General features: G+C 44.4%; 57 protein-coding genes, 2 pseudogenes and 1 riboswitch (2 of these 60 cut by a window edge). Of the genes and pseudogenes, 9 read left to right on the plus strand and 50 right to left on the minus strand.

Annotation, left to right across the window (positions count from 1 at the left end; translation table 11 throughout):
* From paaC to ACQCVH_RS12765, 6 genes are all read right to left on the minus strand, one after another.
* Positions 1-528, minus strand: the 5' portion of a protein-coding gene (gene paaC / locus ACQCVH_RS12740) for a 1,2-phenylacetyl-CoA epoxidase subunit PaaC (protein WP_426836038.1). The gene continues 300 nt to the left of window position 1, outside the view; the window shows 528 of its 828 coding nt (coding positions 1-528); its start codon is at positions 526-528; its stop codon lies off the left edge, out of view.
* A complete protein-coding gene (paaB, locus tag ACQCVH_RS12745; protein ID WP_426836039.1) occupies positions 497-862 on the minus strand; it encodes a 1,2-phenylacetyl-CoA epoxidase subunit PaaB in 366 nt (121 codons plus the stop codon). The genes paaC and paaB overlap by 32 nt, the downstream gene beginning before the upstream one ends.
* 15 nt (positions 863-877) lie before the next feature.
* Complete coding sequence (gene paaA / locus ACQCVH_RS12750; protein WP_426836040.1) at positions 878-1,834, minus strand: 1,2-phenylacetyl-CoA epoxidase subunit PaaA; 957 nt, start codon at positions 1,832-1,834, stop codon at positions 878-880.
* 18 nt (positions 1,835-1,852) lie between these two features.
* Positions 1,853-3,187 (minus strand): phenylacetate--CoA ligase family protein, encoded by a 1,335-nt coding sequence (locus ACQCVH_RS12755; protein ID WP_426836041.1) that lies wholly within the window; start codon positions 3,185-3,187, stop codon positions 1,853-1,855.
* 246 nt (positions 3,188-3,433) lie between these two features.
* Entirely contained in the window at positions 3,434-3,862 is a 429-nt protein-coding gene (locus tag ACQCVH_RS12760) for a DUF6188 family protein (RefSeq protein WP_426836042.1), read from the minus strand.
* Positions 3,863-4,739: 877 nt separating this feature from the next.
* On the minus strand, positions 4,740-5,504 hold the full coding sequence (locus tag ACQCVH_RS12765; RefSeq protein WP_426836043.1) for a TraR/DksA C4-type zinc finger protein: 765 nt from the start codon (positions 5,502-5,504) through the stop codon (positions 4,740-4,742).
* Between the two features lie 595 nt (positions 5,505-6,099).
* Between ACQCVH_RS12765 and ACQCVH_RS12770 the strand changes: the two genes are divergently transcribed.
* Positions 6,100-7,476, plus strand: a complete 1,377-nt coding sequence (locus ACQCVH_RS12770; RefSeq protein WP_426836044.1) for a dipeptidase — start codon at positions 6,100-6,102, stop codon at positions 7,474-7,476.
* A 35-nt stretch (positions 7,477-7,511) separates the two neighbouring features.
* Here the strand turns inward: ACQCVH_RS12770 and ACQCVH_RS12775 are convergent, their stop codons facing one another.
* From ACQCVH_RS12775 to ACQCVH_RS12815, 9 genes are all read right to left on the minus strand, one after another.
* Positions 7,512-7,703, minus strand: a complete 192-nt coding sequence (locus ACQCVH_RS12775) for a hypothetical protein (protein ID WP_224896804.1) — start codon at positions 7,701-7,703, stop codon at positions 7,512-7,514.
* A gap of 69 nt (positions 7,704-7,772) precedes the next feature.
* Entirely contained in the window at positions 7,773-8,120 is a 348-nt protein-coding gene (locus tag ACQCVH_RS12780) for a hypothetical protein (RefSeq protein WP_426836045.1), read from the minus strand.
* A 123-nt stretch (positions 8,121-8,243) separates the two neighbouring features.
* On the minus strand, positions 8,244-10,565 hold the full coding sequence (helD, locus tag ACQCVH_RS12785) for an RNA polymerase recycling motor HelD (protein ID WP_426836046.1): 2,322 nt from the start codon (positions 10,563-10,565) through the stop codon (positions 8,244-8,246).
* 327 nt (positions 10,566-10,892) lie between these two features.
* Positions 10,893-11,591: a tryptophan 2,3-dioxygenase family protein gene (locus ACQCVH_RS12790; protein ID WP_426836047.1), complete on the minus strand. Its 699-nt coding sequence runs from the start codon at positions 11,589-11,591 to the stop codon at positions 10,893-10,895.
* Positions 11,592-11,606: 15 nt separating this feature from the next.
* Positions 11,607-12,230 (minus strand): arylformamidase, encoded by a 624-nt coding sequence (gene kynB, locus ACQCVH_RS12795; RefSeq protein ID WP_426836048.1) that lies wholly within the window; start codon positions 12,228-12,230, stop codon positions 11,607-11,609.
* Positions 12,231-12,243: 13 nt separating this feature from the next.
* Complete coding sequence (gene kynU, locus ACQCVH_RS12800) at positions 12,244-13,515, minus strand: kynureninase (RefSeq protein ID WP_426836049.1); 1,272 nt, start codon at positions 13,513-13,515, stop codon at positions 12,244-12,246.
* 117 nt (positions 13,516-13,632) lie between these two features.
* Complete coding sequence (locus ACQCVH_RS12805; RefSeq protein ID WP_426836050.1) at positions 13,633-15,231, minus strand: MDR family MFS transporter; 1,599 nt, start codon at positions 15,229-15,231, stop codon at positions 13,633-13,635.
* A gap of 30 nt (positions 15,232-15,261) precedes the next feature.
* Positions 15,262-15,660, minus strand: coding sequence for a MarR family winged helix-turn-helix transcriptional regulator (locus ACQCVH_RS12810; RefSeq protein ID WP_426836051.1), 399 nt, complete (start codon positions 15,658-15,660; stop codon positions 15,262-15,264).
* A 152-nt stretch (positions 15,661-15,812) separates the two neighbouring features.
* Positions 15,813-17,093, minus strand: coding sequence for an MFS transporter (locus ACQCVH_RS12815; RefSeq protein ID WP_426836052.1), 1,281 nt, complete (start codon positions 17,091-17,093; stop codon positions 15,813-15,815).
* Between the two features lie 154 nt (positions 17,094-17,247).
* Here ACQCVH_RS12815 and ACQCVH_RS12820 point away from each other — a divergent pair, with 154 nt between their 5' ends.
* The 3 genes from ACQCVH_RS12820 to ACQCVH_RS12830 all read left to right on the plus strand — a co-directional run bounded on the left by ACQCVH_RS12820 (position 17,248) and on the right by ACQCVH_RS12830 (position 20,385).
* Positions 17,248-17,673, plus strand: coding sequence for a VOC family protein (locus tag ACQCVH_RS12820; RefSeq protein ID WP_426836053.1), 426 nt, complete (start codon positions 17,248-17,250; stop codon positions 17,671-17,673).
* 145 nt (positions 17,674-17,818) lie between these two features.
* The gene (locus ACQCVH_RS12825; RefSeq protein WP_426836054.1) at positions 17,819-19,393 is read left to right on the plus strand and encodes a histidine kinase N-terminal 7TM domain-containing diguanylate cyclase; all 1,575 of its coding nucleotides are present in this window, start codon (positions 17,819-17,821) and stop codon (positions 19,391-19,393) included.
* A 74-nt stretch (positions 19,394-19,467) separates the two neighbouring features.
* A complete protein-coding gene (locus ACQCVH_RS12830) occupies positions 19,468-20,385 on the plus strand; it encodes a nuclease-related domain-containing protein (RefSeq protein WP_426836055.1) in 918 nt (305 codons plus the stop codon).
* Positions 20,386-21,181: 796 nt separating this feature from the next.
* On the opposite strand, the gene ACQCVH_RS12835 is transcribed toward ACQCVH_RS12830, so the two are convergent.
* The 20 genes and pseudogenes from ACQCVH_RS12835 to ACQCVH_RS12930 form a co-directional block, all read right to left on the minus strand.
* Positions 21,182-21,643 carry an SRPBCC family protein gene (locus ACQCVH_RS12835; RefSeq protein WP_426836056.1) on the minus strand — a complete coding sequence of 154 codons (462 nt, stop codon included), beginning with the start codon at positions 21,641-21,643 and terminating at the stop codon, positions 21,182-21,184.
* A gap of 90 nt (positions 21,644-21,733) precedes the next feature.
* Positions 21,734-22,627 (minus strand): alpha/beta fold hydrolase, encoded by an 894-nt coding sequence (locus ACQCVH_RS12840; protein WP_426836057.1) that lies wholly within the window; start codon positions 22,625-22,627, stop codon positions 21,734-21,736.
* 455 nt (positions 22,628-23,082) lie between these two features.
* Positions 23,083-23,433: a hypothetical protein gene (locus ACQCVH_RS12845; RefSeq protein WP_426836058.1), complete on the minus strand. Its 351-nt coding sequence runs from the start codon at positions 23,431-23,433 to the stop codon at positions 23,083-23,085.
* Positions 23,434-23,455: 22 nt separating this feature from the next.
* Positions 23,456-23,833, minus strand: coding sequence for a YhfM domain-containing protein (locus ACQCVH_RS12850; RefSeq protein ID WP_426836059.1), 378 nt, complete (start codon positions 23,831-23,833; stop codon positions 23,456-23,458).
* A 558-nt stretch (positions 23,834-24,391) separates the two neighbouring features.
* The gene (locus ACQCVH_RS12855; protein WP_426836060.1) at positions 24,392-24,871 is read right to left on the minus strand and encodes an NUDIX hydrolase; all 480 of its coding nucleotides are present in this window, start codon (positions 24,869-24,871) and stop codon (positions 24,392-24,394) included.
* A gap of 72 nt (positions 24,872-24,943) precedes the next feature.
* Positions 24,944-26,200 (minus strand): MFS transporter, encoded by a 1,257-nt coding sequence (locus ACQCVH_RS12860; protein WP_426836061.1) that lies wholly within the window; start codon positions 26,198-26,200, stop codon positions 24,944-24,946.
* Positions 26,201-26,217: 17 nt separating this feature from the next.
* Positions 26,218-26,703, minus strand: a complete 486-nt coding sequence (locus ACQCVH_RS12865; protein ID WP_426836062.1) for an ArsR/SmtB family transcription factor — start codon at positions 26,701-26,703, stop codon at positions 26,218-26,220.
* A gap of 141 nt (positions 26,704-26,844) precedes the next feature.
* On the minus strand, positions 26,845-28,098 hold the full coding sequence (locus ACQCVH_RS12870) for an MFS transporter (RefSeq protein ID WP_426836063.1): 1,254 nt from the start codon (positions 28,096-28,098) through the stop codon (positions 26,845-26,847).
* Between the two features lie 59 nt (positions 28,099-28,157).
* Positions 28,158-28,551: pseudogene (locus tag ACQCVH_RS12875) on the minus strand (GNAT family N-acetyltransferase).
* Between the two features lie 148 nt (positions 28,552-28,699).
* On the minus strand, positions 28,700-29,146 hold the full coding sequence (locus tag ACQCVH_RS12880) for a GNAT family N-acetyltransferase (RefSeq protein WP_426836064.1): 447 nt from the start codon (positions 29,144-29,146) through the stop codon (positions 28,700-28,702).
* Positions 29,137-30,069 carry an aminoglycoside phosphotransferase family protein gene (locus ACQCVH_RS12885; protein WP_426836065.1) on the minus strand — a complete coding sequence of 311 codons (933 nt, stop codon included), beginning with the start codon at positions 30,067-30,069 and terminating at the stop codon, positions 29,137-29,139. The genes ACQCVH_RS12880 and ACQCVH_RS12885 overlap by 10 nt, the downstream gene beginning before the upstream one ends.
* A 58-nt stretch (positions 30,070-30,127) precedes the next feature.
* On the minus strand, positions 30,128-30,976 hold the full coding sequence (locus tag ACQCVH_RS12890) for a GNAT family N-acetyltransferase (RefSeq protein ID WP_426836066.1): 849 nt from the start codon (positions 30,974-30,976) through the stop codon (positions 30,128-30,130).
* A gap of 23 nt (positions 30,977-30,999) precedes the next feature.
* Positions 31,000-31,947 carry a Gfo/Idh/MocA family protein gene (locus tag ACQCVH_RS12895; protein ID WP_426836067.1) on the minus strand — a complete coding sequence of 316 codons (948 nt, stop codon included), beginning with the start codon at positions 31,945-31,947 and terminating at the stop codon, positions 31,000-31,002.
* A 110-nt stretch (positions 31,948-32,057) separates the two neighbouring features.
* The gene (locus ACQCVH_RS12900) at positions 32,058-32,948 is read right to left on the minus strand and encodes a phosphotransferase family protein (RefSeq protein WP_426836068.1); all 891 of its coding nucleotides are present in this window, start codon (positions 32,946-32,948) and stop codon (positions 32,058-32,060) included.
* 10 nt (positions 32,949-32,958) lie between these two features.
* Complete coding sequence (locus tag ACQCVH_RS12905) at positions 32,959-33,675, minus strand: class I SAM-dependent methyltransferase (RefSeq protein WP_426836069.1); 717 nt, start codon at positions 33,673-33,675, stop codon at positions 32,959-32,961.
* A gap of 13 nt (positions 33,676-33,688) precedes the next feature.
* Positions 33,689-34,741 (minus strand): ArsR family transcriptional regulator, encoded by a 1,053-nt coding sequence (locus ACQCVH_RS12910; RefSeq protein ID WP_426836070.1) that lies wholly within the window; start codon positions 34,739-34,741, stop codon positions 33,689-33,691.
* A gap of 265 nt (positions 34,742-35,006) precedes the next feature.
* Positions 35,007-35,879: an L-serine ammonia-lyase, iron-sulfur-dependent, subunit alpha gene (gene sdaAA / locus ACQCVH_RS12915; protein ID WP_426836071.1), complete on the minus strand. Its 873-nt coding sequence runs from the start codon at positions 35,877-35,879 to the stop codon at positions 35,007-35,009.
* Positions 35,880-35,905: 26 nt separating this feature from the next.
* Complete coding sequence (sdaAB, locus tag ACQCVH_RS12920) at positions 35,906-36,565, minus strand: L-serine ammonia-lyase, iron-sulfur-dependent subunit beta (protein WP_426836072.1); 660 nt, start codon at positions 36,563-36,565, stop codon at positions 35,906-35,908.
* Between the two features lie 733 nt (positions 36,566-37,298).
* Positions 37,299-37,793 (minus strand): methyl-accepting chemotaxis protein, encoded by a 495-nt coding sequence (locus ACQCVH_RS12925; protein ID WP_426836160.1) that lies wholly within the window; start codon positions 37,791-37,793, stop codon positions 37,299-37,301.
* A 48-nt stretch (positions 37,794-37,841) separates the two neighbouring features.
* Positions 37,842-38,306, minus strand: a pseudogene (locus ACQCVH_RS12930) (PAS domain-containing protein); the annotation flags it as partial.
* A gap of 286 nt (positions 38,307-38,592) precedes the next feature.
* Between ACQCVH_RS12930 and ACQCVH_RS12935 the strand changes: the two are divergent.
* Complete coding sequence (locus tag ACQCVH_RS12935; RefSeq protein WP_426836073.1) at positions 38,593-38,700, plus strand: hypothetical protein; 108 nt, start codon at positions 38,593-38,595, stop codon at positions 38,698-38,700.
* 234 nt (positions 38,701-38,934) lie between these two features.
* A complete protein-coding gene (locus ACQCVH_RS12940; RefSeq protein WP_426836074.1) occupies positions 38,935-39,561 on the plus strand; it encodes an FMN-dependent NADH-azoreductase in 627 nt (208 codons plus the stop codon).
* 46 nt (positions 39,562-39,607) lie between these two features.
* Here ACQCVH_RS12940 and ACQCVH_RS12945 read toward each other — a convergent pair whose 3' ends face one another.
* The 9 genes from ACQCVH_RS12945 to ltaS form a co-directional block, all read right to left on the minus strand.
* Positions 39,608-40,243: an FMN-dependent NADH-azoreductase gene (locus tag ACQCVH_RS12945; RefSeq protein WP_426836075.1), complete on the minus strand. Its 636-nt coding sequence runs from the start codon at positions 40,241-40,243 to the stop codon at positions 39,608-39,610.
* An 86-nt stretch (positions 40,244-40,329) separates the two neighbouring features.
* The gene (locus ACQCVH_RS12950; protein WP_426836076.1) at positions 40,330-40,704 is read right to left on the minus strand and encodes a permease; all 375 of its coding nucleotides are present in this window, start codon (positions 40,702-40,704) and stop codon (positions 40,330-40,332) included.
* A gap of 4 nt (positions 40,705-40,708) precedes the next feature.
* Positions 40,709-40,924, minus strand: coding sequence for a helix-turn-helix transcriptional regulator (locus tag ACQCVH_RS12955; RefSeq protein WP_426836077.1), 216 nt, complete (start codon positions 40,922-40,924; stop codon positions 40,709-40,711).
* A gap of 994 nt (positions 40,925-41,918) precedes the next feature.
* Positions 41,919-43,103, minus strand: coding sequence for an alanyl-tRNA editing protein (locus tag ACQCVH_RS12960; RefSeq protein WP_426836078.1), 1,185 nt, complete (start codon positions 43,101-43,103; stop codon positions 41,919-41,921).
* Positions 43,104-43,142: 39 nt separating this feature from the next.
* On the minus strand, positions 43,143-43,865 hold the full coding sequence (locus ACQCVH_RS12965; protein WP_426836079.1) for a nucleotidyltransferase domain-containing protein: 723 nt from the start codon (positions 43,863-43,865) through the stop codon (positions 43,143-43,145).
* Between the two features lie 23 nt (positions 43,866-43,888).
* Positions 43,889-44,263, minus strand: coding sequence for a VOC family protein (locus tag ACQCVH_RS12970; protein ID WP_426836080.1), 375 nt, complete (start codon positions 44,261-44,263; stop codon positions 43,889-43,891).
* A gap of 589 nt (positions 44,264-44,852) precedes the next feature.
* On the minus strand, positions 44,853-44,942 hold the full coding sequence (locus ACQCVH_RS12975) for a sigma factor (protein WP_426836161.1): 90 nt from the start codon (positions 44,940-44,942) through the stop codon (positions 44,853-44,855).
* Between the two features lie 498 nt (positions 44,943-45,440).
* Positions 45,441-45,674: a hypothetical protein gene (locus ACQCVH_RS12980; protein ID WP_426836081.1), complete on the minus strand. Its 234-nt coding sequence runs from the start codon at positions 45,672-45,674 to the stop codon at positions 45,441-45,443.
* 133 nt (positions 45,675-45,807) lie between these two features.
* Positions 45,808-47,778, minus strand: coding sequence for a lipoteichoic acid synthase (ltaS, locus tag ACQCVH_RS12985; protein WP_426836082.1), 1,971 nt, complete (start codon positions 47,776-47,778; stop codon positions 45,808-45,810).
* Between the two features lie 370 nt (positions 47,779-48,148).
* Between ltaS and ACQCVH_RS12990 the strand changes: the two genes are divergently transcribed.
* Positions 48,149-48,763, plus strand: a complete 615-nt coding sequence (locus ACQCVH_RS12990; RefSeq protein WP_426836083.1) for a YczE/YyaS/YitT family protein — start codon at positions 48,149-48,151, stop codon at positions 48,761-48,763.
* 124 nt (positions 48,764-48,887) lie between these two features.
* On the opposite strand, the gene ACQCVH_RS12995 is transcribed toward ACQCVH_RS12990, so the two are convergent.
* The 4 genes from ACQCVH_RS12995 to ACQCVH_RS13010 form a co-directional block, all read right to left on the minus strand.
* Positions 48,888-49,853: an ATP-grasp domain-containing protein gene (locus ACQCVH_RS12995; RefSeq protein WP_426836084.1), complete on the minus strand. Its 966-nt coding sequence runs from the start codon at positions 49,851-49,853 to the stop codon at positions 48,888-48,890.
* Between the two features lie 14 nt (positions 49,854-49,867).
* Entirely contained in the window at positions 49,868-50,914 is a 1,047-nt protein-coding gene (locus ACQCVH_RS13000; RefSeq protein WP_426836085.1) for an LLM class flavin-dependent oxidoreductase, read from the minus strand.
* Positions 50,915-50,995: 81 nt separating this feature from the next.
* Positions 50,996-51,102: riboswitch (SAM riboswitch) on the minus strand.
* 113 nt (positions 51,103-51,215) lie between these two features.
* Complete coding sequence (locus ACQCVH_RS13005) at positions 51,216-53,507, minus strand: helicase C-terminal domain-containing protein (protein ID WP_426836086.1); 2,292 nt, start codon at positions 53,505-53,507, stop codon at positions 51,216-51,218.
* 105 nt (positions 53,508-53,612) lie between these two features.
* Positions 53,613-54,059, minus strand: coding sequence for a C40 family peptidase (locus ACQCVH_RS13010; protein ID WP_426836087.1), 447 nt, complete (start codon positions 54,057-54,059; stop codon positions 53,613-53,615).
* Between the two features lie 216 nt (positions 54,060-54,275).
* Between ACQCVH_RS13010 and ACQCVH_RS13015 the strand changes: the two genes are divergently transcribed.
* On the plus strand, positions 54,276-54,467 hold the full coding sequence (locus tag ACQCVH_RS13015) for a hypothetical protein (RefSeq protein ID WP_426836088.1): 192 nt from the start codon (positions 54,276-54,278) through the stop codon (positions 54,465-54,467).
* Between the two features lie 46 nt (positions 54,468-54,513).
* Here ACQCVH_RS13015 and ACQCVH_RS13020 read toward each other — a convergent pair whose 3' ends face one another.
* Positions 54,514-55,548, minus strand: a complete 1,035-nt coding sequence (locus ACQCVH_RS13020; RefSeq protein WP_426836089.1) for a mechanosensitive ion channel family protein — start codon at positions 55,546-55,548, stop codon at positions 54,514-54,516.
* A gap of 166 nt (positions 55,549-55,714) precedes the next feature.
* On the opposite strand from ACQCVH_RS13020, the gene ACQCVH_RS13025 reads away from it, so the two are divergent.
* Positions 55,715-56,803, plus strand: a complete 1,089-nt coding sequence (locus tag ACQCVH_RS13025) for an AI-2E family transporter (RefSeq protein ID WP_426836090.1) — start codon at positions 55,715-55,717, stop codon at positions 56,801-56,803.
* Between the two features lie 85 nt (positions 56,804-56,888).
* Here the strand turns inward: ACQCVH_RS13025 and ACQCVH_RS13030 are convergent, their stop codons facing one another.
* Positions 56,889-57,671 carry the 3' portion of a PAS domain S-box protein gene (locus ACQCVH_RS13030; RefSeq protein ID WP_426836091.1) on the minus strand. Its footprint extends 642 nt past the window's final position, so the window shows 783 of its 1,425 coding nt (coding positions 643-1,425); its start codon lies off the right edge, out of view; the stop codon is at positions 56,889-56,891.

Genomic DNA, 57,671 nt, shown 5'->3' on the forward strand with positions numbered 1-57,671 from the left:
CTCCCCGCCGGCCTGCATCAGCTGCAGGAACCAGGTTTTCCAATGAAGGAGATGGTAGTGCAGTTCCATACTTATTTTTACGGCAGCTGTCCGGAGCGGAAGAAAGGAGGAAGTTTTCAGCGATTCCATTTTCACTTTCTTTGCGTATACATAGAAAAAATTACGGACGACAGCAAAAGCCCAATCATACTGCGGATTCTGCAGATAATGGCCTGGCCCATTCGCTCTTTCGGCGAGTATGCTGTTCCTTCTTTCTTCAGCCTTTCTTAAATGAGCCAAATCATCTGAGTTTCCTTCCCCCGCTTCCTCCAGGATCTGATAAAACATAGCGGCATGCCCCATGGTGTCCTGGCTTATAGAGGAAAAAGCAACATCCTCTTCAATATGCGGGGCAAGGCCGAGCCACTCTGATCCTCGGTATGAAAGGATGAAATCGTCATCAGCGAGCTGGTATAATAGTTCAATGGCAGCCCTGGAAGCTTTTTTTCCGGGCAGCTCAGCCTTCAGATCGACTGTCAATGTTCCCATTCCCTCCCCAAGAAAGAATTTCTTTTTCATCAAGCATATTCTGTTCGTACTGCCGCCATTTCTTCTTTAAATATCCGTATCCCTTAGCGGTCCTGTAATCCTTGTTATCGAGCCGCTGAAGGGTGAGCCTCTCCTCCGGATCCATCTTGCGGATCTGGGAACGCTTGACGACCCAGATGTCGGCCACCTGCTCTCTTCTCATGAAATTTTCCTGTGCAAAAACAAGGGCAAGCTCTTCGTTTGGCGCCAGCAGCGAAAACTGATGCTGCATAGGTGACGTATCGGTTTTTTTGCTGAACACTTCGTATTCACTGTAAAATTCAGAAGCAGGCACATGCTCCCTCCTTTCTTAATTAGCCTGCACACTCAGTGCATCCCGAACCCATTGGGAGGACCGATAGGCATCACGGCGCAGTCTCAGCCTTTCAGCCGATTTTGGCCCGCTGTTGCTGATAATTTCCTTAAAGCGGCTCCAGTCAGGCTGTTTATATGTCCATCCTGTATCTTCACTGTATCCCAGGGTCGGATCAGGTATGGTCAATCCGAGTGAAAGAATCCTTGGCACATACTTGGAAAAGAAATCCTGGCGCAGCTCTTCATTTGTTTTCGTCCTGATTTTGTACTTAATCGTAATATCCTGCTTGGACGTACCTGTCGCCCGGGCATCTGCCGGGCCAAAAAACATCAGCAATGCTTCCCACCAGCGATTGACCGCATCCTGGACCAGCTCTCTCTGCTTTTCTGTCCCCTCGGCCAATGCCATGATGATCGCCTCTCCATGCTGGGCATGGAAAACCTCTTCGGCGCAGATTCGTTTTAATGCTCTTGCATAAGGACCATAAGATGAACCAAGCATATTCGTTTGAGTAATGATGGCTGCACCGTCCACAAGCCAGCCTATAAGCCCGGCGTCCCCCCATGTCGGCGCCTCCATATGAAAAACATTATGGAATTTAAGCTTCCCGGTAAAAAGATCTTCCATAATATCATCTCGGCTTTTCCCAAGCGGCAGCATCAGATCCTCTGCCACCCGAAGCAAAAGCTGTCCGTGGCCCATTTCATCCTGCACCTTGGCCATTATGCCAAGCTTCCTTTTTAGTGTCGGAGCTTTGGGAACCCACTCCTTTTCAGGAAGCGCACCCATGATTTCGCTGATCCCATGCATGCTGATCAGCTTGATGAGCGTAAGCCTGTAATCTTCAGGCATCCAATCATCAGCTTCTATTTTTTCCCCATCTGAAATCCTGTCCATAAAGTACTCCAGCTTTTCCTCTTCTGATAAAGAAGAATACAGCTGTCCTGCCATAATGTCAGCCTCCTTCTTTCAAATCCCGCTTATCGCTTTAGGGGCATTAGTATGATCAATAATTCTCACGGCTTTTCCCTCAGACCGGGGAATGCTTTTCGGCGGATGAAGCTCAACGGAAATGGAAATATAGCATTGCGATTTTAAATGGTCTTTAAGTCTCTTTTGAACTCCTTTCGCATAATCAGAGCCTAAATCACCGCCTATATTGGAAAAACATCCTTCCTCCAATTCAATGTGAAGGACAAGTGATTTCAGCGCATTGCGGGAATGGAGTGCAATCTGATAGTGAGGGGAGATATCTTCCTGGCCAACCAGACAGCTTTCAATCTGGGAAGGAAAAACATTAACGCCATTGATATTAAGCATATCGTCAATCCTGCCTTTTACCCTCGACATCCTGGCAGTTGTCCTGCCGCATCTGCACGGTTCCTTTGACAGGCTTGCAATGTCGCCAGTGCGGTAGCGGATGACAGGAAAAGCCTCCTTCGAAATGCTCGTAAAGACGAGTTCACCCTCACATCCATAGGGAAGCGCTTTCAAAGTTTCCGGATCAATGACCTCCGCAATAAAATGGTCTTCAGCTATATGCAGCCCATCCTGAGCTTCATGGCATTCCATGCTGATGCCTGGACCCATGACCTCGCTTAAGCCGTAAATGTCGCAGGCTTTGATAGCAAGCTTCCTTTCCAGAACCTCCCGCATTTCTTCCGACCAGGCCTCTGCACCGAATATCCCGTATTTCAGCGATGTTTCTCCAGGATCTATCCCCATTTCCTCCATCTTCTCTGCAAGATTCAAAATATAAGAAGGAGTTCCGCATATAACTGAAGGTTTGAAATCCTGAATGAGCATGATCTGCCGTTCTGTGTTGCCGCCTGAAACAGGGACAGTGGCCATACCGAGATGTTCACTTCCATAATGCAAGCCAAGTCCCCCAGTAAAAAGTCCATAGCCATAGGCATTATGCAGGCGTTCGCCTGGCTGTCCGCCACCCAGCGCAATGGCACGGGCGACAAGCTCTGTCCAAATATCAATATCCTTCTTTGTATACCCGACCACTGTCGGCTTCCCGCTTGTGCCAGAAGATGCATGCAGACGGACCACTTTATCCAACGGAACAGCAAAAAGGCCAAACGGGTACTGGCTCCTTAGATCGGCTTTCTCTGTAAATGGCAGTTTTTGTGTATCTTCAAGTGTCTGAATGTCCTGGGGTAATAGGTTAGCTTCAGAAAATCTTTGCCTGTAAAATGGCACTTCGCGAAAAACTCTTGCAGCTGTACTCTTAAGCCCTGCCAACTGGACCATATCAATACTTTCTCTGCTCGCATTTTCAATGCTATGAAGAATCAAAGGACACCACCTATTCCCATTTTTAATATAACGTTAAAAATTCGTTTCGTTAACTAACTGTTATATAATTAAGATAACCCGAATAAAAAACGTTGTCAATTTATTTTTCAGAAAATTCAATCCAATATAAATTGCTGAATGGCAGAGTCTTCTTTCGGCATCTCCGGTAATTATTCGATGCTCCTGTAAAGAATGATAAAAACCGGCAGGAGAATTTTATCTCCTGCCGGCTTGTTTATTATCTTACTATTCCCTGCATTGGCCTTGTGGTGTGCATAATTCCTGGAGAGAAAAGTCCCCTTCAGGCAGCGAAATAAATGTAAATCCATCCTCACTGTATAATTCCCATCCCTCAAAATGGCAGCTGTCATGAAATAAATCCAGAACAATTGAGCCGGAAAAAATGATGCGCAGCATCTTAACTTCTTCCATAAAGTTTACTTCACTCACCTGGCAGCCAATGAGTGACTCTTTGAGCTGTACATTTGCAGGAACATCGCGTGAATCGCTGCTTCCAGCCAGGATTTTATTTTCACGCTGGAGCCTCCATGGACACTCAGCGACAAGCCCTCCTGCTGTAAAATCCACTTCAAGCAGAGAATTTGAGCCAATAATGACATTGACAATAGATTGTCTTTCAAAATGCGAAAAATCGATACCACTTAGTTTGCTCATATAGTTTATTCTCCCAGCTTTGTATACTTCTTTTAAAACGCAGCACTGGTCTGTAAGCACCTTCCATTATTATAAAAAGTAGGTTAATCGTTTTTGTATGTATGATATTAGGATTATATGGTTTTTTCAAAAGCTGCCTGTTTGAATGGGAGCTTTTTGTTTATTTTTTAGTAGAAGGGATTGAGTTTGCTCGTTTGAGGCCCTCTGTTTTGAGTTTTTCGGTTTAGAGGGTTTCATATTGCTCGTTTGAGGCCCTCTGTTTTGGTTTTTCCGGTTTAGAGGGTTCCATATTGCTCGTTTGAGGCCCTCTGATTTGGTTATTTCGGTTTAGAGGGTTCCATATTGCTCGTTTGAGGCCCTCTGATTTGGTTTTTCCGGTTTAGAGAGTTCCATATTGCTCGTTTGAGGCCCTCTGATTTGGTTTTTCCGGTTTAGAGGGTTCCATATTGCTCGTTTGAGGCCCTCTGATTTGGTTATTTCGGTTTAGAGGGTTCCATATTGCTCAATTAAGGCCTTCTAATTTGGTTTTTCCGTGTTTAGAAGGTTCCACAGCCCTTATCTAAGTCCCCCTGATTGCCTTTTTCAGAGGGTTCCAAATCCTTTATCCAAATTCCTTTGTTTTTTCTATACCTGACTTAAAATTATCTTTTCATCCCTTTATGTTTCTTTTATTATATCCTTGAAAAAATAGCATGCCAAATCATTAACCACCATTTTCGGAATTCACGGTGTATCTGTTGAGCCACAAAGAAAACAGTAAAAGACTTGTCTGTGTAAGGAACGCAGGCTATGACCCGTCTCAGCAGCAGAGCATGTTAAAGAATTCCCCAAGCTGGAACTATCATCCTGCACCAACAAAAAAGCCAACTCCTAAGAGTCAGCTTTCGTCTTCGACATATGGATCATGTTCATAGGCAGGAAGGTCGCCGAAGGTTGTCATGATGCCTTCTTCATCGAGCGCCTCTTCATACCTTTCATGCTGTGCATTTGGGTATACTGTAATGTTCTTGCCTTCAATATCTGTACCAATGAAGTTTTCATAATCCTCGACATAGCCGGTATTTTCTTCTGCTTCGATATTGGTATCATTATAATGGTCATGCGGAACAATAAAGTCGGAAGGAGTCTCGGAGTTGCCCCAGCTTTCGACCTCCTGCCACGCATCCTCGGCATCAAATGATACATTTTCATCCTGTTCATCCATGTCGAATTTGCCGAAAGGAGGCATCAGCACCCCTTCTTCAATCGGCCTTTCATGTGAAGTAACCTGGTCAGGGCTGTGCTCCTTACAGTACGTTGTATTTGGCAGAGCTTCAAGGCGTTCTTTTGGAATTTCTTTATGGCATACTTCACAGATGCCATAGGTTCCCTGGTCGATTGCCTGCAGCGCATTCAGGATATTGCTCAGTTCAAGCTTATAGTGCTCGTTCAGTGCGAGGTCCTTCTCGCGTTCGTACAGCTCAGTTCCTTCGTCACCAGGATGGTTATCATAGCTGGACAGCTCCCCGACAGATTCATGGGGATGGTCCCTTGTCAGGTCAAAATTATCATTAGATTGAAATCTTTCTTCGAGATCTTTTTTTTCATGCAATAGCTGGGAACGGAACGCTGCTATTTCGTCTTTAGTAAGCAAGATTTCCATCTCTCCCTTCTGTTTTGTTCTACCTATATTTTGGGATGTACGGTGCAATCTCATGAGTGTTAAATAGTGTTAAATGAACGCTTTCCTAAAAACCCGATCCATAAAAAAAAGGAAAGGCCAATAGACCCTCCCTTTGTTCATTTCCAATTTTTAGACCCTGAATGATCCTTTTTCGGAAACGTGCCAGTATGCCAGTCTCCCCTTTACAGTTTTCTGCTTATTCTATTCATAATAGCTTGCAGCTGCAATCCCGGCGATCAGCAGGTAAGCCTACCAAGGCAGATTGCTCCAAAATGGCCTGGTCTGCATCAATACATTATGCAAAAGAACGGCAAAGCCTGATTATCTTCCAGATCAGTCCGCCTAAAATGGACAGCAGTGATCAATGCTCCCTCTAAGGAATAAAGTTCCACTTTATCCACTGGGCTTACTAATGCACCAAAATAATTTTATATGCTATTGCTAAAAAAATTGACAGAATTTTTACAAGAGGGAGGTTTTCTAAACAGCTTTAGAGAATATAGAATATTTATTTGCCATTTGCTATGCCGGCTGAGGAAATAAACCCACCCAGTAGAAATAGGAGGCTGCAGCTATGCTAAACGATGTATTCAATTATTTGAAAAAAGAACGCGACACCCACCTGAAGGAGCTGACGGAGTATTTATCTATTCCCAGCATCAGCGCCCTGCCGGATCATAAGGAAGATGTCAGAAAGGCAGCAGAATGGACTGCGAAGGCGCTTGTAAAAGCAGGTGCAGAAAATGTTGAAATTTTTGCTACATCAGGCCATCCGGTGGTATATGGAGACTACATAAGAGATGAGAGCAAGCCGACCGTCCTGATTTATGGCCATTATGATGTTCAGCCAGCCGATCCGCTCGAACTCTGGCAAAGTGCGCCTTTCGATCCCGAAATCAGGGACGAAAAAATCTTTGCCAGGGGAGCGAGCGATGATAAAGGACAAGTGTTCATGCATATTAAGGCTTTTGAAGCGCTGTTGAAGGTGAATGGGACTGCTCCTGTCAATTTTAAGTTCTGCATAGAAGGTGAAGAAGAAGTCGGCAGTCCCAATCTGCCGGAATTTGCTCAGGAGCATAAAGCACTTCTTTCTGCAGATGCAGCAGTGATTTCGGATACCAGCATGATGGAAAAAGGCAGGCCCTCCATTTGCTATGGACTAAGGGGGCTTTGCGGGCTTCAGATTGACTTAAAAGGTGCAAATGCCGATCTGCATTCCGGATTATATGGAGGAGCAGTGCAAAATCCAATACACGCTTTGGCCGGTATTGTGTCTTCCTTCCATGACTTTGACAAAAAAATTTTGGTCGACGGCTTCTATGATCAGGTGGAAACATTGACTGAGCAGGAAAAAGAGGCATATAAAGCACTTGGCTTAGAGGATGACAGCTTTAGATTACAGGCCGGTGTAAAGGAGCTGTTTGGAGAATCCGGGTATTCAACTGTTGAAAGGCTTTGGGTCAGACCGACTTTAGAAGTGAATGGAATCGGCGGAGGCTTCCAGGGTGAAGGGATCAAAACGGTCATCCCTTCCCGGGCATCAGCCAAAATCACCTGCCGCCTTGTCCCCAACCAGGATCCAGATGAAATCGCCCGCCTGCTCGAGGAACATATCAAAAAGAACACTCCTCCTGGTGTAGAACTGAGCGTTACCTTATTTGACAAAGGAGCGCCTTATGTTACTCCGTTTGACCACCCGGCCATCCAGACTGCCGGAAAAGCTTATGAAAAAGTATACGGTGTGCCGGCGGCGTTCACCCGCGGAGGGGGATCGATCCCGATCGTTTCCGTTTTCGACCAGCTCCTGGGGCTGCCAGTCGTCCTGATGGGCTTCGGTCTGCCGGATGAAAACTTCCATGCTCCAAATGAGCATTTTCACCTTGAGAACTTTGATAAAGGGTTGCAGACACTCTGCCATTACTGGCAGGATCTTGCGGAAGAACAATTCTGAAACCATAGGAAAAGGCGCTTCTCAGCGCCTTTTCTTTATTTCTTAATTGAAACCAGCTTTACATCATCAAAGCTGAAACGGTGATAATTTTCCTCTTTATCGGTAAATTCAATGAAGCCTTCGAGATCCTTGATCCTCCCGATAACCTCTGACCGGCTTTCGGCCTCAATTTCCTCAGTGACCTCCAGGCCTTTTTCAAATGTGTAAACAATTTTAAAATTTTCCATTTCAAACATCTCCTCTAATATTCTATATTAATTACCTTCACCCGAAGGAAGGTTCCAAACCGCGATAGATCAGTTTGTTCTTAAGAGTACAAGCAGACCATCTTCTGCATACCCCAGGACTTCCCGGGCATCCAGGTCTGACATGCCAAGGTCTGAAAGCCTCCCAAGAACACTGGAAAGCGCTGGATCTTCTCCATCCTGTTCAAACGCTGTAGCAAGATTCCGGAAGACCGGACCATCATTTGAAGGTGAATGTTTAACCATTTCAACCTGCAACCCTGTTATCTCTTTCAGCTTGTCCGCCTCTGCACCATCCCTGCTGACTACTATAAAGCTTTCTCCTGAAGCAGTATCCGCTGCTTTCCGGATGATCTCATCAGCAGAGGAGAACACGCCTGCCACTTTTGACTCAGCCATTATGTATCTTCACTCCTTCCGGTATCTCTTTCGATTTTTCCCTAATGGATACCTCCAAAACCTCTTTTTAATGAGCAAAACATGGAAAAAGGCATTGAGTTTGCGCTCAATGCCATTAAGAAGTTACTTAGTCGTATACAGTTTTGGTTCCACTTCAAGGATAAAATCATTTTTCCTGCCTGTATATAGAATATCAAGCTCATGCATGGCCCTCGTGCAGGCAGTATAAAAAATGGTCCGGTCACTTTCATGATCATAGGCAGAAGCATCATAAATGATGACGGCGTCAAACTCGATGCCTTTTGCCAAATAAGCCGGAATGATGGTGACGCCTTTTTCATAGGAGATGGTTCCCTTTTCAATCAGCCGCACATCCGGCAGCAATTCCTTCAAGCCTTCAAATGCTGCCTTGCTCTCTTTTGCCGTCCTGCAGATTATGCTGATTGATTTATAACCATCTTGCAGCTGCCTTTCCACTGTTTTGGCAATTTTAGCATGTAAAGATTCCCTGCTCTCTTCAAATACCACTGCAGGAAGTCTGCCTTCCCGATTAAATGGCTCAACAAGATCCCCGCCGCTGATAAGGGACCTAGTGAATTCTACAATTGGCCTGGAAGAGCGGTAGCTTTTTGTCAGCATGATGGTCTTCGCTTCTTCCTCGTGGCCGTGGTACAGCGTAGTGGCACCGATGGAATGAGTATAAACCGCCTGGTTCACATCGCCTAAGAGAGTGAGCCTGCTGTATGGAAACAGCTCTTTGATATAAGCAAACTGGAAAGGAGAATAATCCTGGGCTTCATCAATGAACACATGCCTGATGCCTGTATCCTGCTTCCTCCCTTCCAGGAGATGCTGCAGGTATAGGTATGGCGTGGCATCTTCGTATGGGATTCTTTTCCTATTCAGATTTGCTGTGGTAATCGTGCAGACAGCATTCCAGTTTTCCGGTAAAAGAGATTCATCCAGTAGATGATCTTTGCGGAAAAGCTGCTCATAGGTGGTGAACACATCAAGGAACTTTAAGTTCTTCACCCTGCTTTTCAGTCCTTTGAATCTTTTATTGACCACCATGTTCTCAAGGAACTTCTGCTCTTGTTCAAATTCATCAAAGTTCTCACCGTTTTTATTTTGCCTCTGCTGTGCTTTTTTAAAGGCTTCCAGATAATCCATTTTATCGAGAAGCTGAATTTCCTCTTCCACCCATTCTTTTTTCCGCTCCGCTTTTTGGATTTTCCGGAGCTCCTGCAGCAGCCAGTCTTTCGTCAGCTGCATCCGGTTTGGGATGGAGATGGATTTATCCAGTGAGTAAAAATACTGGCTGATCTCTTCATGGGAAAAAAGAGTCTCTCCGCGGAAGCGCAGGTCTTCAAATTGCAGCCCTTCCTCCGAGAGCTTCCCGGCATATGCATCAATCATTTCGACAAATCCGGTATCAGACTTGAACCTGATTGCCTTCTTCCTCATTTCTTTTTCAGGAGACTCTTCTTCTGAAAGGATAGATTCCAGCTGATCAAAAGGATCTTCTACACCTAGCTCCCTGCCCAGGCTTCGTGTTATATACTCCTGATAGGTTGCCTGTGACATATTTTCCTCACCAAGTTCAGGAAGGACGGTTGAAACATAGCTGTTAAAAAGGGAATTCGGAGAAAACAGCATAATATTGTCCGCCTGAAGGGTGCCTCTGTGCCTGTAAAGCAGATAGGCCACACGCTGGAGGGCAGCCGATGTTTTCCCGCTTCCGGCAACACCCTGTACAATGAGCACCTTGCTGTTTTCATTGCGGATGATCTCATTCTGTTCTTTTTGGATAGTCGCTACAATCGACTTCATTTGGGTGCTCGCCTTATTGCCGAGAACCTCCTGAAGAAGCTGGTCCCCAATCGTCAGCCCTGTATCAAACATCCCTTCAATCTTCCCGCCTCTGATGATGAACTGCCGCTTCAGCAGCATTTCTCCTTCAATGGTTCCTTCTGGCGTATTGTAATGGGCAGGGCCGGGAGCATAATCATAATACATGCTTGAAATTGGAGCCCGCCAATCATAGACGAGAAAATTTTCATCCTCTTCATCCATAAGAGAGGATATCCCGAGATAGATGACATCCTCCTCTTTTTCTCCTTCCTCATGGAAATCGATCCTTCCGAAATAGGGAGAGTTCTTGATTTTTGCCAATGTACTCAGCTGCCGGTCAAGCTGGCTTTTAGTCCTTTCTCTTTCAGACAAAAGCTCAGCCTGCTGCTTGATGCTCGTAAACGTCTCAATTACATCATCTGGTTCATCCAGATTGACTGTAACATCTTCCCAGAATGTTTTTTTGAGTTCAAGCACATCTGAGCCTGCTGCAGACCCTTTATCCAAAAGCTTGTGCATCTTGCTGTCTGCAATCTTAACGATCTCTTTTACCCGATGCTGTTCCATTACTTTGCTATCGGCTGGTTTGCTCATAAAAAAACACTCCCCGGAAAAAATTACGGCCGCTATCAGTTGACACCACTTGTGTTTCTGTGTTACTATTTAATTAGATAATAATATATATTTTCAAATTGCTTTTTTGACCGCTCTTCATTGTAACACTAATACATATATTAAACAAGACCGCTGTTTTTAGCCGGTCTTGTTTTTTTGTCTTAGAAAATCCCTGAGCGGCTTCTCCTTTTTCTTTGTGATTCTTATCAATTTCCTCTTTCTGCTGCTTATTATGTGATTATTTTGATCAATAAACCTTCCATCACGAAAACAAGCTTCAGCGACGGCAGAAGCTTGTTTCCTCATTTATAAAGGCTTAGGATCATAGCTGGATCCGGTAAGATCCGTCAGCTCGCAGACAGCATCCCAGGCCAGCGGATAAAATTCATGCTTGGCACCGCGCTCAAGGGCCTGTGCCGGAATGCCCTTCAGGCTTTTCGTGCGCAGTCCGATCATCCTTCTGACCAGCTGGATGTGGGAATGGCGGAAAGTCTGGAAATACTCGTCAAATGTGAGCAGATTCTTCAAGAGCCTGTAAAGCGTCCGATTGCTGTCCGGTTTTTCTAGGAGCTGCAGCACTGTCCTGTTTTCTTTATTTATCAGCTGTTCGAACGGTTCCCAAAGCTTCGGCCCTTCCTTTAGAATGCTGTTGAATCCAGGAGAATCCTGGCCGCTCCCCCTTCCAAGGAACAGCCTGATGGTGTGATAGTCCGCAGGTGTGATGGCTTTTACGAGATCGAAAACGGGCGGGAGCTGGCGCAAATGCTCAATAATCCGGTCAAGCAGTAGGCTCGCCCCTTCGGCATCTCCTTTTTTCATGCTCTTGCATGACCGGTCCAGATATTGAAGGATCAGCTTGAAGTGCAGTTCCGCAATCTGGTGGACTGTCTGGAAAGTGAGCTCATCCTCACAGCAGAGCTCATCTTCTTCCTTCTGAAGGCTGAGCAGTTCTTGTGTGCGGATGTATTTTTCATAGTCGGTAGGCTGTTTGCTTTCCTCTTTCACAGTATCACTCCCATTTCAATCAGGATATTTTCTGAGCACTGCGCGCACTGGGCTTCCATCAGCATATTCGATCGGGAGGGGAAGTGCGATTAATTCGTAGACTCCCGGTTCTGCTTTACTTAAATCCAGCCCCTCAAGAATATGGATCCCGCATCTCTGAAGCTCATGATGGGCGGTAAGCTCCTTGCTGTCCAGCCTATCAACGGACGGTACATCGACACCAATAAGCCTGACGCCTTTTTCAGCTAAAAACGGCCCAATGTCAGGATTTAAAAAGGTGATTTCTTCTGGAAACACAGCAGCATCCCTCCATGATCCCGTCTTTAACAGAACCCTCTCAGCACCGTGAAAATCAATTCCTTCGAGCTCTTTCTTCCCGATGCGGTCTGAGCCTGCAGCATCGACAACCAGCGCTTTTCCTATATACACTTCAAGCGGAATATCTGTCATCCGGTACCCTTCTGAGTCAAAATGGAAAGGGGAATCCACATGGGTGCCGGTGTGTATGCTCATTGTCAGCTTCCCTACATTCACAGAGCCGCTCTCTTCCTTAGGCCAGCTGACTTCATAGGCAAAAGCTGTATCTCCCGGCCAGACAGGCATTCCTTTGTGAAGCTTCCTCGAAATATCGATGATCATCTTCTTTTACTCCTTATGCGATGATTTCGCGCTTGTTTTCAAACTTTTCATAGGTTCTGTTTTCCATGATGTCCCTTAAAATGGACACGGCCCTCCAGATATCATTGTAAGAGGTATAAAAGGCAACCGGAGCGAGCCTGATGATATTCGGAGCACGGAAATCCGGTACGACACCTTTTTCTTTCAATGCTTTGCAGATCCTTGCCGCATCCGGATGCTCAAGAGCAATATGACCTCCCCGCCTTACATCTTCTCTCGGCGTCCCGATTGCAAGTCCATAGCCGGACAGATACGCATCTGCCAATTCCATCAGGTATCCTGTTGCTTTCAAAGATTTCTCTCTGATTCTATCGATGCCGGCTTCCTCAAACATCTCAAGCGATCCTAAGAGCGGAGCGGCACTTAATATATGTGGCGTCCCAATTTGAAAAGCGCCTGCATCCTGTGCCGGTGTGAAGGTATGCTCCATGTCGAACTGTCTGCTTTTATCCGAACCGAACCAGCCGGATAAGCCTGGCATCCTGCCAAAATGCTTTTTGTTCACATAAAGGCCTCCGATTCCCCCAGGTCCGCTGTTCATATATTTATAGCTGCACCAATAGGCGAAATCTGTGCCCCATTCTGAAAAATGGTGAGGAACCGCTCCTGCAGAGTGGCAGGCATCGAAACCGATAAGGATGCCCCTCTTATGTGCTTCCTTCGTGAGCCGTTCAATATCCAGAAGCTGTCCGCTTCTATACAGAACAGTCGGAAGGATGATCAGGCAGATTTCATCTGTCATCGCCTCTATAATGTCTTCCTCGGTGATGGTCCTGCCATCCCTGCTCTTTACCTGGACGAGATGCTCTTCAGGCTGCAGCCCCTTTAACTTTAGCTGTGACTGCAAAGCATAAATATCCGATGGGAAATTCAATTCGTCGGCCAATATTTTGGTTCGCTTGCCTTCCGGCTTGAAAAAGGTTGCAGCAAGCTGGTGGAGATTCGTTGTGGTGGAAGCGGTTCCGATCACTTCTTCAGGCTCTCCTCCAACCAATGCTGCTGACTGCTGTCCCAATTTTTCCGATAAATAGTACCAAGGGTTTTTGCCGCTCATCCATCCGTCTATGCCTAAGTCTTTCCATGAGTCAAGCATGTCGAGCAATGTTTTTTCTGCCCTTGAGGATAAAAGTCCCAGTGAATTGCCATCCAGATAAATCAACTTGTCTTTTATGTAAAATTCTTCTGCAAACTTGCGGAGCGGATCCTGGCTATCCAAATAATCTGCTCTCTCTCTTAATTGATTCAAGCTATTCCCTCCCTGCTCTCCTTAAAAGGTAAGCCAGAAAAAAGGTATTGTCAATATTCTGAATTAACCTGCTAAACGGAAAAAGAACCTGGCTTAGCCAGGTCCCTGTCCTTTTATTTATTCGCCTTTTGCAGGCTCGGGTGCCTTTGCATCTGCTGCACTCCTGAGAGGAATTTCCTTCAGGAAGAAGGTAAGAATGACTGCCACCAGCATGGTGATAGTAACAAATAAGAACACACCTGACAATGCATAGCTGAGGGCCTCCCTGAGCATTGAAATGATATGCTCGAACAGGGAAGCCGCTTCTGCAGGCAGCGAATCCTTAACCTGAGCCAGTTTCTCATGATCCAGGAGAAGCTGAGGATTCTTCAGTGACTCCAGTTTCCCTGCAAGCTCAGGAGAAGCAGCCATATTATTGGTATTCTGGTTTTGTGACATCGTGGTCATTTTGTCTTCCATTCGGTTATTCAGCAGGGTTCCCATAATGGCCACACCCACTGTTCCGCCGACAGATCGGAAAAGCTGTGAAGTCGCCGTAGCAACCCCGAGGAATTTCTGTTCAACCGCATTTTGGACTGTCAGTGTAAACACCGTCATCCCGATTCCGATCCCGAAACCTACAAGAATAAGGAACCCAACAAGTGCGTATTGGGAAGTATCTGCATCCATCCGTGATAATAAATACAATCCAATGGCAGAAATGCATAATCCGATGATTGCCTGAAGCTTATATTTGCCTGTCTTCGAGATGATCTGGCCGCCAAGAGCACTGGCGAAAACCAGCCCCAGAGTCATGGCCATCGTCAGGAAGCTCGAGTGAGTGGCTGAATATCCAAGAACACCCTGGATGAAATAAGGCACATACATAACGCCTCCAAACATGGACACCCCGATGACGAAGCCAATGATATTTGAAATTGTAAAGATGCCGTTCTTGAATAAAAATAGCGGCAAAATCGGTGTTTTTACTTTTTTCTCAATTATGATGAAAAGGATGAGTGCAATCACAGCACCGCCGAACAGCATGATAATCTGTGATGAACCCCAGTCATATTTTGTTCCTGCCCAGGAGAATCCTAATAGAGTGAGAACGATGGTAGCTGTCAGGAATACTGCCCCAACATAATCGACGCTTTCCCCTTTTTTCTTTTCCTGTGACGGGAACAGCTTCCAAATCAATGCAAGTGCGACAATGCCTAGCGGCAGGAATACCCAGAATACCCATTTCCATTCCAGATTATCAACAATATAACCGCCGAGCGTCGGCCCGAAAACACTTGATATACCGAACACAGCGCTCATCGCCCCCTGCCACTTCCCTCTCTCGCGGGGCGCAAAAAGGTCCCCAACGGCCGTAAAGGCGGTAGACATGATCATACCGGCCCCAAAGCCCTGGATGCCGCGGTATGTGATCAGGTCAAAAATATCGGAGGATGTTCCTGATAAAAAGGCGCCGATAGAAAATATGATGATTCCAATTAAAATAAACGGCTTACGTCCGTATATGTCAGACAGTTTCCCGACAAGTATGGTTGTAATGGCGCTGGTCAGCATATAAATCGTGAAAACCCAGCTGTAATAATCAAGTCCGCCCAGTTCAGAAATGATTTTTGGAAGGGCGTTTCCTACGATCGTCTGATTGACTGCGGCAAAAAACATTGCAGCAATGATGGCGATCATAATCGTAATTTTTTCTTTTTGGCTTAAATGTTCCATTCTTTGCTTCACCTCTTGTGATGTCTCTTATTAGTGGATCCTGCCCAGCAGGCTGCTTGTCAGAGCAAGCTCTTCATCCGATAAATCACGGAGCTTTTCTTCAAAATAATCTTTGGATACACGCTCCAGCTCTGCTGCCATCTTTCTTCCCTCAGTTGTCAGGGACAAGCATACAATTCTTCTGTCGTGTTCGCTTCCGCCACGCACGATCAGTCCTTTGCTAAGCAGCTTTTCGCTGACTGCTGTTATATGGCTGCTTGAAACCCCGAGCTCTCCCGCCAGCTGGGAAACTTTACTTTCCCCTTTTTCTGTAAGCTTCCTGAGAACAAGGAATTCATTAAAAGGAATATACCCGTCAAACAGGCCATGAAAATCTGCTTTTGATTTCTTCACAGTTCCTCTCACTGATGCTATCAGGTCGTAAATCAATCTATCCCTGCTAATTGGTATCCCCCCTGCTTCCGTTTACCAGATAAATAATTAACTTTGTGAACTATTAACTTAAGCAACTATAATCCTATGCTTTCTTTTTGTCAACATAAAAAAACCAAAAGCATTTCAAGCTTTTGGTTTTGGTTAATTTAGAAAATATTTCTGGCTAGTTTTAATGAATGTCCCTTTGATTTCCTTAAATAGACGAATAGGCACAAGAAGAATATCGCACCTGCTCCTCTCAGGACTGAAGAAACTGTCATAGCAGCATTCATGCCGGCCGCTTCAAGAAGGAATACCCCAAACTGCGGCGCAATGAAGGCAACGAGTGCCAGCAAAATATTATAGTTCGAAATACAGATGCTGCGTGTTTCCTCTTCAGTTACCTCCAGCAGCTGGTTGAAGAGCAGCAGCACGGTGCCTGAAACAAACAGACCGGAAAAGAAATTGACGATAACCAGATACACCATATTCGGCGACAGGATTGTCAGCACAGGTGCCGATGCCATACCCAAAGATACAAGAATCATCATTTTCGCATTAGTGTGTTTATCAGCCATCCTTCCCCACCATTTAAAGCTCACAATCTGAGCAAGCTGATTCGCAACAGTGAAAAGGCTGATCCAAAGTGCCGTGGCGCCGGCAATCTTGATCTGATAGATGCTGAAAAGCGACCAGGCCATCTGCCACCCGAAATTAAAAAATAGACTGCAGATGATAAAATACAAGAAAGGCTTGTGCCTGAAAACATGAAGGCCGATGCTTAGTTTTTTCTCCGCTTTCCTGCTGGACTTTGGCTCTTCATGCTTGAACAAATAGTACACTTCCGCCAGTCCGATCAAAAACGCGGCTAAAAATAAAACCTGGAAAGGCAGAGCATTGGACTGGTCAAACTGCTGCAGAAGAATGCCGATTGCGAAAGTAGAAAGCATGCCGACAATGGTCATTACTTTGTTCCGCTCGGAGAAGAAACCGCTCCGGCGGCTGTCAGGTATCAGATCGCCGATGAAGGACTGCCAGCTCAGATTGGCAATCGAACCTGGAAAATTCATCAGGCCGACAAGGAGGACAAATATCCACCCTCTCATCTCCTCAGACAGATACACAAGCAAAAACATCGCTAAAAGGAAAAAACGCGCGGCCAGGAAGGAGTAAGCGGTAAGCCGCTTCTTTTCTTCCATCCTGCCTATAAGCAGGGAGCCGATCACCATGGCAAAAATTCCGATAAACTGAGGCAGGGAGCTGATCAGTCCAACCTGGTAGTTCGAAACCCCAAGTACACTGATCGCAAACAGAGGGAAATAATTGGTGCTGATGTTCAAAATGACAGTAGTAGCAATCCCATTGCGGATGCTGAGCTTCTCATTTGCATCGACAGCCGAAGCCGGTCGGGCCATATATACATCTTCTTTCATTGTAGAATTTTTCATAAACAATAATTTCCTTAGCTATCATAGTCTCTCAGCAAAACCGTTGCAAGTGCTTTTTATACATTTTTTGTGAATTTTTCACTGCCGGCTGCAGATGGATTGTAAACACCCCTTCCTTCCTTTAAACTGTTAGGGAACGAAAGGAGCCATACTCTTGAAAAAAATAATGGATCATATTGGCATCGCCGTACGCGATATAGACAGCACCCTCGCATTTTACACAAACATACTGAATGCTGAACTGATTGACAGATACGTAAGTGAAGCACCCGGCGTCGAAAGCGAAGTCTGCATATTAGAGGTTAATGGCGACCGGATCGAACTGCTGGCACCGACAAATAATACAACCTCCCCCATCGCCCGGTTCATCAAGCAAAAAGGAAAAGGCGTCCACCATATCGCCTACCGGGTGCCTGATTTAATGAAGGCAATCGCTGACCTGGAAAACAGCGGAATCCGGATTCTTGAGGATTCTCTCAGGACAAACAAGCATGGCAGGAGGCTTGTGTATCTGAATCCTGCTGATACAGAAGGAACCATCATTGAGTATTGTGATTATCCCGGGATAGTAAACAAGTAGTTAAAACCGCCTTCTCTAAATTGGAAGGCGGTTTTTTCTTTTTTATCCTTTAATGACAAAAGACCTTCCCTGTCAGAGGGGTCTTAAAGTATACTTTATAAGACTGATAATCTTTCAATAGATTTATACTACTGGAGTACATTACATGACCAATGAATTGATACTATATAAATCGCTAGTAGCTTTTTCAGGAGTATTAAGCTTATGCCTATGCCTATTCGCCTTCTTTAAGCTAAAAGGTGCTCCAGGTGTTAAACCATATATCATCGCGACCATTTTATCGTCACTCTTTTCCTTTTTCTATGTATTTGAGCTGTCCAGTTCCACACTGAAGGGCATCAAATTATGGTTAAGTATGGAATACCTTGTCATGCCCTATATTCCTGCCTTTATCTTCATAATGTGTGCTGAATACGCAGGGCATAAACTCAAGCCCTGGGCCCATTATATTCTTTTCCTTATTCCCAGCATAACCATCTTCATGCATGCAACAAACGGCCTTCACCACCTGTACTATACCGCTGTTGAGATGAAAGATGATGCGCCCTTTCCAATTGCCGATCTGGAATACGGCCCTTTCTTTTATGTTCATGCTTTTTATTTGTTCATATGTCTGACGGTCAGTGTCCTGACATTGCTTCTTCAGCTTAAAGGTGCATCCCTTTTGTTCAGAATCCAATTATTGGCCATGGCAGCCGGGCTGATATTCCCGATTCTTGCCAATTATTTTTACTTAAATGACCTTAGCCCCTATGGCATTGACCTTGGGCCGGTGTCCATGAGCTTATCTTATCTTTTCCACTGGGCAGCTTTAATGTCTTTTAAAATGTTCGATGTTACTCCCATATTGAGAGATACGGTTTTTGACAGAATGAAAGAAGGCGTGATTGTCCTGAATACGAAGGATATCATCCTTGACTACAATTCGGGCATGCGCCAAATCATGCCCTTCCTCAAGCCTTCTGTAATCGGGAAGCCTTTTACAGAGGCCTTTGCCGGCTCTGGCACACTCGGGAAAATCATTGAGAATGGCATGGACTGTGACTATGCATGGATGCAGGGTGATAAAAAGATCCACCACCAGGTCCAAATGTCAGACGTTGAAGATAAAAACGGACTTCCAATCGGCCGGATCATTTCATTCGTCAATATTACTGAAAAAATAGCTATCCAGGAAAGGCTGAAAGAACTGGCATCTATCGACGGCCTTACCCAGGTGTTTAACCGGACCTATTTTTTGAAGCAATCTCTGAACTCACTTGACGGCATAGGCCCGAACGGAGGAAATGTCTCCTTAATCATGTTTGACATCGACCATTTTAAAAAAATCAATGATGACTATGGCCATGAAACTGGCGATATTGTCCTCTCCCAAATAGCTGGGATAGCCAAAGAAAGCATACGGGAGTCTGATGTGATAGGCAGATATGGAGGAGAAGAATTTATCATTTTCCTGCCGAATACTTCTTTTGACGAAGCCTATGATATAGCTGAAGCGATACGGCTGAACGTGTCAGGACATTACACCAAGGCCGGTCAGGCTGTTGTGCATGCAACACTGAGCTTGGGCGTTTCACATATATTTCTTTTTCCGCAGGTATTGGACGATCCTATTCAATTTCTGACGAGAGAAGCCGACCAGGCTTTGTACGCCGCCAAAAGGAATGGGCGGAATAATGTTCAGCGGTTTGTGAGGGAAATAGAGTTGACGGAAGTTTAAGCGGGAACAGGCAGGTATATTGTACGCCTGTTCTTTTTGTTTATGTTAAAATATGACAAAAGGAGTGATGATAGTTGATTGTTAAAACACGGACAAAGTCCCGCGAGTTGAGTATTTTTAAAGCCTTGAATTCCCGTATGGATTTGTCGCCTAAAGATGAGACTTACTATTCTAATTTAGAGAAAGGCCACCAGGGCGAGCTTCAATTCGATGAATGGCTTTTTTCTGCAGCAGAAGGCGGACTGATTTTGAACGATTTGCTGCTGGAAATGAACAACACCTTATTTCAAATCGACTCAGTGCTGATCACCGCATACATCGTTTATCTTTTTGAAATTAAAAACTTCGAAGGTGATTTTGTAGCAGAAGGAGACCAATGGTTCACCGCCGCGAGGACCGAAATCAAAAATCCACTCCTGCAGCTCAAAAGAAACGAGCAGCTGTTTCGCCGGCTCCTCCAGGAACTAGGCTGCAAAACCAAAATCCAGTCCCACCTCATCTTTATCAACCCGGAATTCCACCTTTATCAAGCCCCTCTCAACCTCCCTGCCGTATTCCACCCGCAGCTCAACAGATTTGCCGTTCCTCTAAAGAAAGATACCTTAATGAAACTGTCTTCCGCGCATACCAAACTGGCAGATAGATTGGCCGCTGCCCATATTGATAAGTCACCTTTTTCTTCTGTGCCTGAGTATGAGTGGGATGGGTTGAGGAAGGGGATTGGGTGTTTTGGGTGCGGGGTGTTTTATGAGAACTTTGATGGGAAAAGCTTGAAATGTAATCTCTGCGGAGGAAAAGAAAACTATACCGCAGCGATCATGCGTGCTGCAGAAGAATATAAGCTACTTTTTCCGGATAGGAAAGTAACGACTAATGGTATTTTTGAGTGGTGTGAGGTTATTAAATGCAATAGAACCATTCGGAAGGCACTTTCCAGCCAATATGATTTAAAAGGACATGGCTATTCTTCTCACTTTATAGAGCGCAGTTAGATTTTCGGGAATGAAAGTAGGGTTTTAAAGGCATTGCGTATTGCGTAATAATACAAGAATCCAGGTCTTCTTGGTGGAACCTCTTTTTAGTTTCAGTTTTCAGTCCTGTTTTTACTCTTAAGACTAGTTAGGTTTAGTGACTGTTCTCTTCTTGAGACACTCTGATTCAAGTTTACTCTGGTTAGAGTGACTCTTACTTTCTTCTTGAGGTATTCTAGTCTATTTTTCTTGAGTCAGAGTGACTCATTTCTTCTTTTTGAGGCACTCTAGTCTAGCTTTCTTGGGTCAGAGTGACTCATATCCTCTTTTTGAGGCACTCTAGTCTAGCTTTCTTTGGCCAAAGTGACTCATATCCTCTTTTTGAGGCACTCTAGTCTAGTTTACTTTGGCCAGAGTGACTCATATCCTCTTTTTGAGGCACTCTAGTCTAGTTTTCTTTGGCCAGAGTGACTCATATCCTCTTTTTGAGGCACTCTAGTCTAGTTTTCTATGATCAGAGTGACTCATATCTTCTTTTTGAGGCACTCTAGTCTAGCTTTCTTGGGTCAGAGTGACTCATATCCTCTTTTTGAGGCACTCTAGTCTAGTTTTCTATGATCAGAGTGACTCATATCTTCTTTTTGAGGCACTCTAGTCTAGTTTTTTTTAGTTAGAGTGATTCATATCCTTTTTTAGAATCTCTAGTTGTATATTTTTTGTTTGTAGTGGCGCATCCTTGTCTATAGACAATCTCTTTTCATTTTGATTTCACTGTCATGATCTTTTTACCTATCTATACCTATCATTTTGTCAGAACCTAAAGCCCTCCCTCCTTCTCAGCCAACTCCCTCAACCCCCTAGCCCGAAACCCTATAAACTCCCGCATATACCTCTCCAAAAACAGCTTATCAGCTGCAATTCCAAGCAATCCAAAAGGAGATTCATATTGGAAAGTATCAATCATAACCGTTCCTTCACCTTCTTCAAAAAATTCATGGGTATGAACAAATGACTTGAAAGCCCCTTTTACCATGATATCGACAAACCGAAAAGGCTTTTCCATAACTGTAACTTTGGCTGTCAGCCGCTGCCTGATGCCAAAATGAACTGCCTCCCAAGTAACCATATCGCCTTCTTCCAGCATTCCGCTGGTCACCCCCTCAACTGCCCTTTCCTGAGTTTTCGATGTTGTTTGTATATGTACTTCAATACTTCTGGCAAGATCAAAACATACTTCAATTGGTGCTTTAATGAATTCTGAATGTTTGATGGTTGGCATAACGAAGACTCCTCATTTTAAAGTTTGATTATTATAATTTTAACTCAACACAAAAAGGACAGCCATCCAAAGAGGACTGTCCTTGCCAGTTTAGGAGTTCAGATAATCTATTGCAATACTTCCAAAAAACTCTTCTTCTTCGTAATGTGGTGTGTGGCCGCTTTTATCGAAAATAAAAACGTCTCCAAATTTTACATGTTCCTCAAAAGCTTTTACTTGTTTAGGACAAGTTACAGGATCATACTTGCCTAAAAGCAGCAGCATTGGTGCTTTCACTTGGCCCAATGACGGCAGCAGGGAATCGTAGATTTTTCCTTCTTCTCTCAATCGGTTATAGTGAACTTCGGCACGACCGTCGAAAAGATCCCACTCTTCCTGTGTGTAGAGCGCGTAATCAGTTGGATTGTTAAAATTATATGTGTAAATTTCCATTCTATTTTCACCCAGCTGATAGCTTAGATCCATATAAGCACTTAGCAATTGAATAGTACTATTCTGATCATTCAATAACAAGCATTGATTCTTCAAATCTTCCATTTCATACTTTTCAGCAAGCTGAGCGGTTTTACTCAGAAGCGCAAGAGTAGTCAATTTAAAATCAAAAGTTGGACCTTCTAGGATTATCTTGTTAATTGAATCTGGATATAGGCAGGCATATTTTATCGCAAGAAATCCGCCGAATGAATGGCCTATCAGCGACCATTGTCCGATATTCAGATATTCCCTCAACGCCTCACAATCATCTATAATATCATCCAGTCCAAATTGTTCTGAATCTGCAATTTCTTCTGAACGGCAAACCCCTCTTTGGTCTATAGCTATCAGTTTCATTTTTTTAGATAATCGCTCTGCCTGATGATAGCTAAAATCAAAGCAGCTCTCCCCCGGGCCTCCGTGCAGATAAAGTACCGCATTTGAATTATGTTCACCATGTATTTCAATATAAAGCTTTTTTCCGCGAATTTTGATCAGTTTACCATTCATCTATATGACCTCCTATTATGGATTTTAAGTAAAATCAATTCTGAGGAGGGGCACGTGCCGGGATGAAGGTTAGGCTGTTTCGTTAAAATTCATGTTCCTTTAATAGCATGATTATCTCCTTTACTAATCAAAAAATGTATATACTATTTCCGAAAAGTCAACAACGTTTCTCCAGACCCAAAAGTAAAAAACTTCAATATTTCCAATGAATAAACATCAGTAGTATCAATCTCTGCACTTATCATCTTAATATTGTTTTCATAAGAATACTTAATTTGGCAGCATGTCACAAAAACCACGTATTTACTGTCTTCATGCGATTTTGTACCGCGCCACCCAAATTCCAGTCGGTTTGGATATTCGGTATAATGCAAAAGAGAATAGGCCAGAATCTCATTTCTCTCCAGATAGGTTCTCCTAATTTCCCTGAATCCAGCTTTTACATAAAAATCTGCTCATTTTATAGAAGTCCCCCCAATTGAGGTCTGCAGGGGAAGTTCTACTTCCTTGCTGCTATATAGGGCATTCAGTAAAACATCTTCAGCACCCTGACCTGCATGAGTTGCGGTGACCATTGAAAAATAGGTACAAAAAGGGTGGAACCCAGATTTCCACGCAGAAATCATGCCGGCTAATTGATCCTCGTCAAAAAGCAGATATACACATATCGTATGCCTGCTGCTTACACCCCGCATAAAATATTCATACGTATGGCAGTCATTGCCTCCCCATTTTGATAAGATTCCTTCTTTTTCTTTAATAGCAAGCCCAGGGCACTTTCTTAAAATGAATTTAGCACGAGGCATTGAGTTTCTCCTTCACTCTAAATTACTCCTGAATGTCCAACAATCTCCCAACCTTACCAGCCGACCACCAAGAAAGCGTATAAATTGTATTGGTATCTTCCAAGTTCATAATTGTTCCATGGTTCTTATCCAGCCAAAGAAAATAGCTCTCTTCCCCCAAAATGACTTTATAATCTGGGTCCACCATGTCCACTGCACCTGACTGTTTCCTGGCTTTCTTAAAGGCACTTCTAAATGCCTTGACTGACCGCTGGCTGGAAAAAGTAATCTTGGAATCCTCTTTTACGGATGAGAAGCTTGTCATTTTATACACTTCTACTGTCTTAACCTTTTCAGGCCACAGGTTCCAGCCGGCTAAGAGGACAAATGCAGTTATTGTTATCAAGAGCCGTTTGCTCAAATACATTCCCCCTCACTTGTTAGACGTTTTTCCAAACATGAGGTTACTCATTTTTTCGAAACTCTCTGTTTATTTCAGCCCTTAACTTTCCAATCTTGATAGATCTCCGCTTCAATTCCCAGCTTTTCAGTCTTCAGCCATTCAAAAGCTTTCAGCACCAATGGGGAAGCACTGTCCAAGTTAGCTTCATGCTCGGAAATCTATGGTGCTCCCAGCGAATCCTGGCCTTCAAATTGCAACGGCTGAGTAAATCTCCAGTGCCCTCAACTTCATAAAAAACACAGATATGATGCACATGGGTAAACACCTTCCAATCCCAAGGAATCATGAAATCCATAATTCCGATATTTTGGATGATTTCTATTTCCATGCCGTTTCTTCAAGGAATTCTCTCCTTAAACAATAGCCAGGCTTTCCTAACCTTCAAGGCTTCCTCCCGGCAGATCATATCGATTGGTATATTGACTGCCTTTTTTGTTTATCACCAGGAGTTTGTTTTTCTTGAAAAAGAGGCCATACACACCAAAAGCCCGGTGCATTTTTGATTGATTTTTTATATCAGCGGGCCTCCTCCCGTTTGCCTGCACGTAAAAAGTCAGGAGGGCTCTTTTTAGCAAAGTGTCTTTCCACACTCATCAAAACAGCATCATTCCCTGGCAATGCGGCGGTTTCGATCGCTTCCTCAAATGACATCCATCTATAAGCTGAATGTTCATGATTTAAGATAACTTCCTGATGTTCCGGGACATAGCCAACAAATACAGGCGCCATGTAAATATAGTTATCTTTCGCAGAATAAATCTGATCATATTGGTTGGATACATAAAGATACGGCAGTGAGATGCCTGTTTCTTCTTTTATCTCTCGTAATGCCGCTTCCCATGCGGTTTCCCCTTCCTCAATGCTGCCGCCAATATAGCACCAGGCATCCGGCAGCACAGTTCCAGCTCTTTTCAAGAGTAATACTTTGCTTTCCTTCTCAAACTTTTTTATTAGAATGGCAGCAATGCCTGTGCATCTTATGGGAACTCCTTGCATTATTAAATCCCTCCCAAAATTCAGTCTATTTTAACCAGTTCTTCCATTGTGTAAAAAATCACGGTACATTGTCTACGCCCCATATCCAGCCACCTTCCCCAGCTCAAAAACAGAAGGATCAATCTCTTTTGAAGGCGGCAGCTTCCTTGTCACAGGATCTATGATCCAGGCGATTCCTGTAAGAAAGGTTATGATACCGCTGATCAATATGATTGATTCAGCACCAATGATGACACCTAAAGTTCCTCCAGCCAAGCCCCCAAGCGGAAAAGCAATTCCGCTTAAGCTCATCACGGCAGAAAATACCCTCCCAAGCAGCTTTTCTGGGATAGCTTTTTGAATAACTGTGTTGATCGCAATATTGGTAACAGCACCCGGTATAAAAGCAAGGCCGAAAAGCACAATCGCCAGCCAATTCCATGGGGAAAAAATAGACAGCCCCCAGGCTATTCCGCTAAAACAAAATGCTGCGGCATATAGTTTTCCAATTTGAACATCTTCCAGCTTTATGTAGGGAGCGGCGAGTGCACCGGCCAGGCTTCCAACTGCCTGAGCGGTCAGGAGCAGTCCATAAGATTCAGGACCCCCGATTATTTTCCCAAAAGCAGGGAGGACAACAAATGTTGCTCCCATGGCCTGGTTTACAAGTATAATCCCGTAAAGCAGCCTTGAGAGCGGGGTGAAAAGGATAATTTTCACACCATCTTTAAGCTCAGATATATATTTCGGTTTTGCTTCTGTTATGTTTGGAACAGCTTTTTGCAAGGGTAAGCGAATCAAGGAAAAAACATATGCTCCAAGCAAAAAGGCTGCTGCATCTAGCAGGTAAATAGAAATCGCTCCGGCCATAACGATCAAAATACCGGATACCGCATTGCATGCAATGTCAATTCCTTGATAGGCTAGAGTGAAAAGAGAATTTCCTTTGTTTAAATCTTTTTTCTCAACGAAAGTCGGCAATGCTGCCATCTGGGCAGGAAACATGAACATATTCAATGTGGTTAATATCGGAGTCATTATTAAAACAAGTGCAACAGTAAGATGATCAAAATAAGAAGCGATAGGAACAATCAGAAGCAATACAGCTTGAATTAGCTGGGAGTATACCAGCAAGGACCTTATGGGGATACGGTCTACGAACGGGCCTGCAAGGAGCTGAACAATCCTGGGGAAAAAAGATAGAAATCCTGCCAGTCCAGTATAAAAAGTCGATCCGCCCAAATCGTATACCAGCCACATAGCGGCAACTGCATACAGACTGTCTCCGATATTTGAAACAATTCTGCCTATAAACAGCCAGGTAAAGTTCTTATTCTTAAATATCCCCATCGCCGGATTCTCCTATCTTAATGGTCTTCTTTTTTCATGGCTTCCACCAGCCTTAATCCAACTGCATATTCCTGCATTTCATCTACATTGCTGAGGTCGGAGTTATTGACCCACTTTTCAAGCAGGTTTTTAACATCTTCAAGGAATCTATCTCTTTCTTCTTCTTTAAGAAATAGCCGCAGGCTCAGATTCGTAGAATAGCCTTGATCATTTTCTGCACTTAAAGCCGGATCCAGCTCAATGCCGCCTTTTGCCTGATACCATTTCGATTTCGCTTTATAATACTTTTCAATAATCCCTCCTGAAACCTTGTTTTCGACAAGTTCGATCAGGCCACCTTCATTCAGCTTTTGAATATGGTAATGCACACTTCCTGGAGAATTTCCCAATAACTCGGATACTTGCTTGGAAGTAAGCGGCTTCTCCTGCAGAACGCTTATAATCTTGATGCGCAAAGCATTTCCTAATAACTTAGACTGCTCAATAGAAATTTGATGAGCCATTTTATCCTTCTTTACCATGAAAAACCTACTCTCATTCTAAAAAATTAAATCAATCTAAAAAATTAGATCACTTCTAAAGACTACCTTACTGGAAAAAAAATCATTTGTAAAGTTTTTTCCAAAAACAGGTAGTCTGAACCTTCACTCCACACTAAAAACAGTTTTCTTTTCCACACGCTCTTGGACATTCTCAGAATAGGCAAAATGATAAACCCTCCAATAAACCCCCACCAAAAAAATCCCCATACCAATAAATATAAAAGTAATCCCTATCTCCGGTATATATTCCATTGCCCAGATGAATAAGCTTGAAATCATCCCCCCGGCCGCCCCAACCAGTCCAAGGATCGATAAATGCTTTCCTCTGGAATGCGCAGGAAGCGATTTTGCGGTTATGGCCTGCAGGGTTGGCAGATAGATGAGACCCCCGGCAGAAATGAATAGCATTCCCAGCATCAACAAGACTGGATGTATGAAATAGCTTAGGCAGACATAGCCCAGAACAAATAGCAGCAAGCCCAGCATGAGGGACATTTTTTCCGAGAGCTGTTTAGTGAGCTTAAAAATGACTCCGGCTGCTATGGTGATGATGATCGTTTCTTCAAGGTTCAAATAGCCGATCATCTTATATCCTGAAATATCGATATCCCCAACAGGATATTTTGACACGATCCTGATGCTTAAATAATTGGGGAATTGTTCTTTTAATATATTGATCAGCAGCTGTCCTATACATAAGAAAAGAAATAATTGTGAGGCAAAAATACTTAGCTTCTTTGCCCCAACGGCTGGCAGCTCAGTGATTGCATCAGCAGCTTTAAGAGGAATGTCTTTTATCAGCAGCGAGGTCAATACAGCGGATAATATGGAAGTCAGGCCAACTACAAAGAACAGCATGGAAGAATGATTTTCGAAAAAGAACCCCCCCAATAAGCTTCCGCCGGCAAACGCGGTACTCGAAATCCACATGAAATAGGTATAGATGATCTTTCTGTCCTTTTCATTGCTCGCATCAATGATCAGGGCTGAATAAGCTGGATTTGATGTGCTTTCAAAAAAGTAAATAAAGCTGAAGGCAATTACAATGGGAATGGCGTAAAAGTGGTGGAGGGAATCAAAACAGCCCACAAGCACAAAGCCGATCCCGGCCATCATTTCACTGGTGATGATGACTCTTTTCCGGCCGAACCTGTCAGCTGCACGTCCGCCTAAAAGGTATCCTATGATACTAATGATTCCAATGATGATAATCATCACAGTTGTTAAAGAAGGGCCAATTTTCGCAGCAAAATAGACAACTGTGTAAGGCATAACCATCGTATGAAACAGCACGGTGAAAAATTTTAATAGCATTCTAATTCGGATGTTTTCATCAAAAGATAAAAATTGTTTCATATATGCTCCTTTGCCCTTCTGGAAAAAAGCACAGAGAAAGTCCCTGTGCTTAAACTATTCTAACCTGATTGCTTTTCGTAATTTCTGATTACCATGCCGCCTGCTTTAGACATTCCAGCCTTCTCATAGAATGGAGCCAGGTAATCATCACAAAGCAGATCGATCATATAGAGGCCATTCAGTTCTTCCAGCATCCTATTTACCAGCTCTTTTCCTATCCCTTGGTTTTGATATTCCGGAAGGACTTCGAGAAATGGAATATACGCAGATAGTACATTATCACTGATGGCAGTGATGAAGCCGGCTGCCTGCCCCTTTTTTTCATCGATGGCGAGAACCACCTTGAAGCTGTTTTCCAGCAATTTCATATGAGTCTCCAGTGATGGAGGATTCGGCCAATCTACAAAAAAACATGTCAGACGAGATGCCCTTTAAGGAAGATGTATAGATCATAAGAAATTCAACTCCTGTTATTTAATTAGATTCTGTTGATTTCCTTGATCTCAATAAAATAATAGAAACACCTGCATACCTCCGAAAAGTATAATAAGGAATATTTCGACAAAAAATCTAAGATCCTTTTTCTTCCAGTGTTTTTTTGCTAGTCCCTCAGTTTTTTCTCGAGGATGATTTTATGCCTTCCTTTTTCGTCTATATATGTTTCCTTTACATCAAATCCGTGCTTTATATTCAGAATCAGCATGTCCCGCCACTTGTTCATGGTTTTCGTCCGGACCACCCTATAGCCTTTTTCCTTGATATATTCATGCTGTATCTCCATCAGCCTGGAGGCAATTCCTTTACCGCGGTACTTTGCATCCACGCCGCCAAGCCAGCTGTAGTACTTGTTTTCTTCCAATTCATAGCCAATCTTGAACCCAATCACCTGATCTTGAAAAATGGCATATGCAACAAGAAGCTTAGGTTTACCCGCCATCTTTTTTTCCAGCTGATCCGTTTTCCCGAAAATGGCAGCATGCAATTTGAGGATTGTCTCCAATACTCCCTGTTTTGGAATCCCCTCTGAGATATGATAATTTACGTCCACTGCCGCTTTCCCCCCTGCTGCAAATCGTACCACTTGGGCCTCAATCTTGAGAAATATTCATGGTCCTCCAAAAACAGATTCACTTTTCCCATCATTCCCTCAAGATTTTCCGGGGTATATTTCAGTGCCCAGATTACCGTGGAAAACACACACATTGCCAGATAAACGGAATATAAAGTCCAAAATTCGTCCCCTGGTTCTTCCTGGTTAAAGTAGCCTTTTAGTTGGCCGATTGAAAAAGGAATGCTGACATTCCGGCTGAAGATGCCGATTTTCAGAAATTCATGAATCGGGTCTCCCCAATCAAACCGGTTAAAATCAATAATGCCTGCCAGTCTGTTATTTTGGATGATCAGATTACCAGGGTGAAAGTCATCATGCTGAAAAAGGCTGGGACGATTTTTCATCCTCTGAAGATTTTCTTCAATAAAATAAATGATTTTATCATCATGTTTGATCCTCACTCCACATGAAGAATATGCCTCCAAATACTTCCTATGCTTCTCTGTTTTCCTTTTATACCAGGAAGGAGTTCCTTCAGGAGCATGAAGCTGATGCATTTTCCTCAATTGTCTTCCGGCCTCTAACCCTATTGCATACTGATCCTGATCACAAAGGTGCTTCATTTCTTCCTCCGCATCTTTCCCCTCGATGAACGAGGTTATCATATATCCTCTTCCTCCTGCTTCGCCAATCTCTATAGGCTGGGAGCAGGGGACAGCATAACCATGCATTTTTTCTAAAATCGTGAACTCTTGTCTTTTTGATGGAAGTCCTGATAAATCAAAGAGCTTAAGGAGTAATTTGCTTTTATCCTCCAAAGAAACCATATACTTCTCATCTTGTGAAAATCCTTTTTGTATACATTCAATTCCAGTGCTTTTCTTGAGCAGCGGTAATTCCTCTATCAACCATTCCAGCATCCTTTCACCTCCGATGGTAAAAGGCCAAATCATCATGATTTGGCCTTCCGTTTTCAATTTAAACCCACTTCAACATCACAGAATCAGCTGCCGGTTTATAGCCGATTTCCTGGTAAATGTGATTGGAGGTTGGATTGGCTAAATCCGTATAGAGTGAGCAAAACTTATAGGATTTCAGCAATTCTCTGCTCAATGCCGCCACACAGGCTGAAGCAAAGCCTTTCTTCCTCTCCTCATCAGGCGTATAGACGAGATTGACGACAACGCCATTTTGGGTTGGCCTTGCTTTTTTCGCCATTGAAACCGGCCTGCCATCCTCCAGCCATAAATAAACAGATCTTTCTGCTATGAACTGCCGTGCCTTTTTCCTTCCCTCTTCTAAGCTCAGGGTATTTTCAGGAGTGGCTCTGCTGAAGGCGGATATCCAGCCTGCAACGAGCTCCTCATCCTTTTCAGAAGCCAGAGCTAATGTTCCGCCTGCATACGGAAGATCGTTCACCTTATCCAGAATATAAATCCTTTGATCCATCACAAGCTCGCTGCCGGCACCGGCCAATTGGGTCCATTCCGCTTCGACTTTATGCGCTGTTTCCTTTGGTGCCACGATTCCTGGAAAGGATATGTTTCTTTTAAGAAGCCCGCGGAGAGCAAAAGCAGCGGCATCATCAGGAATATCACCTGCGGACCATATCAGATAGTGCGGCGGTGTCATGATCAGTACCGCTAAGGTTTCGTCCTCCCTTTCTATTAGTGCAAAGAAAGGATTTTCATAAAGGCTGTCAGCATCAGCAGCCTGGTAAAGCAGCCCCAGCGGAAGATTGTTTTCAGCTTCCCGTTTTAGCAGGAACCCTTCTGTTTTTTGCAGAAATTCCTGCGGGTTTTCATATACCGTAAAACTCAGACCCATTGTCCTGCCCCCAAGTCCTTTGATTATGTATTCAGCAGCTGTTCAAGGACCTCCTGCACTTTATATCCTTGTTTAAAGCTGACAATCCTTGCTTTTCCCCCATCAATGCTATGGCAGATTTCGCTGATAAGGTCCAAGTCATTTTCACGCTCGACCGGCAGCATTTCGGCTTCAGCATCAATCGTGCTTTCAGCAAGCTGGCTCCAATTTTGCAGATCAATGGTCCCTTTTTCTCCAAAAATCTTGAAAGAAATCTTTTCCTGCTGGCCGATCCCGCTCGCCCCGTTGAAGACGACAGGAATATTTTCGCCAGCCGTCATCACTGCCACAAAACCCGTCTCGCATAAATCCGTTTCTTCAGGATAGTTGACAAAGGAACGGATATCCTTTATATCGCCGAAAACGTCCATGATCATTTGGATATAGTGCGGCCCGACTTCGCGGATGAATCCGCCCTGCTCCCTGCCGGCGATCCAATTGTTCTTCTGCCATTTCCTTGGCCATTCAGTAAAGTGGAGATTCACTTCCACCCGCTTGATTTCACCGAGCGTCCCAGCTTCTGTTTTTTCCTTGAATAGACGGAACACATTGCTGTACATCATTGGGAAATTGATTGCATTGACAATTCCGGCCGCCTCTGCAGCCTCTGCCATTTCCCTTGCCTCTTCAATTGAATTGGCGAGCGGCTTTTCACAAAGAATATGTTTTCCTTTTTTGATCGCATCCAATGCAATCTGATGGTGGAACTTTGGTGGCACGGCTATGTATACTAGTTCGATTTCTTCATTATTCAATAGTTCCTTATAGTTACTGTACAAAGCAATTTCTCCAAGTTCGCTTTTCAGTTCTTCCAGCCGGCTTTCATTCGTATCGCAAAGTGCAGCGACCCTTGTTCCTTCATTATACTGAAAATTTCTCAGCACTCTCTCTCCGATGGCACCCAGACCAATAATCCCCACGTTTTTAGACATGCTAACACTCCTATTTCTAATCTTTTGACAATTTCTATTATAGCTTATTGCGGACTGAAAAGGGGATTTGAATGTCTGAGTTAGGTTAGTTTACATAATAATTTTATAAACTACAATAGATTTGTTATTTTTCTATGAAGCTCCCTTACTCTTATCCCAGCTGCTTCCCCCTGTTCTGGATCAATGCTTTCAGTATGAAATAACACGGCAAGCATAGTTGCCGTATCAAACTGATAAAGATACCTGACAGCCTCTGGCACCCTTGCTATTTCGCATTCCGCCTCTGGATATCCCTGGAAAAATTCATCTGTCAAAAGCCCATAATCTTTTATTCTCATAAGCTCAAGGACCGGATCACCAATCAGCGCATTCGTCCAGTCAATGACGGCAGCCGCCTTTCCTTCTTGAAAAATAAGATTTTCCGCCCGCAGATCCATATGAAGCAGCCGCTTTTTCTGCTTGTACGAAGATAATATTCCGTGAATATCTTCCGAATCAGGCAGCGGCAGACTGCAATTCAGAACCCTTTCAGCTGCTTTTGCCCTGATGGCAATCCTGTCAGCCAATGACCGGTGCACTTCACGCTCAGAGATGCCTGTCTCCGGCAAAGCTTCAATCCTGTGAAGCTCTTTTGCAATTCTTCCTATTTCTTCAATGGAGGCACTCTTATCTTCCTCCACAAACTCCTGAACCAGAAAATCTGCTGTTTTTCCAAGATGAAGATGGCAGATGGCCGGCACCGGCAGGCCATACTTTCTGCTGTGGCCGGTCAAAGCATGTTCTTTCAGCAGCCCAAGCCTTGAATCTGTGATGGTATCCGTTTCCCTGTCAATCTGCCGGGACCAGGGAGTCCGGATGGCTACCTCGCCCCACTCAGGGGAATGGCCCTTGAACACGCAATTTTCTACCCCAAAGGCAAATGGTTCAATATCTGAAATGTTGATTCTTCCTTGGCATTCTTCCTGTACGTTCTTTAATAATTCTTTTATTCTATCTTCCATTGCAGATCCCCTATTCTTTCTTTTGAAAAAGCGCAGTCAGCAGGCCTGAAACACCGAACTCTGCATCATCATTGTTCTTCTTTTTCATCGGTCTGATTTCAACTGCTCTGTAATTGCTGAATAAATGCAGAAGCTTTTCCTCTGTGAAGCCGAGGCCGCCCTTCATGCTGCGTTCTCTATAGACATCCCAATCTGATTGAGCCGAGCCGCCCAGCTCACCGTTTTCTTTAAAGCATGTTAGCGCAAAAAAGCCATCTGGCTTCAGCCTGTCACGCAGGATGGCAAAGTAATCTGATCTCCGATGCGGCGGGATATGGTGAAAGCAGCCTGAATCGTAAATAAAATCGTATTCAGCAAAGCTTTGGTCCAGCTGGAAGATATCAGCTTCAATGAAACGGATATCCGCATCATTTCCCGTCACTCTCTCCCTTGCCCAATTCAGCGCTTCTTTAGAAGAATCTACGGCATCCACCGTGCACCCTTTCCCTGCCATGTATATGGCATTCCTGCCTGGTCCGCAGCCGAGTTCCAGCACCCTGCCTGCTTTCACCTGCCCCTTATTGAAATAAGCAGCCAGATTCTCATCAGGAACATTCCTGAAAAATGGGACATGGTTTCCCCTTCTTTCATAAAATTGATTCCATTGAAATGAAGACTTTTCTTTCAGCAGGAAATCCAGCATGTTCATTACATCTTCGGCGGTTCTAATCGTTTCTAAGCCTGCCACCTTTCTTCCCCCTTCATTGCAGAGACAGTGATAAATTCGGGTAAAGTCCCTGCAGCTCCATTATTTTCCCCTCTAGCTTTGCAGCATTAAATCCGGTCTTAAATACTTTTTTATCAGGCAGGAAGCTGATGCTCGTTCCCTTTTCATTCGTTTCCCCTATGGGAACCACCTGGGCAAGAGCTTTTCCATACTGATATTCCTGCCTGTATATCCGATAATCCTTTTTAATCAGGACTGTCAGCTTTTCTGAAAAAGCGTTTATTGCAGCAACAGGAATACCGGCTTTTTCATTCGATGAATCTTCCAAATAGTTTTTCTCAACATCTGTCAGCACGTCCTGGAGCCTGCTCAAGCTGGTTCCTTCCAGCAGGGAAACCGGGATGCCGCGTCCATCATCGGAGACAGTCGCACTTCCGTCGCTATGCAGGTATATATTTATTCTGGATGCATGGCCGGCTTCATGCTCCTGGACTGCATGATGGATGAGTGAAAACAGCAAAATGTTTGCATCAAAATTCCCTTCAGTTTTCATGTTCATTTTTTCAGGTTCTTCCCTCAGCGCTTCCAGAGCCAAATAGCGGCTGCTCTCAAACATTTCTGCTGCCCCTGCCAGCTGTAGGAGTATGGGGAGAATTTTATCTGCTGCAATTGAATAGCTGCCTCCCCGTTCCTTCTGTTCAATGATGCCGGCGTGCAGCAGCGGCTTCATGTGGTGATAGAGCTGTCCGGTCGTCCCCATCCCGAGTTCCTTGACCAATTCTGCTGCATTCTTCGGCTCCTGCAGAAGAGACTTGATCATTTCTATCCTTTGTTTGTGGCCAAGAGAGGAGAGTATATTCGCAAGGCTGCCGCTGTCTGGCGCCAGCACCTCTTCGATCGTTTTGGACGCCGGTTTCCATCTGCGACTCCCTTCCTGGGCCGCAATTGTGCCGCTATAGGAGATAGTCGTAAACTGATTCTCGTCTTTACTGTACTGGTCCAGCGAGGCTGCTTCCATTCTTTCTGCTTTCCTGATAAGAACCTCCAGCTGGCGTTTAATAACATTTAGCTCTTCTTTGAATGCCATATTTGGAGTAAAGCCTCCTTTGTTTTGCAGCTTCTAGTTTACGCCTCTACGTAATACCATAATAACATACAATGTACCTCTTACATTGATTTTTCAGAAAAAATTATTTTGTTCACAGCAACTCTGAAGTTTTCTGCAAGTAATGCATTTTTTCTATGAGGTGTCTGCTGCCCCTCCGGTTGATTTTTAATAGCCCGCATCCTCCTTTTAAGATGTAAGCATAAAAAATCCCCCACTTGTAAAAGCAGGGGATTCCTCCAGCATATTATTTTCCAAATATCTCAGCCTGCAGCCTCTTTCCGGTTGGCGTGGCGGCAAGCCCGCCTTCTGCAGTTTCTCGCAGGGCGGATGGCATTGTCAGTCCAATTTTATACATGGCAATGATGACTTCGTCACATGGTATCCGGCTGGTGATGCCGGCAAGAGCCATGTCTGCAGCCGTCATTGCATTCGAAGCTCCCATAGCGTTTCTTTTTACACATGGGACTTCAACCAGACCTGCAACAGGGTCGCAGACAAGGCCGAGCATATTTTTCAAGGTGATGGCCATAGCCTCTGCAGCCTGGGAAGGAGTCCCTCCTGCCAGTTCAACAATGGCAGCGGCAGCCATTCCGCTCGCTGAGCCTACTTCAGCCTGGCAGCCGCCGGCAGCTCCTGAAATGGAGGCATTGTTGGCGACGACAAATCCGAAGGCTGCTGAGGTGAACAGGAATTCAATCATTTCCTGCCTTGTCGGATTAAGCTTTTCTTTCACTGCAAACAGGGTGCCAGGCACCACACCAGCCGACCCTGCTGTAGGTGTGGCGCAGATCACGCCCATTGCGGCATTGACTTCGTTGGTGGCAACTGCCTTGCTGACTGCATCAAGCAGCAGGTTGCCGGATAAAGCTTTTCCGCTTTTTATATAGTTCTGCAGCAGGACCGCATCTCCGCCTGTAAGGCCGGAAACCGATTTGACGCCTTTCAGGCCCCGTTCGACCGCTTCTTCCATTACTGTCAGGTTGCGGTCCATCTGGGCAATGATTTCCTCGCGTGTCCGCCCTGAAACTTCTATTTCCTGCTGAATCATGATTTCAGCTATTTTAACGCCCTTGCTTTCTGCAAGTTCGACTACTTCTGCTACATTGCGAAATAACATTGTATTCCCTCCCGGCTCCTAATCTTCTATTCTGCCATTCTGATGATTTGTGTGATATTAGGAAGCTGTTCCAATTCTCTGATCACGTCCAGATCGATGCGCTGATCCACTTCAATAACCATCATTGCCATTTGGCCCTTTTCCTTGCGGGAAACTTCCATATGGCCGATATTAATACGATGCATGGCCAGTACATGAGTGACAGCGGATATGGCGCCGAATTGGTCATTATGGATGACCAGTATGGCTGGATTTCCAGAAAGCTTGAGTTTGAACGAGTTCAGTTCTGTAATTTCTATGGTGCCCCCGCCGATGGAGATGCCTGTCAGGTCCAGTTCCTGCTTTCCGTCTGTCAGGTGAATCGAGACAGTATTCGGATGGTCCATGACAGTGTCTTCTATCCTGAATTCAATGTCAAGGCCGGCTTCCTTCGCCAGGCCCAAAGACTGCGGTATCCTTTCATCAAATGTGTCGAAGTCGAGAAGTCCTCCTACAATGGCCACATCGGTTCCATGCCCCTTATATGTTTTGGCGAATGAACCGTACAGGGAAATGACCGCTTTGTTTGGCATATTTCCAAAAAGGGTCCTTGCCACCCTTCCGATGCGTGCAGCACCAGCAGTATGTGAGCTTGATGGACCAATCATGACCGGACCAATAATATCAAACGCAGATCTATATTTCATTTTGCAACCCTCGCAATATCAGATGATTTTCAGGCAGCATACTAAACCTGATACTTTCCTTCAGGTACGCTGCTGTTCATATTATATTTATATGCGGCCGCCGCTGCATCTTCCGTAAACGGAATCCTTTAACGAATGGCGCCGCTGTAAAAATAGTCATGAAATTAAATTAGACAATAAAATCTCTTTCACTCCACATAAAGGAAACAGGTGATTCCTCACACGAATCCTGGACATACCTTTTAAAGTATACACTCAATCTTAAAAGATACAATGGAAAGACTATTTTTGCAAGTATAATGAATGTAATGCATTTGCCTTGTAACTTGCTTCAATATTCGATTCTTGAGAAGTGTTCTGCAACATTCCCCAAAATGAAATTTGCATATCCCAGGATAAACAGCTTGAATCCCCGCAATTTTGTAAACGTTTCCACCAGCAAGCAGATTCATAATAACATAGATTCTGCTTGTCTCAAATGAATTTTACACCCATTTTATAAAAAATTATAAACTAAAATAATTTCTGCTTGAAAAAGGAGCTCTGAAGAGGTCGTTTTCTTAAGCCGTCTGTGTTTTTCATAAAATTTGCCGATGCAGATCTTCCATCCGGATCAAAAAGCAGCCTGTGCAGCATTCATTTATTTTATTCTGCGTGTACCCCTTCCCCTTGCTTGAAACATCAAAAACCGGCTGCCCGTTAACTGACAGCCGGTCTTTTTTCCTCATATCATTTACCTCAAAATGTCCTTGAACGCCTTTGCTCTGCTATCAAGCGACCGGGCCGCAGTTTCTATGCCCTTGAACTCCGCCATCGCCTGTTCGTTCAGCAGCCTGCTTTTTTCGATGCCGTCCCTTGACTGCCTGGTGGCTTCGCTGATATTTTTCACCTCGCCAGATATGCCTTCGATGCGGGCGTTCACTTCACCGATGGATTCCTGGACTCTTGTCGCGAGCTTCCTGACCTCGCCGGCAACTACATTGAACCCTCTTCCATGCTCCCCTGCCCTGGCTGCCTCGATGGCTGCATTGAGTGCAAGAAGATTTGTCTGGGCAGCTATTTCGCGGATTGTTTTTACAATATCGCCGATGGACAGTGCCTGAGTTTTTAGAGTATCCAGCATTTCCAGATTCTCTCTTGATTCGTCTGCAAGCTTCTCTGATGCTGCACCCGCTTCCTCACTCCTGGAAATTCCTTGCTCCGCTCGGTTCAGCAGCTCACCTGCCATATCCTGCAGCTCGGTTGCAACCGCAACCGTATTGCTTTCTCTTTCATTTATATTTGTAGCCAGTTTTACTACGGCGACGACATTTCCTTCTTCATCCCGCACCGGAGAATATGTAGCTTCAAGCCAAATCAGATTTCCTCTTTTCGTCACCCGCTGGATTTTCTCCTGAAAGCTTTTGCCGCTCCTTAAGTTTTTCCATAATATAGAATAAGCTGGGCTGCTCGCAAATTCTTCGGTACAAAATTTCCGGTGATGCATGCCCTTCATTTCATTTACATCATATTCCATGGTACTTGCAAAATTATGATTGGCCCATAGCACAGTTCCTTGCGGGCTGAACTCAATCATCGCATGTGATCTTTCAATGGCAGCCAATACGGCTCCTTCTTCAAGAACCTGTGATGTGCTGGGAATATTGTTAACTGGGACAGTCAATGTCAATGTTTTTCCTCTTTTCCTTTTATTTAGGCCGATGCTTATGCCGCAGAATCCCTCGGGGGAGCATGTCCCCATTTCTGCTCATGGCAACGACGAAACAAAAAATAAATTCCCCGCCGCCACCTTCATAAGACTATTGTACTAGTCATTGTGAGCGGCAAACAAACCTGAGTGTTTCATGAAGTGTAACAAAACAGCTACACATCTACATTTGACAGACCTGGTTTTTGAATAAATGATTCTCTTTCAGTTAAAAATGGATAGCCGCCTTACAAAGCAGACGGCTGCTGTCCCCTCTGCAGGTTTGTCCCCGGCAACGAAAGGGAATAAGAAAGGAAACGAACACAGGAGGTATCATGCTATGAAGAGATTAGTGAAAAACGTTATCAAATGGGCTCCCATAGCCTATCCGATCGTGAAAAAAATGTGGGGGAAAAGGAAAGCGCGCCAATTAAAAGCTTCATCCTAGCTGTAAGTAACTTGAAAGCAATTGTGCCGGGTGACCGGCGTTTTCTTTTTTAAAATGACAGCTCCTGACCGGGAGCCGACTTATCGAGAGCTGTCCAAAACAATTTTTATTTAAGCAGATGCTTTGACCCTTCCAGCCGTACTAGATATAATATCCAATATCCGCTTATTATCTTGAATTAAAAGTATTTAACCTGCGGAAAACTTCATAGTAACTAACGGAGGAATTATTCTTATGTCAAACGTGTTATTCATCAAAGCAAACTCCCGTCCTGCTGATCAGGCTGTCAGCGTGCAAATGTACGATGCTTTCCTAAGCAGCTATAAGGAGAACCACCCTGAAGATACAATCACTGAGCTTGATTTGTTCGAGGAAAATCTGCCTTATTATGATAATCTCCATATCACTGCTATGTACAAGCAGGGACAGGGTATGGAGCTGACTGCAGAAGAAGAAGCTGCTGCAGCCCGCGTTACAAAATATCTGAATCAATTCATTGAGGCAGACAAGGCCGTGTTTGCATTCCCGCTCTGGAACTTCACTGTCCCGGCTGTACTTCACACCTATTTTGACTACCTGTCACAAGCAGGCAAAACGTTTAAATATACTCCAAATGGAGCTGTAGGACTTCTCACTGATAAAAAAGTTGCTTTGCTTAATGCAAGGGGCGGTGTTTATTCAGAAGGTCCTGCTGCAGAGGTCGAAATGTCTGAGAAGTATGTAAGTACACTTCTGGCTTTCTTTGGAGTACAGGACGTCACTTCCATCGTGACCGAGGGGCACAACCAGTTCCCTGATAAAGCGGAAGAAATCATTTCTGAAGGCATCAAGCAGGCCGCTGATACAGCTGCAAAATTCTAAATACAAGAAGAGATTTCTGCCTGGCAGAAATCTCTTCTTTTCATGCTTAAAAGCTTTTGGCTTTCTCTTTCGCCTCTGCCACGCCTTCTTCTTTAATTTGCTGGGCGCGGTCCGGGAATTGATTGTGGCCTTCGATAAAGATGCCTTCAAAAGATGGAATCCCAAAGAACTGCATAATGATCCCGATATAGCGGTGGCCCATTTCCATCTCTGCAGCCGGACCCTCGGAATAGATCCCGCCGCGCGCCTGGATATGAAGGGCCTTTTTATCAGGAAGAAGACCTACCGGCCCCTGTTCTGTATATTTAAATGTCTTCCCTGCTGTACAAACAGAATCAAGATATGCCTTCATAACTGGAGGAAAAGAAAAATTCCACAGTGGAGTGACAAATACATATTTATCCGCAGAGATAAATTGCTCAGTCAGTTCAGAGAGCCTGTTCACTTTTTCTTTCTCTTCCTGAGACAAATCATCAAAAGAGCTGCCTGTGCGAAGCTTGCCCCATCCGCTGAATACATCTGCATCAATCTGGGGAATATGCTCTTTATACAGATCAAGCCTTATGACTTCATCCCCTGGATTGGATTCACGGTAAGATTCAATAAATGCCGTTCCGGCAGCCATGCTGAATGATTGTGTTTCATCATGGGGATGTGCAGTGATATACAATAAAGTTGCCATAGAATACCCGCCTTTTTATTGAGATTTACCTTCTTAGCTTTCTCAAAATGGCAGGAGTTCATTTCTGTTAAATTCCGCCGTCCCTGTCAAATCCTTTTAGAAACGTATACCATAGACAAAAATACCGTGCTGATTGTCAGGCCGGAGAGTATTTGCAGCAGTTCAAGAGCAGAAATATCAATAATTTTAAGACCAATCAGCAGAAAAAAGATGAGGAAATAGACAATGAGGGCAAAATATGCATAAAAAAGGCCTTTCTGCCGGATCAGCTTCATTCTTTCGTCCTTTTGCTTAAACTGCGGATAAAGGTATCCCATTGAAAAGCTCATGACTGTCAGCGAGAGAAGTGTCCATGTCTGCGGCACGATGCTTTCGCCTGCCGCTATTCCGACGAAAGCCATAAAAAGAGTCATGATTAAAAAAAGGCCTCCGCATATATAAAAAGTTAGTCTCGATTCCATCCATTCATTCTCCTTTCTGGTTTGTTTCTTCTTCATATATAAAAATATGTTCAATCGTTGTATCAAAGGTTCTCGCAATTTGAAATGCAAGCGGAAGAGAAGGCGAATATTTTCCTTTCTCTATGCTAATGATCGTCTGTCTTGAGACACCCAGCCTGGCCGCAAGCCTGTCCTGCGAAAAACCATGCTTCTTTCTCAGCTCTGCCAAATTATTTTTCATAAACGCCCTCCTTTTGCTCTACTATATTGTAAAGGGAGCTTTACGTCAAGTGTGCTTTACATAAGGTGTGTATTTGGCTGTTGTTTTCTGCGAAAAGCTAAAATAACGGATTTTGCCACGAGCGCTGAAAGCACTATTTCAAGTAAAAACCAAAATAGTGGTTCTAGCCACGAACGCTGGAACCATTTTTTAAAGGAAAAACCAAAATAGTGGTTCTAGCCACGAGCTCTGAAACCACTATTTCAAGGAAAAATCAAAATAATGGTTCTAGCCACGAGCTCTGGAACCACTATTTCAAGGAAAAATTAAAATAATGGTTCTAGCCACGAGCTCTGGAACCACTATTTCAAGGAAAAACCAAAATAGTGGTTCTAGCAACGAGCGCTGGAACCATTATTTAAAGGAAAAACCAAAATAGTGGTTCTAGCAACGAGCTCTGGAACCATTATTTCAAGGAATAACCAAAATAGTGGTTCTAGCAACGAGCACTGGAACCATTATTTCAAGGAAAAATCAAAATAATGGTTCTAGCCACGAGCTCTGGAACCACTATTTCAAGGAAAAACCAAAATAGTGGTTTTAGCCACGAGCGATAGAACCACTATTTCCATGAAAAGCTAAAATAATGGTTCTAGCAACGAGCGCTGGAACCATTATTTAAAGGAAAAACCAAAATAGTGGTTCTAGCAACGAGCGCTGGAACCATTATTTCAAGGAAAAACCAAAATAGTGGTTCTAGCAACGAGCACTGGAACCATTATTTCATAGAAAAAACAAAATAGTGGTTTTAGCAACGAGCACTGGAATCATTATTTCATAGAAAAACCAAAATAGTGGTTTTAGCCAAACACGCAGATCCACTATTTTGCCGAAAATACCACAATAAATTTCCAGCCTTACTAACTTGTTCCAGCCCCACAAAGAAAAAGCTGATAACACTAAATAATAAAAAAAAAAAAGGCCCTCTCATTTCCCAGGGCCTTCCACAAAAAAATCAAAGATTCTCCATCATCAGCTCAAGAAGCCTTTCACCGCTCATTTCAGCCTCTCCGCCTCCCTGGGCAAAATGCTTGTTTCCTCCGCCTCTGCCATTGATGGCAGGGAGAATGGACTGGATGATCCCTTTCATATCTGCATCTGTTTCTGTTCCGCACGCACATACTGCCTGCAGCTGCCGGCCGTTTTCCGCAGCAAATAAAACAACTGCCTGTTCATTTTGCATGGCTATAGACTTGGCCAGCTTCTGAAGCTCTTTAATGCTTCTATCATGAAAAACTTTCTGTATGACGGGTTGTCCATCCACGGCGCTTCTGGCATATTCCTTGCCTTCCTGCTCAAGAAGCTGGTTCTTCAATTCCTCCAGTTCTTTTTCCATCTGTTTCTGCGTATTGAGCAGCTTGATGATTGCCTCGGGTATTTCCCCCTCTGGCGAACTGATCAGCTGGCCTGTCCGATTCACAATCATATTCTTAGCATGCAGCTGTTTCAGCACCCTGCCGCCGCACACAAATTCTACCCTGGTTTGCTTCTTCTGCCGGCTCCATCCAAGAATCTTTATAGCCTGGACTTCCCCTGTAGCTTTCGGGTGGGTTCCGCCGCAGCCGTTATAGTCAAATCCAGGAATGATAACAAGGCGGATATTCTCTTTTACCTTAGTTTCTTTTCTTAATGGGTAGCCCGCAAGCTCATCTTCACTGACCCATTTTGTTTCAATCGGAAGATTATCTGTAATAATCTCATTCGCTTTTCTTTCTGCCTGTGCCGCTTCTTCCTCACTCAGATTTTCCGTATCAAGATCGATTGTCAAAGTCTCTTTTCCAAGATGAAAGCTGACAGTCCTGTACCCGAACAGCTCATCAAAGGCAGCAGATAGAATATGCTGACCTGCATGCTGCTGCATATGATCGTATCTTCTCTGCCAGTTAACCGTTCCCTCGACTTCCTCTGATTCCGGAAGCTTCTCTTCAAGATAATGCCTGATCTCTCCTTCTTCTTCTTCAACATCAGTTACAGAGATACCATGAATCGTCCCTGTATCAAAAGGCTGGCCTCCACCGGTCGGATAAAAAGCTGTCCGATCCAGAACTGCATACCATTTACCGTCAGAGTTCTGGTCCTGGCAGATAACCGAAGCTGTAAATTCTTTTATGTATGGATTTTGATAATATAACTTTTCCATCTGTGTTTTCATTCCTTTTTATTTTTAATCTGCTTTGGATTATTTCCCTTTTAGCGAAAAGCCGTCGAAGCATCTGCCGCCAAACGGCTTCATGATGTCTTCCACAAGCTCAATGACGGGTTGTTTATCCCCATCTTGATAAAAGCTGTCGAAGCATTCAGCGAACCTAATCGACTGGGCTTGATCAAAATGGGATAATTCCCTGTAAATCCATTTTGACTGGCCGATCCATTGCTTATTGGTTCTAAGAAGAAATTCATGTGCCAGCTCGGCCAGTTTCCCAGCAATAAAAAGGGTTTCATGCCTTTTAGTGCTGCCTATGAAATCATCCAGAGCATCAGTAAGGAAATAGCGCTTATAAGTCACCTCAGCATCTGTCCACAGAGCAGGGCCGGCTGCCACCAAGAGGGCCGCTTCCTCCCTTATTCCGCTAAGAAAGTCCTCACCCTTTAACACCAGCCCTTCTGCCAGCATCCGCGGAAGCGTCGGCCTGGCCCTTTCTGCATCCTTCCGGCAATACTCTTTGCAGGAATCCTTGGTGTGAACAAAAAGCTCAACAGGCCATCCTTTATAATAGAAGGATTCTCTTTTGGCAGAACCAGTTTTGTCATTGATTACGATAATATCCAGATCAGAGGTCGCGGTTCCTTCTCCCCTTACGACACTTCCTCCGAGGATGGCCCCTCTGCAGTCCGGGAATCTTTCATCTATAAGCATCTGCGCCGACTCGACCGCAGGCAGCCTTTCTTTTGTTCCTGTCATTTTTCCAGTCTCCCCGTGCCTTTTTATCCTGTACAGATCATAATGATATTGCCGTCAGGATCTTTTACGTTGAAAAAGCTGAAATCGTCAAAGTGAGTAATCCCAGCTTGAACGTCAAAACCTTCTTTCTCCATCCAGCTGTAAGCCTTATGAATGTCCCCGGTATGCAGGTTGAACAATGGATTAGGGCCGGCCTGCGGTCTTTTCCCATCAGCGCAAGATCCAGCATCCAGGGTAAGTCCAGTCTCCCCATCCATTTTTACATTATACACCGGGTTCTCAACCGGCTCTGTGACTTTCTGGCCAAGAAGCTTACAGTACCACCCTGCCGACTTTTTCAAATCTGCTACATGTACAAAAACCGTATTCATCCTATTGACTATTGACGTTCCCATCATTTCATCTCTCCCTGTCTTTTTACTAGAACCAATACAAAAGCCTACAAGATCTATAACGGGAAAAAGAAGCCGAATTATACATAGTACTTAAAAAATATGATAAAAATAATTTGCCCCGAGTTTCACATCCAGCTTTTTTTCAGCTGCGTCATCAAATCCCAGGAAAAGCAATAAAATTTCCAATACACTATTTTATCATTTTCCAGTTCAATTAAGTGAATGTTCTGCAGCAGCTTTTCACTGGATTTAAGAGCAAAAACCAAAATGACCTGCCTGCCCCATAGCATGGCAATGGCAGCTTCGACTCCTTCATGCCTGGAAACCGCCTCTGCCCAATCCTTGAGAGAATTCCTTTTGTTTCTCTTCTACCGAATTCCACACTAGCATGGGTAATGTTAGCAGAAGGCAGACAAATTGCTTGGGACTCAGCTGGCGGGCCTAATAATCGAGGATTGGGAGAATCTCGAGCTGCTTCTCGCTGCCGCTTTCCAGAATTTCTACAGGATATGAATCTGAATAAGCAATCCGGTTCTTTCTTTGCTGATCGATCCATATATTAGTGGTGATTTTGAATAAGTAGGATTTACATTCAGCTCTTGAAGACCTTTGAAAGCAGTGCCAGTAATTTCAGCAATGTGTCCTGGACGAGGTCTTCTGCATCCCATGGAGAGCCCGTCAGTCTGTAGCAATATTTCCATAGTAAAGAGCGATAAGGTCCGTGCTTATTGTATGTAAACCTTGATTACCTTCCATGGAGACTCCTTTGTCAGAATGAACATGTTCGTTGCTTTTTGCTCCCCTAACAACTTCGGCAATTTTCGGCAATTTCCTTCATTAGACAGCAAAAAAGAGCCACAATGGCTCTTTTTGAAGACAAAGAATTTCCATTTTATTCAGCTTTCTGATGGGGCTGGTGTTTTCCGTTCCAGGCACTTCGCTTTCCGCGGGGCGGAGCCTAAGCCTCCTCGCGCTGCGCGCTGTGAGGTCTCAACTCTTCCGCTATTTCCCGCAGGAGTCTACGTGCCTTCCACTACAAACACCAGGGCTTTTTTAATTATATGGCGATTTTGCAACTAGAAGAAGCTCACTATTTTTAAATATAGATGGCCATTCAAGTCACTATCTCAAAATAAAAGCAGCATTCTTAACTTCCGTTCAGCAGCTCTCTAATCCACTGTTACACATTATTAACAACCAAATAAAGCCTTCTTTCCCGTTCTTCTTTCTCGTTTTCTGAAGCCAGGTCATATTTCTTCAAAAGGTGAAATACGTCATTCAGGATTTCCTGTGTGTGATCTTTTTGCAGGAATTCTTCCATCAGTAGCTGAAGCTCATTGGGGAGATGCCCTTTTTGCTGTTCATATTTATTTTTAACATCCTCTGCTGAATGGTTCAGATGGCATTCACTCATACTTACCACTCCTTTCTGTTATAAAAAAGTCTTTGACTTTTTAAATAGGTTCCCTATTTTCAGGGGATTTACACCTGCCTTAATGTATTCTACATGCAGAAAGCAGAAGCCGGGGCTTCTGCTTTTTGGTGTTTTATTTTTGAAGACCTGTCATTGGGTTCGCTTCCTCGGCAGACTCTTCTTTTATATATTTGTAATCTTTGCGGTTGATCGGTTCAAAGCCTTCCGGTTTGTGGAATCTCAGCAGATCTTTGTACACGATATTATCAGACATCAGCAGTTCCTTCTTCGCCTGTTCTGACAGCCTTACACATGCACTGCCTTCCTCAAGCTCTTCACCGGTTTCCGTAGAGTAGCATTTCTCATCAACAGAAGTGTATTCCGGGCTGATGAAGTCGCCGTTGCGGAAAGGAATAACTTCCCGGTGGGTTTCAGACAATAAATCTGAACCGATCTGCATAAAGTCTTTTGTGCTGACGCCGAGAAGATGCATCAGGGTCGGCATTACATCCACCGCTCCTCCGTATGTGTCCATCTCGCCGCCTTTTACCCCAGGTACGTGGATGAACAGAGGGACCCTCTGCAGCTGGGCATATTCAAAGGAATCGATTTCCTTGCCAAGAACCTGCTCCATTGCAGGGTTGTGGTTTTCTGAAATGCCATAATGGTCACCATACATGACGATCACTGTATTATCATACAGGCCGGATGCCTTAAGATCGTTAAAGAACTGCTCCAGTGCCTGGTCCATATAATTGGCAGAAGTAAAGTAATGGTTAACAACACTGTCTTCTGTTTCTGCCGGCTGGAAATCTGTGTCCCCTTCATCCATTTTGAATGGGAAGTGGTTGGACAGAGTGATGAACTTTGTATAGAACGGCTGCTTCAGGCTTTCCAGCATCGGCATGGATTCTTTAAAGAAAGGCTTATCCTTCAGCCCGTAGTTCTTCGTGTTCTCATCTGTCATGCTGTAATATTCGGCATCAAAGAAACGGTCATAGCCGAAGGATTTATAAATTTCATTCCGGTTCCAGAATGTTTTATAATTGCCGTGAAAAGAGGCTGACGTATAGCCGCGCGTCTTCAGTATCGCAGGTGCTGCCTGGTAGGTGTTCTGGGCCTTATTTACAAAAACGGCCCCCTGGGACATCGGATACAGGGAATTTTCCATCATGAACTCGGCATCGGATGTTTTACCTTGCCCTGTCTGGTGGAAATAGTTCTTAAAGTAAAAAGTCTGTCCATTATGAGCCAGAGAATTCAGGAATGGCGTTACTTCCTGGCCGTCCAGCTTATAGTCAATCAGGAATGTCTGGAAAGATTCCAGTGAAACATAGATGACATTCATGCCTTTTGCTTTACCGAAATAATCAGGATTCGGTTCTGCATAATTGGCTTTCACATAGTTTTCAACCTCAGTGATATCACTGCTGTCTGCCATGGCACGCTGGCTGGCAGACCTGGCATTTTGAATGATGTCATAAACAGTGAAATTGTAGGCTCCCAGATACTTGACCAGATAATTGCGGTCAAAAGAGCGTGTCAGGAGTTCAGGACGGTCTTTTTCAGCAAGCCCAAGATTAATGAAGAATGTGATGACAGCAGCAGCAATCACCAGGCTTGCCGTCATTCTCTTCCCTGTATGCTTCGCCGGTTTGTACCATTTGACCGCTGCCAGTACAACCAAAAGGATCGTATCGGCAAAATACAGGATATCAAACGGTGACATCAGCGAAAGTGCACTGTCACCAAGCTGTCCGGCATTTGTTTTTGTCTGCATAAGGACAGGTACTGTAATAAAGTCATTGAAGAAACGGTAGTACACCACATTGGCGTACATCAGGAAAGACAGCAGAAACTGAACAGCAATCAGTACGCCTGACTGTATCTTTCCTTTAAAAAATAGCGCGATCCCCAGGAAAAGAAGGGATGAGCTCAGCGGGTTCAGGAAAAGCAGAAATTCCTGCATGCTGTTGTCGATTCCTAAATTGAATTCAATCTGGTAGGCAGCATATGTTTTCAGCCACAGCAGTATGACTGCAAGGAAAAAAACGGCCATGCTGTTTTTAAGTAGCTCCTTAGGCGATTTTAAGATCGGTTTCATCCTTTTTACACCTCTTAGTTCGTAAAGTTATTGCAAGAGCACAAATTCCTATTTCATGCTTCCTGCCAAAACTAGAAAAACTTAGCATCCGCTAAGTTCGGAAAAACGTTATACTCCAAACCCGCGGGCTCAGAACCTAGTTTTTGTAAAAGATTCGTTAATTAATAGTGAACGAATGTTAAATACTATACCATATTTTAACCCACTTGAAAACATTCATCAAATTTGAAGCAAAGTTTATGTTGGGAAAAAATTAATCTTTTCATAAGGCAAATGGTGATGATACAATGTATCTTCCGCGTGAATCCGCTTTCTCTCATGCGGCTAAAACAGGAAAACAAGGTGTAAAAGCCTGATAAAGGAGAACAACATGAAGGAAAGAATCTTATTTTTTGCAGCAGGGCTGCTTGTCCTCACGTTAGGTGTGGCGCTTATTATCAAATCTGCCCTCGGTGCCTCTGCATGGGATGCACTGGCAGTTGGCGAGTCCAATCTTTTCGGGCTGACCGTGGGGACTTGTGTATTCATAAATGGAATCGCTCTGATCATCATCAACTCTATATTATTGAAGAAAAAGCCGGAAATTCTGGCGGCAGGTACCATTCTGGTCATTGGTGCTTTGATCGATTTCTGGCTGCTGGCAGTGTTCAAGGACTTTTCTCCGGCCATGCTGTTAACCCAGTCCTGCACTTTGCTCTCAGGCATATTGACAATGGGTCTGGGGATCGCCGTCTATCTTCAGGCGAAGTTCCCGCCAAGCCCGATGGATACATTAATGGTCGCCGTTCATACCAGGTTTGGCCTGTCTTTAAGGATTTCCCGTATTGTCAGTGAAGGATTTGCCCTTGTTCTTGCATTCCTTTTCCAGGGAGCGATCGGCCCAGGAACAATTCTGGTCACACTGACACTTGGCCTTGTGGTGCAGTATTTCCACCCTAAGCTGGAATTACTGATGGCAAATGGGTTTAAGAGGGCTGCTGCTTAAATTAGCAGATTAGGAATGAGTGAATTATATTTTTTTACTGATTAATTCAATCGTTCAGCCAATAAAAGTCAAAAGGAAATTAAAGAAGGCCGCTCCCAAATGAGCGGCCTTCTTCTATAATTTATCAGACTCTGCTGTATTCCCTTACCTTCGCCTGTTCTTTTTCTAGCTCGGCACCGAGGAATTTGGCGGCTTCAAGCATGCCGTATTTGCCGGCTTTTGCCTCTGCGTCAGAATTATAATTTGTGTTTGTGTTGACATCATACGTATAAATATCCCCATTGGCATTTTTAATAAATTCAACGCCGGCGATTTGGATGCCGTTATTCTTGAGGAAGGTTTCATATTTTTCGATGATCGGGTCGTTGAAGCCTTCAATGATCTTAAACTTTGGCTTCTCTTCCACCTCTTCGCCAACCGGGCAGAACAGATCGCCGATTTGGCAGGCATCGGCCGGGCAAAGCTCAAAGCCTTCAGATGTATCAACCTGCACGGCATAAACGAATTTTCCGCCGACGAATTCACATCTGGTAATATATGATTCCGGTGAGTCAATATATTCCTGGATCAGTGTGATGCCATCGACAGGCTCTTCAAAATTCGGCCCTTCGACATATTCCCTTAATGCGTCCAGCGAATGGAACAGCTGTACACCAAGCCCTTTGCCTGCGCGGTTATGTTTCGTGATGAACGGTGCGCTGTCGAGCTTTACAGCCGCTTCAAGAATTTGATTTTTTCCGACAGCTGCTATTGTTTTCGGAGTGGCGATTCCTGCTGCATTCAGCGCTGTATATTGATTGACTTTGCTGACTTCCAGCCTTAAAGCGCGGCTTCCGTTGAAAACGGTGCGGCCATGATGTTCAAGCCATGAAAGGACTGACTCAGTTAGTTCGGGCGCAAATCGGTTCCCCCTTGTGTGGGAGGATGCGCTCATCCTGCTGTAGAAAATTCCTTCCGGAGGTACACCGGTAAGGTCAACAATTCCTTCATTCAAGAACCATTCCTCATAAGGAAGACCCAGCTCCTCCAGCCTTTTTGTCAAATGGGCCGTCCATTCGCTGTTTTCGTGAATGATGTGTATTTTGCTCATATGTTATCCCTCTTTTACTTTAAGATTTTCCTTTTGGCTTCAACGAGCGGCATGACTTTTTCTGAGAATCTCTGCATTTCCTCCAGCTGTGGGGAGAACTGAAGAAGGAGCAGATCGACGCCGGCTTCTTCATAGGCAAGAATCTGTTCAGCAATCTGTTCAGGGGTTCCAATCAGATTCGGCCTGAGGCCGCGGTTGGAAACGGAATAATCGTACAGCTTTACCTGCTGCTCGAGCTGTGATTTGCCGACAAAATCTTTGTAGCCTGCATAGCCGCTTGATTCCTTTACATTAGTGATGCGGGCAAGCTCTTCCTGTGCCTCTTCTTCTGTGTCACGGCAGACAATATAGGCAGCCATGCCAAACGATTTAAATGGCTCGTTTCCGCTTTCCTGCCTGCGCGCTCTCATATCATCGATTTTAGCTTTTACTTCTTCAACTGTCCCGCCGTGCATCACATAGGCATCACAGTGATTAACAATCGCTTCTTTGCCTCGCGGGCTTTCTCCGCCTGCATAAAGGATCGGATTCGGCCTTTGCACCGGCTTAGGGGACAAATGGGCATTTTTAATAGAATAATAGTTGCCGTCAAAATTAAAAGTCTCTTCTTCCCATAAACCTTTCATAACCTTGACGAATTCTTCTGTCCGGTCATAGCGTTCATCATGCTCTGTAAAGATGCCTGCATATTGGCGCGCCTCTTCCTCCCACCATGCCGATACGACATTCAGTGTAAAACGGCCATTGCTTATATGGTCGATATTACTTGCCATCTTTGCCGTTACGGCAGGATTATGGAAGCCGGGGCGGACAGCCGTCATAATTTCTATTTTCTCAGTCACCGCAGCAAGAGCGGCCGCTGTAGACCATGCTTCAAGCGAATCCTGCTCCGGGCCTTTAATATCGTTCAAGTAAAGTTCTGCTATTAATGTGGTATCATATCCCCACTTCTCTGCTGCCTGGATGACTTCTTTCGCATAGCTGAAGGTCGGGGGCATATTCTCATCTTCTACATTGCGCAGCCAGCCGCCAAAGATCGGCAGCCAAAATCCGTACTTCATCTGTCTCTTCTCCTCTCACTTGCACCTTGTTGTCAGCAATAAAAAAAACTTCCCCGATAAGAAGAAGTTTGATATGCCTCTATCTTATCTGCCAAAGCATTGCGCTTTGCTGGATTTAGCACCATTCTGACTAAGTCAGCGGCTGCCGGGTATCACAGGGCCAGTCCCTCCACCACTCTCGATAAGAAATATTCAATTGATTTCATAGTAATCCTACAACAAAGGTCGGCTTTCTGTCAACTGACTAGTCTAACTATTTTAAAAAATAATACTGCTTTTTTCTTTTTTCTACAAGCCCTATTTATCGTGTAAGCCTTTTTAGCGGAAACCATTCTGCGGGAAGCAATTTTTCATATCTTTTTTGAAGGAAGCGGTCATCAATCAGCAGGATTGTTCCTGTGTCTTCCTCTGAACGGATAAGGCGCCCGCCAGCCTGGGCTGCTTTATTGGCTCCCGGAAAAGTATACGCATAATCATAGCCGTTTTTTCCTGCAGACTGAAAGTGTTCCTTAATCAGATTGCGCTCCAGGCTCAACTGCGGAAGCCCAACACCAACAATGATGACACCGCCAAGCCGGGTTCCCTTCAAATTGATCCCTTCGGAGAAAATTCCGCCAAGCACTGCGAAGCCGAGAAGGCTTTCTGCAGGATCCTCCTCGAATGAAGACAGAAATTCTTCTCTTTCGCCTTCTTTCATCCCCTGTTCCTGTACCATCATCCTGATAGTGCTAGATTCTTTCATTTGTTCATGGATTTCCCTCATATATTGGTAAGACGGAAAAAAGATTAAGTAATTCCCGGGCCGTTCAGCTGCCAGCTTTTCTACCGATCGGATCAAAGCTTCACCTGTCGCGCTTCTGTCCTTATATCTAGTTGAAAGCGGCAAAGCAAGAACTTCTGCATTTTCTTTCGGGAACGGGGAAGGCAGTGACAGGGAATAATGATCCTCATTCCAGCCCAGCATGTTCTTGAAATAATCGAATGGCTGGAAGGTAGCCGAAAAAAAGAGTTTGCTGCGGAACCCCTTGCCCATTTTCTGGACAAGATCGGATGGATCTAAACAAAACAGGTTGAGTACAACATCTTTACCGGACTTTTCTGTATAGATGACAAACCGCTCATCTGCCAGCCTTGATATCCTCAGGAAAGCCTGTACAGAAAAATAAGTATCAAGCAGCAGCTCCTGGCCCTCATCTCCCCTGCCGCTTATAAGCTCCTTTTCAGCGCAAAAGGCAAACTCCTCAAGGTGCTCCAGCAAATTTTCCGGCAGCTCTTCATGAATACGATAGCTCTCCTCCTTTAATTCTTTTTTGAAAGAGATGAAAACATCATTCATTCTTTTAGCTGCAGCATAAAGCGGCGGGGCTGTGTTTTTAAAAGCCCTTTTCAGTTGAAGAAAATTCTGCTTCCCAAGTCCCGCAGAAAACATCTCCCTCGCCCGGTCGACCAGATTATGCGCCTCATCGATCAGAAGGGCCGTCTTTTTCTTTCCTTCTGTATGAAGCCTTTTGAGGGACACCCGGGGATCAAATATATAATTGTAATCACATATGATAGAGTCTGCTGCATAGGCAAGCTCCAGGGAGAATTCAAACGGGCATACCGTGTGCTTCATGGCATATTTTTCAATAACAGTCCGGTCTATTGTGGTTTCATGGGAGAGAATATCGAGGACAGCTTCATTAATGCGGTCATAAAACCCATCAGCGAACGGACAATATTCTTTCCGGCAGACCGTCTGCTCCTGAAAACATATCTTGTCCTTGGCAGTAATGGTCACCGTGTGCATATGGAGGCCTTTCTGCTTCATCATCGAAAAAGCTTCTTCTGCCGCCTGCCTTGTAATTGTTTTGGCTGTAAGATACACGATCCTTGAAAGGAGTCCCTCTCCCATCGCTTTGATGGCGGGAAAAGATGTTGAGATGGTCTTTCCTGTCCCGGTTGGCGCCTGGGCAAACAAATCCTTTTCGTCCAGAATCGATTTGTACACCGCCTTTGCAAGCTTTCTCTGGCCCATTCTATAATCTGGAAAAGGGAATGGGAGGGCTTTAATGCTGCTGTCCCTTTTTTCCCGATGACTGAGCATGAGCCGGGCATAAGGATAAAAGTCTGCAATCAGCCCTTTCACATAATCTTCAAGGAATGCCAATGTTTCTACCTTCCTAAAGCGCTTTTCCTCTTCTGTATGGATTTGCAGATAAGTAAGCTGAACCGTGATTCTCCCGAGCCCCCGCTCTTTTGCAAGCATATAAGCATAGCATCTTGCCTGGGCCCAGTGCACGGGATGGGTGCCCTCATCAATGGCCGACAAATCCTTTGCCGTCGATTTGATCTCATCTATGACTAAATCCCCTTCCTCGTTAATAATCCCGTCACAGCGTCCCTCCAGCAGAAACTCAATCTCCTCATGCTGAATTGCTTCCTTCAAGAAGACCTCATGCTCATCTTCTTCTTTATAGGCTCCCTGAATTTTCCGGTGTGCTTTCGTTCCTTCTGCCATCGAAGAAGCTGCTGCAAATCCAGACTCAATGCTTCCGGAACGATATACATATTCCGCCAGGCTTCTGGCAGAAATTCTCCAGCTATTAGTCATCACAAGGTCTCCTTGCCATTTATAATAGAACCATTATAGCACATACGTTCCCGGAATCAGGCAAACAAAAAAGGCGGGATGGCCCCGCCCCTGTTAATTAATTATTTATATTCGTTTAGCTCCATAATAGGCTTTGCTCCAATAAGGATTGGACATAGAATCAATTTTAACGCCCTTGGAGCTTGATGCATGGATGAATTTGTTGCCTCCAAGGTAAAGGCCGACATGAGAAGGCCCTTTTTTATAGGTGCTGAAAAAAACGACGTCCCCTTTTTTCAGGCTTTTCTTTTGTACTGCTTGTCCTGTTTTATAAAGCTGCCCGGTAGTCCTGGGAATCTTTTTCCCGGCTTTGCTGTAAGTGAATCCGACAAGGCCTGAACAGTCAAAGCCCTTTGGCGATGTGCCGCCCCATTTATAAGGAACTCCTATGTATTTTTGGGCCACGGAAGCCGCAGAAGAACCATAGGAAGCCGCTTCTGTATTTTCTCCCCCAAACAATCCGGCAAAAAGCAGGCTAGTGCAAAGAAAAACGCATGTGATCAGCTTCTTCATGTTGTCCCCCAAGTAATTTTCTCTCTCTGTTTTTGTAATGAACTTAGTTTCTCACATGCTTCCTGCAAAATATTTTACATTATGATGTTTGTTATGTAACAAACAGGTTACAAATACTGACGTTTTTCGACCAACATGATTACAGAAAGCGGTTGCAATTTACCCAATCCCCCAATTTCTAAAGTGCATATACTGTCAAAAAAGGAGGTGTTTTTCATGCAGCAGCTTCCGCTTCTCTATCTTGCATGCATCCTGGCAGGGTACGCTTTGGTGAAAACAGCCGGGCTGGCTTTCGTGACAGGAGGTTTTGCCGCTTTTATCACTGCAGTTGGTGTATCAGCGATGATACTATTTGCAGCAGCCCTGCTTTTCCTTGGCTTGAAGGCATTGGTCGGCCGAAAGCATTAGTTTCAGTTCACCTGTAAAAAACAGAGACCAATGTTCTGGCCTCTGTTTACATACCAGCCTCTCCCTTTACAGCAGGAAAGCTGGCAAGTCTGATATTATGTTCATAAAAAATACCGGCTATTGCATGGCGCAGGCGGCTTTCATACTTTTGCTTGGTATCAAAATTCCTGACCGGGACCTCGATTAAAAACAGCATCGTATTATACCTGAAGTCAACAAGCCTTATTTCAGCAAGGTCGACTTTTAAATAGGCTGAAAAACAATCAGCCTCCTGAAGGACCGCCTCTTTCAGCAGCCTTTCAATCCTGCCTGTATCCTCTCCGAATTCCACGCTCAGCTCCACGGATGCCAGCATTTCCGATCCGGTCCGGTTTTTGATGATCTGTTCAATAAAATGCTGGTTTGGAACGATGAGCGTCCCCTCTTTGGCAGTCCTTACTATCGTGGAACGAAGCCGTATGCTTTCAATGGTTCCGATTTTATTATTGATCTCAATCAATTCCCCTACTTCTACGGGCCGTTCAAACAGGATGATGATGCCTGAAATGAAGTTGCCGGCGATATTCCTCATACCGAAGCCGATTCCGATCCCGAGCACCCCGAGCGCCGCCCCTGCCGCAGTAAGGTCAAGACCGACCGTTGTCAGGCTGACAGCAACTGCAGCTATCATGACCGCGTAATAGATGAAGCGGTTGAATGTATACCTCAGCCCCCTGTCGACATGATAATGTTCATAGACAGAAGATAGAATCTGCAGCGTTAAAACCCTGACAAACTTATTCGCCAGGGAAACAATGAGGAAGGCCGTAAAAATCAGCCGCAGTGAAACTTTAACATCCCCTGCCTGATAAAGCGTGTAATTCAGCCAATCCTGCGTTGCAAAAAAGTTCAAAAACAAAATCAGAGAAGCATAAAATGCCGCCCAGTTGAGGACTGAGAGCATGCCTTCCTTTGCTTCCGGCTGGGCCCATTGCCTTCTTGCAGCAAAAAATTGCAGGATGTATTTAAGGATCCAAATGGCCGAAAGCCAGGAGAAAAACTGAATATATTCTTGTCTTGATAGTTCTTTAAAGAAGTCCATCATCGTTCACCTTTATATCCTTTATTTCTCTTTGTATTCCTTATAGGGCCGGTTTCTAAACTGGGATGTTTTTTCAGCCGGCGAAAGAATGGGTTTGGAGCAAGCCGGCAAGGGATAAAAGGAAGGATAAAACTATAAAAGAAATTAAGGAATCCAGGGGGATTACATGTGGATTAAAAAACCGTTTTTTATGTATATAACAGGAGCCATCCTTGTATTGACTGTCATTTTTCTGCTGGGTAAGATCGATTGGTTTATCTGGCCTTTCCGGAAGCTTGTGGCCACCATTTTCTTTCCGATCCTGATATCGGGCCTTCTTTATTATATCCTCAGGCCAGTTATCCGCTGGCTGGGCGGCTATATACCGAAGACCGCTTCCATCCTTGTAGTATTCGCCACGCTGATTGGAGCCGGAACCGGAATATTTTATTACGGCGGAAGCCTGATAGCAGAACAGATCACCCAAATATCTGACTCTTTCCCGGATAAAATGGAAGACCTTAGTTCCGAGACCAAGGAGATGGTTGATAAGAACGACTTTGGCTTCCTTTCCTATGAGGAGATTGAGCAGAAGGTCCTTTCCTATTCGCAATCTTTCTTTAATACTGTCGGCAGCGATCTGACCGGGATCATTTCAGCCATAACCAGCATCGCTACCGTACTGGTTGTTGTTCCTTTCATTCTGTTCTATTTTTCAAAGGATGACGAAAAGCTCCGGCCAAAACTGCTCAAATGGATACCGGATGAACACAAAATAGAAGGCAACCGCATATTGCTGGATATTGACAAGACATTATCTACGTATATAATCGGACAATTCATCATCGCTTTTGCCGACGGGGTCCTGATGTATATCGGCTATCTGATCATTGGCCTCGATTATGCTCTGGTACTGGCATTGTTCGCAATGTTCCTGACTGTTGTTCCTTTTCTGGGGCCGCTGCTTGGCGTCATTCCCGCCATATTTGTCGGACTAATGCAGGACCCTTTCATGGTCGTCAAAATCCTGATTGTCCTTGCCGCGGTCCAGCAGCTGGAAGGCAATCTAATTACACCGCAGGTAATGGGAAAAAGGCTGAACATCCATCCGCTGACAGTCATTCTTCTCCTGCTGGTTGCCGGTTCCCTCTACGGGTTCATCGGCATCCTGGTGGCCATTCCATTCTATTCTGTCGTAAAGGTAATCGTGAGGGATTTCTGGAAGTTCTACCGGCTCCGCCATATAACGGGTTCCATTGGGAAAAAGAATCATTGAGAGCATTCAGCTTTAATTAAAAGAACCGCCTGGAGATACAGTCCAGGCGGTTTTACAGTTCATTTATAAGCGGCACTTTGGGACCTTAATAATCGTATGCCGGCAAATACACTTTTACCACAGTTCCCTGCCCCTCTTCACTTTCTACTTTTACTCTCCCATGATGGTCATCAGCGATTTTATAGCTTGTCATCAGGCCAAGGCCGGTCCCTTTCTCCTTGGTAGAATAGAAGGGCTCCCCTAGGTTTGCCAGTCTTTCTTCCGGAATGCCGCACCCGTTATCCTCGACGATGGCGCATATCTCCCCATCAGCCCTTCTGGTGCGGATAATGCTGATCCCCTTTTCTTCGATGGCATCAAGCGCGTTTTGAATGATATTGATAAAAAGCTGCTTAAGTGAATTTAGGTCTCCGAGCAGTTTGAAGCTAGCATATCCAGGCTCAAATACGAGCTCTTTGTTATTCATCAGCGCCTGCGGCATCATTAAATCAACCACATGCTTGATTAAATCATTCAAATCCAGAACTTCAACCTTCGTGCTGTGCGGCTTCGCCAGTGCAAGAAACTCTGTAATGATTCTGTCAATTCTGTTGATTTCATTAATAATGATGGAAGAGAAAGCAGGATTAAAGCTTTGATCAGTTGAGAAGAGCTGCATGAATCCCTTAATTGGTGTGAGGGGATTCCTTATTTCGTGGGCAACGGCGGCGGCCATCTGGCCGACTACCGCCAGCTTTTCAGACTTTCTCAGCAGTTCATTGGTTTCCATCCTTTGCTGGATGTCCCGGGATACAGACAAAAACTGAGCCCCGCTCTCATGGCCATAGTCACCCACCGCTTTAACATGTGACTCTATCCAGATGTAGCT

Source organism: Bacillus infantis (genome assembly GCF_050107595.1).
GTDB lineage: Bacteria > Bacillota > Bacilli > Bacillales > Cytobacillaceae > Bacillus_AB > Bacillus_AB infantis_C.

Bases quoted from the DNA above. Each gene is read 5' to 3' on its own strand.
- ACQCVH_RS12960 (WP_426836078.1), bottom strand. From the start codon at position 43,103: ATGGAAAAGTTATATTATCAAAATCCATACATAAAAGAATTTACAGCT.
- ACQCVH_RS12805 (WP_426836050.1), bottom strand. From the start codon at position 15,231: ATGGAACATTTAAGCCAAAAAGAAAAAATTACGATTATGATCGCCATC.
- ACQCVH_RS12770 (WP_426836044.1), top strand. From the start codon at position 6,100: ATGCTAAACGATGTATTCAATTATTTGAAAAAAGAACGCGACACCCAC.
- ACQCVH_RS12815 (WP_426836052.1), bottom strand. From the start codon at position 17,093: ATGAAAAATTCTACAATGAAAGAAGATGTATATATGGCCCGACCGGCT.
- ACQCVH_RS12780 (WP_426836045.1), bottom strand. From the start codon at position 8,120: ATGGCTGAGTCAAAAGTGGCAGGCGTGTTCTCCTCTGCTGATGAGATC.
- ACQCVH_RS12980 (WP_426836081.1), bottom strand. From the start codon at position 45,674: ATGAGTGAATGCCATCTGAACCATTCAGCAGAGGATGTTAAAAATAAA.
- ACQCVH_RS12925 (WP_426836160.1), bottom strand. From the start codon at position 37,793: ATGGCAGGTGAGCTGCTGAACCGAGCGGAGCAAGGAATTTCCAGGAGT.
- ACQCVH_RS12885 (WP_426836065.1), bottom strand. From the start codon at position 30,069: ATGCTGGAATGGTTGATAGAGGAATTACCGCTGCTCAAGAAAAGCACT.
- ACQCVH_RS12870 (WP_426836063.1), bottom strand. From the start codon at position 28,098: ATGAAACAATTTTTATCTTTTGATGAAAACATCCGAATTAGAATGCTA.
- ACQCVH_RS12765 (WP_426836043.1), bottom strand. From the start codon at position 5,504: ATGGAAATCTTGCTTACTAAAGACGAAATAGCAGCGTTCCGTTCCCAG.
- ltaS (WP_426836082.1), bottom strand. From the start codon at position 47,778: ATGAAACCGATCTTAAAATCGCCTAAGGAGCTACTTAAAAACAGCATG.
- ACQCVH_RS13010 (WP_426836087.1), bottom strand. From the start codon at position 54,059: ATGAAGAAGCTGATCACATGCGTTTTTCTTTGCACTAGCCTGCTTTTT.
- ACQCVH_RS13025 (WP_426836090.1), top strand. From the start codon at position 55,715: ATGTGGATTAAAAAACCGTTTTTTATGTATATAACAGGAGCCATCCTT.
- kynB (WP_426836048.1), bottom strand. From the start codon at position 12,230: ATGATCATCGATATTTCGAGGAAGCTTCACAAAGGAATGCCTGTCTGG.
- ACQCVH_RS12955 (WP_426836077.1), bottom strand. From the start codon at position 40,924: ATGAAAAATAATTTGGCAGAGCTGAGAAAGAAGCATGGTTTTTCGCAG.
- helD (WP_426836046.1), bottom strand. From the start codon at position 10,565: ATGAGCAAACCAGCCGATAGCAAAGTAATGGAACAGCATCGGGTAAAA.
- ACQCVH_RS12910 (WP_426836070.1), bottom strand. From the start codon at position 34,741: ATGGCATTCAAAGAAGAGCTAAATGTTATTAAACGCCAGCTGGAGGTT.
- ACQCVH_RS12840 (WP_426836057.1), bottom strand. From the start codon at position 22,627: ATGAATGGTAAACTGATCAAAATTCGCGGAAAAAAGCTTTATATTGAA.
- ACQCVH_RS12940 (WP_426836074.1), top strand. From the start codon at position 38,935: ATGTCAAACGTGTTATTCATCAAAGCAAACTCCCGTCCTGCTGATCAG.
- ACQCVH_RS12860 (WP_426836061.1), bottom strand. From the start codon at position 26,200: ATGGGGATATTTAAGAATAAGAACTTTACCTGGCTGTTTATAGGCAGA.
- sdaAB (WP_426836072.1), bottom strand. From the start codon at position 36,565: ATGAAATATAGATCTGCGTTTGATATTATTGGTCCGGTCATGATTGGT.
- ACQCVH_RS12890 (WP_426836066.1), bottom strand. From the start codon at position 30,976: ATGGGTCTGAGTTTTACGGTATATGAAAACCCGCAGGAATTTCTGCAA.
- ACQCVH_RS12845 (WP_426836058.1), bottom strand. From the start codon at position 23,433: ATGCCTCGTGCTAAATTCATTTTAAGAAAGTGCCCTGGGCTTGCTATT.
- ACQCVH_RS12990 (WP_426836083.1), top strand. From the start codon at position 48,149: ATGAAGGAAAGAATCTTATTTTTTGCAGCAGGGCTGCTTGTCCTCACG.
- ACQCVH_RS13020 (WP_426836089.1), bottom strand. From the start codon at position 55,548: ATGGACTTCTTTAAAGAACTATCAAGACAAGAATATATTCAGTTTTTC.
- ACQCVH_RS12995 (WP_426836084.1), bottom strand. From the start codon at position 49,853: ATGAGCAAAATACACATCATTCACGAAAACAGCGAATGGACGGCCCAT.
- ACQCVH_RS12900 (WP_426836068.1), bottom strand. From the start codon at position 32,948: ATGGAAGATAGAATAAAAGAATTATTAAAGAACGTACAGGAAGAATGC.
- ACQCVH_RS13015 (WP_426836088.1), top strand. From the start codon at position 54,276: ATGCAGCAGCTTCCGCTTCTCTATCTTGCATGCATCCTGGCAGGGTAC.
- ACQCVH_RS12935 (WP_426836073.1), top strand. From the start codon at position 38,593: ATGAAGAGATTAGTGAAAAACGTTATCAAATGGGCTCCCATAGCCTAT.
- ACQCVH_RS12855 (WP_426836060.1), bottom strand. From the start codon at position 24,871: ATGCAAGGAGTTCCCATAAGATGCACAGGCATTGCTGCCATTCTAATA.
- paaA (WP_426836040.1), bottom strand. From the start codon at position 1,834: ATGGCAGGACAGCTGTATTCTTCTTTATCAGAAGAGGAAAAGCTGGAG.
- ACQCVH_RS12835 (WP_426836056.1), bottom strand. From the start codon at position 21,643: ATGCCAACCATCAAACATTCAGAATTCATTAAAGCACCAATTGAAGTA.
- ACQCVH_RS13000 (WP_426836085.1), bottom strand. From the start codon at position 50,914: ATGAAGTACGGATTTTGGCTGCCGATCTTTGGCGGCTGGCTGCGCAAT.
- ACQCVH_RS12825 (WP_426836054.1), top strand. From the start codon at position 17,819: ATGACCAATGAATTGATACTATATAAATCGCTAGTAGCTTTTTCAGGA.
- sdaAA (WP_426836071.1), bottom strand. From the start codon at position 35,879: ATGTTATTTCGCAATGTAGCAGAAGTAGTCGAACTTGCAGAAAGCAAG.
- ACQCVH_RS12970 (WP_426836080.1), bottom strand. From the start codon at position 44,263: ATGATGGGAACGTCAATAGTCAATAGGATGAATACGGTTTTTGTACAT.
- ACQCVH_RS12760 (WP_426836042.1), bottom strand. From the start codon at position 3,862: ATGAGCAAACTAAGTGGTATCGATTTTTCGCATTTTGAAAGACAATCT.
- ACQCVH_RS12865 (WP_426836062.1), bottom strand. From the start codon at position 26,703: ATGGCTCATCAAATTTCTATTGAGCAGTCTAAGTTATTAGGAAATGCT.
- ACQCVH_RS12950 (WP_426836076.1), bottom strand. From the start codon at position 40,704: ATGGAATCGAGACTAACTTTTTATATATGCGGAGGCCTTTTTTTAATC.
- ACQCVH_RS12775 (WP_224896804.1), bottom strand. From the start codon at position 7,703: ATGGAAAATTTTAAAATTGTTTACACATTTGAAAAAGGCCTGGAGGTC.
- ACQCVH_RS12945 (WP_426836075.1), bottom strand. From the start codon at position 40,243: ATGGCAACTTTATTGTATATCACTGCACATCCCCATGATGAAACACAA.
- ACQCVH_RS13005 (WP_426836086.1), bottom strand. From the start codon at position 53,507: ATGACTAATAGCTGGAGAATTTCTGCCAGAAGCCTGGCGGAATATGTA.
- ACQCVH_RS12895 (WP_426836067.1), bottom strand. From the start codon at position 31,947: ATGTCTAAAAACGTGGGGATTATTGGTCTGGGTGCCATCGGAGAGAGA.
- ACQCVH_RS12965 (WP_426836079.1), bottom strand. From the start codon at position 43,865: ATGACAGGAACAAAAGAAAGGCTGCCTGCGGTCGAGTCGGCGCAGATG.